The 57,671-nt window shown below is 60.4% G+C and carries 45 protein-coding genes, 1 tRNA gene and 9 pseudogenes (3 of these 55 cut by a window edge); 31 read left to right on the forward strand and 24 right to left on the reverse strand.

The window, feature by feature from the left end; all coding sequences use genetic code 11:
* On the forward strand, positions 1 to 1,030 hold the 3' portion of the coding sequence (locus tag LJU32_11045; protein WKV90612.1) for a phosphatidylserine/phosphatidylglycerophosphate/cardiolipin synthase family protein. The gene continues 128 nt to the left of window position 1, outside the view; only the last 1,030 of its 1,158 coding nucleotides appear in the window; its start codon lies beyond the left edge, outside the window; it ends in the stop codon at positions 1,028 to 1,030.
* A 139-nt stretch (positions 1,031 to 1,169) separates the two neighbouring features.
* Here the strand turns inward: LJU32_11045 and bglX are convergent, their stop codons facing one another.
* Positions 1,170 to 3,461, reverse strand: a complete 2,292-nt coding sequence (bglX, locus tag LJU32_11050) for a beta-glucosidase BglX (protein ID WKV90613.1) — start codon at positions 3,459 to 3,461, stop codon at positions 1,170 to 1,172.
* Between the two features lie 258 nt (positions 3,462 to 3,719).
* On the opposite strand from bglX, the gene LJU32_11055 reads away from it, so the two are divergent.
* From LJU32_11055 to LJU32_11080, 6 genes and pseudogenes are all read left to right on the forward strand, one after another.
* On the forward strand, positions 3,720 to 4,328 hold the full coding sequence (locus LJU32_11055) for a LemA family protein (GenBank protein ID WKV90614.1): 609 nt from the start codon (positions 3,720 to 3,722) through the stop codon (positions 4,326 to 4,328).
* Between the two features lie 13 nt (positions 4,329 to 4,341).
* The gene (locus LJU32_11060; GenBank protein ID WKV90615.1) at positions 4,342 to 5,094 is read left to right on the forward strand and encodes a TPM domain-containing protein; all 753 of its coding nucleotides are present in this window, start codon (positions 4,342 to 4,344) and stop codon (positions 5,092 to 5,094) included.
* 33 nt (positions 5,095 to 5,127) lie between these two features.
* Positions 5,128 to 5,745 carry a TPM domain-containing protein gene (locus LJU32_11065; protein WKV90616.1) on the forward strand — a complete coding sequence of 206 codons (618 nt, stop codon included), beginning with the start codon at positions 5,128 to 5,130 and terminating at the stop codon, positions 5,743 to 5,745.
* A 255-nt stretch (positions 5,746 to 6,000) separates the two neighbouring features.
* Positions 6,001 to 7,227 carry an SAM-dependent methyltransferase gene (locus LJU32_11070; GenBank protein WKV90617.1) on the forward strand — a complete coding sequence of 409 codons (1,227 nt, stop codon included), beginning with the start codon at positions 6,001 to 6,003 and terminating at the stop codon, positions 7,225 to 7,227.
* A 176-nt stretch (positions 7,228 to 7,403) separates the two neighbouring features.
* Positions 7,404 to 7,984: pseudogene (locus LJU32_11075) on the forward strand (DJ-1/PfpI family protein).
* Between the two features lie 74 nt (positions 7,985 to 8,058).
* A pseudogene (locus LJU32_11080) lies at positions 8,059 to 8,401 on the forward strand (YegP family protein).
* Between the two features lie 164 nt (positions 8,402 to 8,565).
* Here the strand turns inward: LJU32_11080 and LJU32_11085 are convergent.
* Positions 8,566 to 9,585 (reverse strand): DUF4917 family protein, encoded by a 1,020-nt coding sequence (locus LJU32_11085; GenBank protein WKV90618.1) that lies wholly within the window; start codon positions 9,583 to 9,585, stop codon positions 8,566 to 8,568.
* Positions 9,586 to 9,739: 154 nt separating this feature from the next.
* On the opposite strand from LJU32_11085, the gene yiaY reads away from it, so the two are divergent.
* From yiaY to LJU32_11140, 11 genes are all read left to right on the forward strand, one after another.
* The gene (gene yiaY, locus LJU32_11090; GenBank protein WKV90619.1) at positions 9,740 to 10,888 is read left to right on the forward strand and encodes an L-threonine dehydrogenase; all 1,149 of its coding nucleotides are present in this window, start codon (positions 9,740 to 9,742) and stop codon (positions 10,886 to 10,888) included.
* Between the two features lie 856 nt (positions 10,889 to 11,744).
* Positions 11,745 to 13,031, forward strand: coding sequence for a hypothetical protein (locus LJU32_11095; GenBank protein ID WKV90620.1), 1,287 nt, complete (start codon positions 11,745 to 11,747; stop codon positions 13,029 to 13,031).
* A 62-nt stretch (positions 13,032 to 13,093) separates the two neighbouring features.
* A complete protein-coding gene (locus tag LJU32_11100; protein WKV90621.1) occupies positions 13,094 to 14,029 on the forward strand; it encodes a LysR family transcriptional regulator in 936 nt (311 codons plus the stop codon).
* A 247-nt stretch (positions 14,030 to 14,276) separates the two neighbouring features.
* On the forward strand, positions 14,277 to 15,476 hold the full coding sequence (locus LJU32_11105) for a CoA transferase (protein WKV90622.1): 1,200 nt from the start codon (positions 14,277 to 14,279) through the stop codon (positions 15,474 to 15,476).
* A complete protein-coding gene (locus LJU32_11110; GenBank protein WKV90623.1) occupies positions 15,466 to 16,392 on the forward strand; it encodes a hydroxymethylglutaryl-CoA lyase in 927 nt (308 codons plus the stop codon). The genes LJU32_11105 and LJU32_11110 overlap by 11 nt, the downstream gene beginning before the upstream one ends.
* Before the next feature lie 188 nt (positions 16,393 to 16,580).
* Complete coding sequence (locus LJU32_11115; GenBank protein WKV90624.1) at positions 16,581 to 17,912, forward strand: MFS transporter; 1,332 nt, start codon at positions 16,581 to 16,583, stop codon at positions 17,910 to 17,912.
* Between the two features lie 193 nt (positions 17,913 to 18,105).
* On the forward strand, positions 18,106 to 18,840 hold the full coding sequence (locus LJU32_11120) for a hypothetical protein (protein WKV90625.1): 735 nt from the start codon (positions 18,106 to 18,108) through the stop codon (positions 18,838 to 18,840).
* 36 nt (positions 18,841 to 18,876) lie between these two features.
* Positions 18,877 to 19,596 (forward strand): hypothetical protein, encoded by a 720-nt coding sequence (locus tag LJU32_11125; GenBank protein WKV90626.1) that lies wholly within the window; start codon positions 18,877 to 18,879, stop codon positions 19,594 to 19,596.
* 4 nt (positions 19,597 to 19,600) lie between these two features.
* The gene (fos, locus tag LJU32_11130) at positions 19,601 to 20,017 is read left to right on the forward strand and encodes a fosfomycin resistance glutathione transferase (GenBank protein WKV90627.1); all 417 of its coding nucleotides are present in this window, start codon (positions 19,601 to 19,603) and stop codon (positions 20,015 to 20,017) included.
* Between the two features lie 60 nt (positions 20,018 to 20,077).
* On the forward strand, positions 20,078 to 20,716 hold the full coding sequence (locus LJU32_11135; protein WKV90628.1) for a LysE family translocator: 639 nt from the start codon (positions 20,078 to 20,080) through the stop codon (positions 20,714 to 20,716).
* Between the two features lie 165 nt (positions 20,717 to 20,881).
* Positions 20,882 to 21,385: a DUF4142 domain-containing protein gene (locus LJU32_11140; GenBank protein ID WKV90629.1), complete on the forward strand. Its 504-nt coding sequence runs from the start codon at positions 20,882 to 20,884 to the stop codon at positions 21,383 to 21,385.
* A gap of 170 nt (positions 21,386 to 21,555) precedes the next feature.
* On the opposite strand, the gene LJU32_11145 is transcribed toward LJU32_11140, so the two are convergent.
* The gene (locus LJU32_11145) at positions 21,556 to 21,966 is read right to left on the reverse strand and encodes a low affinity iron permease family protein (GenBank protein ID WKV91079.1); all 411 of its coding nucleotides are present in this window, start codon (positions 21,964 to 21,966) and stop codon (positions 21,556 to 21,558) included.
* A 160-nt stretch (positions 21,967 to 22,126) separates the two neighbouring features.
* Between LJU32_11145 and tam the strand changes: the two genes are divergently transcribed.
* On the forward strand, positions 22,127 to 22,897 hold the full coding sequence (gene tam, locus LJU32_11150) for a trans-aconitate 2-methyltransferase (protein ID WKV90630.1): 771 nt from the start codon (positions 22,127 to 22,129) through the stop codon (positions 22,895 to 22,897).
* A 386-nt stretch (positions 22,898 to 23,283) separates the two neighbouring features.
* Here the strand turns inward: tam and LJU32_11155 are convergent, their stop codons facing one another.
* From LJU32_11155 to LJU32_11215, 13 genes and pseudogenes are all read right to left on the reverse strand, one after another.
* Complete coding sequence (locus LJU32_11155) at positions 23,284 to 23,541, reverse strand: hypothetical protein (protein ID WKV90631.1); 258 nt, start codon at positions 23,539 to 23,541, stop codon at positions 23,284 to 23,286.
* Between the two features lie 45 nt (positions 23,542 to 23,586).
* A tRNA-Gly gene (locus tag LJU32_11160) sits at positions 23,587 to 23,660 on the reverse strand.
* A 156-nt stretch (positions 23,661 to 23,816) separates the two neighbouring features.
* On the reverse strand, positions 23,817 to 24,701 hold the full coding sequence (locus tag LJU32_11165) for an alpha/beta hydrolase (GenBank protein WKV90632.1): 885 nt from the start codon (positions 24,699 to 24,701) through the stop codon (positions 23,817 to 23,819).
* Positions 24,702 to 25,017: 316 nt separating this feature from the next.
* Entirely contained in the window at positions 25,018 to 25,710 is a 693-nt protein-coding gene (locus LJU32_11170) for a pseudouridine synthase (GenBank protein ID WKV90633.1), read from the reverse strand.
* 33 nt (positions 25,711 to 25,743) lie between these two features.
* A complete protein-coding gene (locus LJU32_11175) occupies positions 25,744 to 25,974 on the reverse strand; it encodes a cysteine-rich CWC family protein (GenBank protein ID WKV90634.1) in 231 nt (76 codons plus the stop codon).
* Positions 25,967 to 27,454 carry a sensor domain-containing diguanylate cyclase gene (locus LJU32_11180; protein ID WKV90635.1) on the reverse strand — a complete coding sequence of 496 codons (1,488 nt, stop codon included), beginning with the start codon at positions 27,452 to 27,454 and terminating at the stop codon, positions 25,967 to 25,969. The genes LJU32_11175 and LJU32_11180 overlap by 8 nt, the downstream gene beginning before the upstream one ends.
* A gap of 275 nt (positions 27,455 to 27,729) precedes the next feature.
* Positions 27,730 to 29,502: an allophanate hydrolase gene (atzF, locus tag LJU32_11185; protein ID WKV90636.1), complete on the reverse strand. Its 1,773-nt coding sequence runs from the start codon at positions 29,500 to 29,502 to the stop codon at positions 27,730 to 27,732.
* Between the two features lie 25 nt (positions 29,503 to 29,527).
* Complete coding sequence (gene uca / locus LJU32_11190) at positions 29,528 to 33,163, reverse strand: urea carboxylase (protein ID WKV90637.1); 3,636 nt, start codon at positions 33,161 to 33,163, stop codon at positions 29,528 to 29,530.
* A 280-nt stretch (positions 33,164 to 33,443) separates the two neighbouring features.
* Entirely contained in the window at positions 33,444 to 34,085 is a 642-nt protein-coding gene (locus LJU32_11195) for an urea carboxylase-associated family protein (protein ID WKV90638.1), read from the reverse strand.
* Positions 34,086 to 34,096: 11 nt separating this feature from the next.
* Entirely contained in the window at positions 34,097 to 34,822 is a 726-nt protein-coding gene (locus tag LJU32_11200) for an urea carboxylase-associated family protein (GenBank protein ID WKV90639.1), read from the reverse strand.
* A gap of 13 nt (positions 34,823 to 34,835) precedes the next feature.
* A pseudogene (locus LJU32_11205) lies at positions 34,836 to 35,623 on the reverse strand (ABC transporter ATP-binding protein).
* On the reverse strand, positions 35,620 to 36,435 hold the full coding sequence (locus tag LJU32_11210) for an ABC transporter permease (protein WKV90640.1): 816 nt from the start codon (positions 36,433 to 36,435) through the stop codon (positions 35,620 to 35,622). Before LJU32_11210 ends, LJU32_11205 begins: the two are co-directional and overlap by 4 nt.
* 18 nt (positions 36,436 to 36,453) lie before the next feature.
* Positions 36,454 to 37,521 carry a putative urea ABC transporter substrate-binding protein gene (locus LJU32_11215; GenBank protein ID WKV90641.1) on the reverse strand — a complete coding sequence of 356 codons (1,068 nt, stop codon included), beginning with the start codon at positions 37,519 to 37,521 and terminating at the stop codon, positions 36,454 to 36,456.
* Positions 37,522 to 38,035: 514 nt separating this feature from the next.
* Between LJU32_11215 and LJU32_11220 the strand changes: the two genes are divergently transcribed.
* The 7 genes and pseudogenes from LJU32_11220 (at position 38,036) to LJU32_11250 (ending at position 46,265) form a co-directional block, all read left to right on the forward strand.
* Positions 38,036 to 38,440: a hypothetical protein gene (locus tag LJU32_11220; GenBank protein WKV90642.1), complete on the forward strand. Its 405-nt coding sequence runs from the start codon at positions 38,036 to 38,038 to the stop codon at positions 38,438 to 38,440.
* Positions 38,441 to 38,575: 135 nt separating this feature from the next.
* Positions 38,576 to 39,880 carry a glycosyltransferase family 4 protein gene (locus LJU32_11225; protein ID WKV90643.1) on the forward strand — a complete coding sequence of 435 codons (1,305 nt, stop codon included), beginning with the start codon at positions 38,576 to 38,578 and terminating at the stop codon, positions 39,878 to 39,880.
* Between the two features lies 1 nt (position 39,881).
* Positions 39,882 to 40,646 (forward strand): hypothetical protein, encoded by a 765-nt coding sequence (locus tag LJU32_11230; protein ID WKV90644.1) that lies wholly within the window; start codon positions 39,882 to 39,884, stop codon positions 40,644 to 40,646.
* Positions 40,647 to 40,697: 51 nt separating this feature from the next.
* On the forward strand, positions 40,698 to 43,607 hold the full coding sequence (locus tag LJU32_11235; GenBank protein WKV90645.1) for a hypothetical protein: 2,910 nt from the start codon (positions 40,698 to 40,700) through the stop codon (positions 43,605 to 43,607).
* On the forward strand, positions 43,523 to 45,622 hold the full coding sequence (locus tag LJU32_11240) for a hypothetical protein (protein WKV91080.1): 2,100 nt from the start codon (positions 43,523 to 43,525) through the stop codon (positions 45,620 to 45,622). Before LJU32_11235 ends, LJU32_11240 begins: the two co-directional genes overlap by 85 nt.
* Before the next feature lie 158 nt (positions 45,623 to 45,780).
* A pseudogene (locus tag LJU32_11245) lies at positions 45,781 to 45,896 on the forward strand (hypothetical protein).
* A gap of 18 nt (positions 45,897 to 45,914) precedes the next feature.
* Complete coding sequence (locus LJU32_11250) at positions 45,915 to 46,265, forward strand: hypothetical protein (GenBank protein WKV91230.1); 351 nt, start codon at positions 45,915 to 45,917, stop codon at positions 46,263 to 46,265.
* Positions 46,266 to 46,332: 67 nt separating this feature from the next.
* On the opposite strand, the gene LJU32_11255 is transcribed toward LJU32_11250, so the two are convergent.
* Positions 46,333 to 47,445 (reverse strand): enoyl-CoA hydratase/isomerase family protein, encoded by a 1,113-nt coding sequence (locus LJU32_11255; protein ID WKV90646.1) that lies wholly within the window; start codon positions 47,443 to 47,445, stop codon positions 46,333 to 46,335.
* 131 nt (positions 47,446 to 47,576) lie between these two features.
* On the opposite strand from LJU32_11255, the gene ung reads away from it, so the two are divergent.
* Positions 47,577 to 48,269, forward strand: a complete 693-nt coding sequence (gene ung / locus LJU32_11260) for a uracil-DNA glycosylase (GenBank protein ID WKV90647.1) — start codon at positions 47,577 to 47,579, stop codon at positions 48,267 to 48,269.
* A gap of 116 nt (positions 48,270 to 48,385) precedes the next feature.
* On the opposite strand, the pseudogene LJU32_11265 reads toward ung, so the two are convergent.
* The 4 genes and pseudogenes from LJU32_11265 to LJU32_11280 all read right to left on the reverse strand — a co-directional run bounded on the left by LJU32_11265 (position 48,386) and on the right by LJU32_11280 (position 52,417).
* Positions 48,386 to 49,419: pseudogene (locus tag LJU32_11265) on the reverse strand (AbrB family transcriptional regulator).
* A pseudogene (locus LJU32_11270) lies at positions 49,412 to 50,925 on the reverse strand (tripartite tricarboxylate transporter permease). Before LJU32_11270 ends, LJU32_11265 begins: the two co-directional pseudogenes overlap by 8 nt.
* 1 nt (position 50,926) lies before the next feature.
* Complete coding sequence (locus LJU32_11275; GenBank protein ID WKV90648.1) at positions 50,927 to 51,385, reverse strand: tripartite tricarboxylate transporter TctB family protein; 459 nt, start codon at positions 51,383 to 51,385, stop codon at positions 50,927 to 50,929.
* A 55-nt stretch (positions 51,386 to 51,440) separates the two neighbouring features.
* Positions 51,441 to 52,417, reverse strand: a pseudogene (locus LJU32_11280) (tripartite tricarboxylate transporter substrate binding protein).
* A gap of 443 nt (positions 52,418 to 52,860) precedes the next feature.
* Between LJU32_11280 and LJU32_11285 the strand changes: the two are divergent.
* Together LJU32_11285 and LJU32_11290 are read left to right on the forward strand one after the other, a co-directional pair.
* Positions 52,861 to 53,532, forward strand: a complete 672-nt coding sequence (locus LJU32_11285) for a response regulator (protein WKV90649.1) — start codon at positions 52,861 to 52,863, stop codon at positions 53,530 to 53,532.
* The gene (locus tag LJU32_11290; GenBank protein WKV90650.1) at positions 53,525 to 54,910 is read left to right on the forward strand and encodes a sensor histidine kinase; all 1,386 of its coding nucleotides are present in this window, start codon (positions 53,525 to 53,527) and stop codon (positions 54,908 to 54,910) included. The genes LJU32_11285 and LJU32_11290 overlap by 8 nt, the downstream gene beginning before the upstream one ends.
* Before the next feature lie 144 nt (positions 54,911 to 55,054).
* On the opposite strand, the gene LJU32_11295 is transcribed toward LJU32_11290, so the two are convergent.
* Positions 55,055 to 55,876, reverse strand: a complete 822-nt coding sequence (locus tag LJU32_11295; protein WKV90651.1) for an HDOD domain-containing protein — start codon at positions 55,874 to 55,876, stop codon at positions 55,055 to 55,057.
* A gap of 34 nt (positions 55,877 to 55,910) precedes the next feature.
* Positions 55,911 to 56,851: pseudogene (locus LJU32_11300) on the reverse strand (folate-binding protein).
* Positions 56,852 to 57,000: 149 nt separating this feature from the next.
* Here LJU32_11300 and LJU32_11305 point away from each other — a divergent pair.
* Complete coding sequence (locus LJU32_11305; protein ID WKV90652.1) at positions 57,001 to 57,255, forward strand: succinate dehydrogenase assembly factor 2; 255 nt, start codon at positions 57,001 to 57,003, stop codon at positions 57,253 to 57,255.
* Positions 57,239 to 57,671 carry the 5' portion of a hypothetical protein gene (locus LJU32_11310; GenBank protein ID WKV90653.1) on the forward strand. 20 nt of this gene lie beyond the right edge of the window, so 433 of the gene's 453 nt are visible here — the first part of the coding sequence; its start codon is at positions 57,239 to 57,241; its stop codon lies beyond the right edge, outside the window. The genes LJU32_11305 and LJU32_11310 overlap by 17 nt, the downstream gene beginning before the upstream one ends.
* Positions 57,660 to 57,671, reverse strand: a pseudogene (locus tag LJU32_11315) (L-aspartate oxidase) (it continues 180 nt past the right edge of the window). The gene LJU32_11310 and the pseudogene LJU32_11315 overlap by 32 nt on opposite strands.

The raw sequence follows: 57,671 nt of genomic DNA on the forward strand, positions 1-57,671 counted from the left end.
TCTGGTCGAGGCCGGTGCCTGCGCCGAAGCCATCGTCCAGGCACTGGTCGCGGCGGCCGAGCGCGGCGTGCGCGTGCGTTGCCTGTTCGATGATTACGGCAGCCTCGCGTTCACGCTGCATCTGCGCCAGCGCCTGACCCAGGCCGGGGTCGAGCTGCGTTTCTACAATCGCCTGAGCTGGCGGCGCTGGGTCGGCAATTTCTATCGTGATCACCGCAAGTTGCTGCTGGTCGATCAATGCCTGGCAGTGGTAGGCGGCACCGGCGTGACCGATGAATTCTGGACGCCGGGCCATGATGTCAGCGAGTGGCACGAGGTGATGGTCGAGATCAGCGGCCCGTTGGTGATCGATTGGCAATTGCTGTTTGACCGGCAGTGGATCGCCAACCGTTACCGCCGCGCCTGGCGCCCAGCCGCGCATTTCGGTCTGCCGCGACTGCCGCGTGTGCCGGACAAGGGCGAGGGCATGGGCCGCGTGGCTTACGCCGACGCCCGACAGCACCGCGACATTCTGCAGTCACTGTTCCGCGCCTTGAACAGCGGCCAGCAGCGCATATGGATGGCCACGCCGTACTTTCTGCCAACCTGGCAAATCCGCCGCTCGCTGCGCAAAGCCGCCGCACGCGGTGTCGATGTACGGCTGCTGCTGACCGGGCCGCGCACCGATCACCCGTCAGTGCGCTACGCCGGGCATCGCTACTATCCGCGCCTGCTCAAGGCTGGCGTGCAGATCTTCGAATACCAGCCGTGCTTCCTGCACCTGAAAATGGTTCTGGTCGACGAATGGGTGAGCATCGGTTCGTGCAACTTCGATCACTGGAATCTGCGTTTCAATCTGGAGGCGAATCTGGAGGCGCTGGACCCGGCGCTGACGGCGGCGGTGGAGGCGAGCTTTGTGAAGGATTTCGGCTTGAGTCAGCTGGTGAGTCTTGAGGAATGGCAGCGCCGACCGTTGTGGCGGCGGGTCAAGCAGCGGGTGTGGGGCTGGGTGGACCGGTTGGTGGTGAATATTCTCGACCGTCGCGGGTAGCCGTTGATTCAAAGACACCGAAAGTCCGATGTGGGAGGGGCTTGCTCTCCAAGGCGGAGTGTCATTGAGCAGATGAATGCCTGACACACCGCTTTCGGGAGCAAGCCCCTCCCACAGGTTCATGTGTTACCTGAAAAAATTACAGCAGTTCAAAGCTCTGCTGCGTCACCGCCTGCGAATCCAGGCCGATCTGTACGTTGAACTTGCCAGGCTCGGCGGCGTATTTGAGCTGGGCGTTGTAGAACTTCAGGTCTTCCTCGGTGATGGTGAAGTGCACGACTTTCTGTTCGCCGGCCTTGAGCATGATCTTCTGGAAGTTCTTCAGTTCTTTCACCGGGCGGATCATCGAACCGGTGACGTCCTGGATGTACAACTGCACCACGGTTTCGCCGTCACGCTTGCCGGTGTTCTTGACCATGACGCTGGCGTCGAGCTTGCCGCTGGCGTTCAGGGTGGTCGATGACAGCGCCATATCGCTCAGGGCGAAGGTGGTGTAGCTCAGGCCATAGCCGAACGGGAACAGCGGACCTGTGGTGTCATCGAAATACTGCGAGGTGTAGTTGCCCGGTTTGCCCGGTGTGAACGGCCGGCCAATGCTCAGGTGGTTGTAGTAGGTCGGGATCTGGCCCACGGAACGCGGGAAGGTCACCGGCAGTTTGCCCGACGGGTTGTAGTCGCCGAACAGCACGTCGGCGATGGCGTTGCCACCCTCGGTGCCGCTGAACCAGGTTTCCAGAATCGCATCGGCGGACTGGTTCTCTTCGAGAATCGTCAGCGGACGGCCGTTCATCAACACCAGCACCAGCGGTTTGCCAGTGGCTTTGAGCGCGCGGATCAATTCGCGCTGGGTTTCCGGAATGTTCAGGTCAGTCCGGCTCGAGGATTCGTGGGACATGCCACGGGACTCGCCGACAGCCGCGACGATCACGTCAGCATCCTTCGCCGCTTTCACCGCTTCGTCGATCAGCACGTTCGCCGGGCGCGGGTCATCAACCACTTCCGGGGCATCGAAGTTGAGGAAGTTCAGGTAGTCGAGGACCTTCTTGTCGCCCGTGATGTTGGCGCCACGGGCATAGATCAGGTTGGCCTTGTCGCCGATCACCGAACGCATGCCATCGAACAAAGTGACCGATTGCGCCGGACGTCCGGCGGCGGCCCAACTGCCCATCATGTCGATCGGCGCTTTTGCCAATGGACCGACCAGCGCGATTTTCGCGTCTTTCTTCAGCGGCAGGGTTTCGTTCTGATTCTTCAGCAGCACCAGACTGCGCCGCGCCACTTCGCGGGCCTCGGCGCGGTGCAGGCGGCTATCGGCGTAGGTGTCGGCCGGGTCATCCTCGGCCTTGCCGATGCGCAGGTATGGGTCCTTGAACAAGCCCATGTCGTACTTGGCCGCGAGGACTTCGCGCACGGCGTTATCGATGTCTTTCTGTTCGATCTCGCCAGACTTGAGCAGCCCCGGCAGCTCTTTGCCGTAGAGGGTGTCGTTCATGCTCATGTCGATGCCGGCCTTGATCGCCAGCTTCGCCGCTTCGCGACCGTCCCGGGCGACGCCGTGCTTGATCAGTTCGAAGATCGCGCCGTGATCGCTGACCGCCAGGCCTTTGAAGCCCCAGTCCTTGCGCAGCAGATCATTCATCAGCCAGGTGTTGGCCGTGGCCGGAATGCCGTTGATCGAATTCAACGCCACCATCACACCGCCAGCGCCGGCATCGATCGCGGCGCGGTAGGGCGGCAGGTAATCCTGGTACATCTTCACCGGGCTCATGTCGACGGTGTTGTAGTCGCGACCGCCCTCGACCGCGCCGTACAGGGCGAAATGCTTGACGCTGGCCATGATGCTGTCGGCAGCGCTTGGGGTCTCGCCCTGATAGGCCTTGACCATGACTTTGGCGATGCGCGAGGTCAGGTAGGTGTCTTCGCCGAAACCTTCGGAACTGCGGCCCCAGCGTGGATCGCGGGAGATATCCACCATCGGCGCGAAGGTGATGTCGAGGCTGTCGGCGGCGGCTTCTTTAGCCGCAACGCGACCGGACTGGCCGATGGCGTCCATGTCCCAGCTCGACGCGAGGGCCAGCGGAATCGGGAAAATCGTACGGTGACCGTGGATCACGTCGTACGCGAAAAACATCGGAATCTTCAGGCGACTGTGCATGGCAGCGTCCTGCATCGGACGGTTTTCCGCGCGGGTGATCGAGTTGAACGTGCCGCCGATGTTGCCGCCAGCGATTTCCTTGCGGATCAGCTCGCGGGGCATTTCCGGACCGATGCTGATCAGGCGCAACTGGCCGATCTTTTCGTCGAGGGTCATTTGTTTCATCAGGTTGCTGATGAAAGCGTCCTTGTTTTCCAAAGGTACCGGGGTCGTGGCGGCCAGTACCTGATGACTGGCCAGGCTGACGAACAGACCCAGCAAACACAGCTTCTTCATGAATTTTTTCTCTAGAGCCCAAACGGTGATGCAACACCGGCCAGCCAAAATGTAGGGAGCGACTATTGTTGTTCGGGTGCCGGCGCAAAATCCTGAGCCGGAAAACCGCAGCCGACAGCGGCAACGTGAACGCGAAGGGCACTTTTTAGCCGATTAACCCGTCGCATGCCAGTGGCGGCGCCGATTATGCCCCAACCGCTGGCCGGGAATGCCCAGCGCTCGGTTTTTAAATCAAATGTGTCATGGAGCATCACTGCAATGAATATCAGCTCAACCTCCCGTTCACGGTTACAGATCGCCACGTTGCTGGTGTTCGCCACGCTGTTGACCGCGTGCGGCATCAACAATATCCCGACCCTCGACGAACAGGCCAAAGCCGCCTGGGGTCAGGTGCAGAACCAGTACCAGCGCCGTGCCGACCTGATCCCCAATCTGGTGGAAACCGTGAAGGGCTACGCGGCCCACGAACAGGAAACCCTGACCGCAGTGATTGAGGCGCGAGCCAAGGCCACCTCGATTCAGGTCGATGCCAGCACCCTCGACAATCCCGAGAAGCTCAAGCAGTTCCAGCAGGCGCAGGATCAACTGACCGGCGCATTGAGCCGTTTGATGGTGGTCTCCGAGCGCTATCCGGATCTGAAGGCCAACCAGAACTTCCTCGCCCTGCAATCGCAACTCGAAGGCACGGAAAACCGCATTGCCGTGGCGCGTCGCGATTTCATTCTGGCGGTGCAGAAGTACAACACCGAGATCCGCACTTTCCCCGGTCGCCTGTGGCACAGCGTGATGTACAGCGATCTGCCGATGCGCGAAACCTTCGAAGCCACCACGCCCGGCGCGGAGAAGGCCCCGGAAGTGAAATTCTGATTCGAGGTCGTCCATGCGTGTGTTGAAACTAAGCCTGGTGCTGATGCTGTGGCTGTTCGCCGTCAGCGCCCGGGCCGAATTGACGTTTCCGCCGCTGAGCGGGCGCGTGGTCGATCAGGCGCAAATGCTCGAGCCATCGATTCGCGCGCAACTGAGCCAGCAATTGCAGGCGCACGAGCAGGCCACTGGTGAGCAGTTGGTGGTGGTCACGCTGCCGGATCTGCAGGGCACCACCATTGAGGATTTCGGCGTTCAGCTCGGTCGGCACTGGGGCATCGGCCAGAAGGACAAGAACAACGGCGCCTTGCTGATCGTCGCCCGTGACGAGCGCAAACTGCGCATCGAAGTCGGCTATGGCCTGGAAGATCGCCTGACCGATGCGCAGTCGTCGGTGATCATTCATCAGGTCATCACCCCGGCGTTCAAGGCCGGCAACTTCAGCAAAGGCATCAGCGATGGCGTTGCGGCGATGCTGGTGGTGCTTGGTGGCAATCCGCTCGATGAGCCGTCGACCGTGTACGAATCCAGCGGCGACCCGGCGGATGATTTCATCTCGCGGCATCCGGCGCTGTTCATGTTTCTGGTGATGTTGTTCATCCTGACGGTGTTTGTCTGCCAGATGCTCGGTATCCCGCCTGCCGGCCGGGGCGGCTCCGGAGGAGGGGGCGGTTTCGGCGGTGGCGGCGGATTCGGCGGCGGTGGCGGTGGCGGCTTCAGCGGTGGCGGGGGCAGTTTCGGCGGCGGCGGTTCGTCCGGCGGCTGGTGAGATCAAAAGAATAATGAGCAGGCACTTTTCGACATGGCATTACTGACTGAACACGAACAACGCAAAGTCGCCGAGGCCATCGCCCGGGTCGAACGCGACACCGACGCCGAACTGGTCACGGTGCTCGCTGCCCGCGCCGACGATTACGCGTACATCCCGCTGCTCTGGGCCAGCCTGCTGGCGCTGGTGTTGCCGGGCATCGTCCACTACCTCACGGGCTGGCTGACCCTGCGCAGCCTGCTGCTGGTGCAATGGGGCATGTTCATCGTCCTGTGCCTGTTGTTCCGCCTGCCGAAGATCACCACCCATCTGGTCCCGCGCCGCGTACGCCACTGGCGCGCCTCCAACCTGGCGCGGCGGCAATTTCTCGAACAGAACCTGCACCACACCGTGGGCAGCACCGGCGTGCTGATTTTTGTCTGCGAGGCTGAGCGCTATGTGGAGATTCTGGTGGACGAGGGAATTTCCAAACGGCTGGACAACAGCAATTGGGACGCGATTGTCGCGGCGTTTACCGAACAGGTCAGGCAGGGGCGCACGCTTGAAGGGTTTGTCACGTGTGTGGAGGCGTGTGGCGAGTTGTTGAAGGTGCACGTGCCGGTGACGCAGGTGAGGAACGAGTTGCCGAATCGGTTGGTGGTGTTGGGCTGAAGCAGTCGCGCATATTTGGCCTGTGTGGCGAGGGGATTTATCCCCGATCGGCTGCGTAGCAGTCGCAACACCTGCGCGCGTGGTTTGACGGGCCGAACACAGAGGGCCGCTTCGCGCCCCATCGGGGATAAATCCCCTCGCCACAAAGGTCGGTGTCATGGATTTTGCCGTTGGGTAAATAAGAGGATGTCCCCAACCCCCATCCCCCTAAAATACCCGCCATTCCCGATTCCGCCCGTCCGAGGCCGCTTGTCCATGTCCGTTTCCGCTTCTTCCGCGCCGTCCGCCAAACCGGCCGCCGATCACCACGCCCAGTTCATCGAGCTGCTGCAAACCAGCCTCGGCGACAACGGTTTCATTAAACTGGTGCTGGCCAAGTACGTCGGTGAAGAGGCAGATCTGCAGCGGGTCATCATCAAACCGGTAACGGTCAAGGCGCAGCCGTGTCTGTCCTTCGTTTATCGCTCCAAGACCCGCGACATCACCAAGAACCTGCCGCTTGACGAGGGCGTGGCGCTGATTGCCGCTCTGCTACCGACCTCGTTCAAAAATGCGCATTTACTGGCGCTGACCGACGAAGCACAGCTGGAATACAGCAAAAAGGGCAAGAGTTCGCTGTTCAAGAGCAAACCTCAGCAATTGCGCGAAGCGCCGTCCGCCGAGCACAACCGCGAGAAAAACCGCTTTCTCGAACTGAGCCGCCCGTTCCTCAAGGACTTGGGCGTGACCAATGCGCAACACGAGCTGATCCCGGCGATGTCGCGCAAGTGGAAGCAGATCAACAAGTTCATCGAAGTGTTCAGCCATGCCCTGACCTCGTCGCCGCTGGCGCTGGACAAACCGGTGCGGGTCGCCGATTTCGGTTCGGGCAAGGGCTACCTGACGTTCGCCATTCACGACTACCTGCGCAACACGCTGAAGGCCGAGGGCGAAGTCACTGGCGTCGAGTTGCGCGAAGAAATGGTCAACCTGTGCAACGCCGCTGCGGCGAAGCTTGAACATCCGGGGCTGGTGTTCAAGTGCGGTGACGTGCGCACGGTGGCGCCGAGTGAGCTGGACGTGATGATCGCGCTGCATGCCTGCGACATCGCCACCGATTACGCGATCCACACCGGCATCCGCTCGGGGGCGTCGATCATCATGTGCTCGCCGTGCTGCCACAAACAGATCCGCCTGCAGATCCAGAGCCCGGCGCTGCTCAAGCCGATGCTGCAATACGGCTTGCACCTTGGCCAACAGGCGGAAATGGTCACCGATAGCTTGCGCGCGTTGTTCCTCGAAGCCTGTGGTTACGAGACCAAGGTGTTTGAATTCATCTCGCTGGAACACACCAACAAGAACAAGATGATTCTGGCGGTGAAACGCGCCGAGCCCGTTAATCCAGCGCAGTTGTTGGCGAAGATCGCAGAGCTCAAGGCCTTCTACCACATCAGCGAACACTGCCTGGAAAGCCTGCTGCGCGCTGACGGCTATATGCCTTGAGAGGCAGCTGCAAGCTTCAAGCGGCAAGCTGCAAGCTGCAAGCTGCAAGTTGAAGCATGACGCTGGTGTGCCTGATTTGGGTGATCTTGTTTTTTCTTGAGCTTGAAGCTTGCAGCTTGCAGCTCAATTTGGGTCTACCTTGAATACTCCCAGACCTTTCCCCAAGGAGTTTCCCCATGGCCGCGAAAAAGATCCTGATGCTGGTCGGCGATTACGTCGAAGACTACGAAGTGATGGTGCCGTTCCAGGCCATGCAGATGGTCGGCCACACGGTCCACGCCGTGTGTCCGGACAAGTCTGCCGGCAGCACTGTACGCACTGCGATTCATGATTTCGAAGGCGATCAGACTTACAGCGAAAAACCCGGTCACCTGTTCGCGCTCAATTTCGATTTCGCCAAGGCCAGCGAAGCCGATTACGACGCGCTGCTGATTCCCGGCGGTCGTGCGCCGGAATATCTGCGGCTGAATGACAAAGTCCTCGAACTGGTGCGCGCCTTCGACAACGCCGGCAAGCCCATCGCAGCGGTCTGCCATGGCGCGCAACTGCTCGCGGCGGCGGGTGTGCTCGAGGGGCGTGAGTGCAGCGCGTATCCGGCCTGCGCCCCGGAAGTGCGCTTGGCCGGCGGCACGTTCATCGACATTCCGGTGACCGAGGGTCACGTTCAGGAAATTTCGCCACTGCTCCGGCATGGCCCGCGCATCCAAACTGGTTGGCCGGCTTCCTCGGCCTGCTCGGCACCAAAATCACCCTGTAGTCGCATGCGACAGACCGCGGGGCTGGTCTTTACTCTGAAGCGCGAGATCTCTCAATCGCCCAGGAGAAACAGGCATGTCCGGATGGTACGAAGTGAGCAAAAGCAGCAACGGCCAGTTCAGGTTCGTGTTGAAAGCGGCGAACGCCGAAACGATTCTGACCAGTGAGCTGTATAGCACCCGCGCCGGTGCCGACGGTGGTATCGCATCGGTTCAGACCAACAGCCCGCTGGCTGAGCGTTACGAAAAAAGCGACGAAGGATGGTCACCCGTATTTCAACCTGAAGGCAGCCAATCACCAGATCATCGGCAGCAGCGAGTCGTATTCATCGGATGGCGCGTGTGACAAGGGCATCGCCAGCGTGAAGGCCAACGGCCCGACGAAAACCATCAAGGACAAGACCCTGCCTGTCCTCTGAAATCCGACATCAACCTGTGGGAGCGAGCCTGCTCGCGAAAGCGGTGTTCCAGTCACCTTTTGTATTGGCTGACAGGCCGTCTTCGCGAGCAGGCTCGCTCCCACAGGTGACCGCATTCCAATGAGGGAGCGAGCCTGCTCGCGAAGGCGTCAGCCCGGCCAATATCAAACCTCAACCGGTACCGACAATTTCGGATCACCCAGCGCATGACTCTTGGCATCAAAGAACCGCAACTTAACCCCGGTGCCTTCAAACACCTTGGCGTAGTGACGTTTCTGATGCTGGATGAACGCGGCACTGCGCGGGTAGATCGAGATCGCCACGCACTTCGGTCTGGCGAGGCGCAACGCCCGCACCAGGTGCGCATCCTGCTCGCCCAGCGCGTGGCCGAAGATGCACAGGCTGTCATCGTGGGCCAGTAACTGCTCGTAGCAGAACGACAGATAATCCGAGCTGCGGATGGTCTTCAGCTTGTCCGCACTTGGCCCTTCGGTGACGAACAGCGGCACGTCGTCCAGCGTCTTGATCGTGTTGTTGATCGCGAAGCTGCCGAGCAGGGTGCCCTCGGTCGAGGTCAGTTTGCGTGCGGTGCCGTCCTGATTGCGCACCAGATGCAGCCCGCCGTGCAGGTACAGCAGACGCGGTTTTTCCGTGGCGCTCTGGCTCAGATCGAAACTCGCGTCCGCGCCATTGAACAGGTCGTCGATGGCTTCGCCCGGGTGTTGCAGCGCCCAATAGTTGAGCAAGTCGTAGTTGGTGGTGAACACCGTGCGGTAGCTTGCCAGTTCAGCATTGAGCACCGCCAGAGTCGAAGGCTGCACCAGCCGCCACGGGATGTGCACAGCGTGCACGGTGTTGATCAGCGCTTCCTTGATCGCGTAATAGCGATTGCGCGGCGCCGCCGAGCTCACCGCCAGCGCCTTGTTGACCCGGCTGGTGGTTTTCAGGGCGCCCAGCACTTGCTCGAAGCTGCGGGTTTGCAGCGCATCGAACACCGCAAGTTCCGATGGGCTCAACGGTTTCTCTTCGACCGTACGGGCGTTTTCGAACAGCGAGTCGTAGCCGAAGTCATCCCATACCGCGCGACTGGCGCCATTGCCCACCAGCAAACCGCTGAAAGCGGTCGTGGCGCGCAGGGCACTCCAGTCTTCGAGGGTGGCATCGACATTGAGAAAATCGGTCATTGCTTGGGCGATCTCAAAACAAAGGGCAGATGGACGGCGACTTTATCACGAGCGGACATTGAGCCAGATCAACATTGCTTGTGACCGATCGGTCGATCCTGTGTGAATCCGCCGAATCGAGGCAGTCGATCCGGCTCCAGTCAGGAGACATACGATGAGCAGCACCTTCTTCATTCCGGCGGTCAACATCATGGGCAGCGGCTGCCTCGACGAAGCCATGCTTGCCATCCGCAATTACGGTTTTCACAAGGCATTGATCGTCACCGACGCCGGGCTGGCCAAGGCCGGCGTCGCCGCGATGATCGCCGAGAAACTGGCGATGCAGGACATCGATTCGGTGATCTTCGACGGTGCCAAACCCAACCCGAGCACAGCCAATGTCGAATCAGGTCTGGGGCTGTTGAAGGAAAGCCGTTGCGATTTCATTGTGTCGCTGGGCGGCGGCTCGCCGCACGATTGCGCCAAGGGCATTGCCCTGTGCGCGACCAATGGCGGGCGGATCGGCGATTACGAAGGTGTCGACCGTTCGAGCAAGCCGCAACTGCCGCTGGTTGCGATCAATACCACCGCCGGTACTGCCAGCGAGATGACGCGCTTCTGCATCATCACCGACGAATCGCGCCACGTGAAAATGGCCATCGTCGACCGCAACGTCACGCCGCTGCTGTCGGTCAACGACCCTGAATTGATGGTCGCGATGCCCAAAGGCCTGACCGCCGCCACCGGCATGGACGCGCTGACCCACGCCATCGAAGCCTACGTATCGACCGCTGCCAACCCGATCACCGACGCCTGCGCTTTGAAGGCCATGAGCCTGATCAGCAGCAACCTGCGCCTGGCCGTGCGCGACGGCAGCGACCTGGCGGCGCGGGAGAACATGGCTTACGCGCAGTTCCTCGCCGGCATGGCGTTCAACAACGCCTCGCTTGGATTTGTCCACGCCATGGCGCATCAACTCGGCGGTTACTACGACTTGCCTCACGGCGTCTGTAACGCCGTGCTGTTGCCGCATGTGCAGAGTTTCAATGCGCAGGTCTGTGCTGATCGCCTGCGGGACGTCGCCCACGCCATGGGCGCGGACATTCGCGGTTTCAGCGCGGAAGAGGGCGCCCAAGCGGCGATCAATGCCATTCGCAGTCTGGCCAAAGATGTCGAGATTCCCGGTGGACTGCGCGAGTTGGGCGCCAAGCTCAGCGACATCCCGGTGCTCGCCGCCAACGCCTTGAAGGACGCCTGCGGACTGACCAATCCGCGGGCGGCGGATCAGCGCCAGATCGAAGAGATTTTTCGCAATGCGTTTTGAATGAAAGCGCGCAGGCGAGCGAAGTCGAACAGTCCCTCGCTTGCTTCTGCGACCACGGCAAATGTCCGCACACGGCCCCAATCTGAAACCTGGCCGGTGATGTTGTGGACAGCGGATATCCGGTACTGCCCGACCGCCAGGAGGGTGCAGCCGGGGTTTGCCATTTCCGGTCGCTTTCGACCGCTGCTCTGGCAATCTCCAGGCCAGTGTCCAGATCGAAAATACTGACGAAACCCTCGGCTCGCGTGACATCTCCTGAAAACATCAGCGGCGTATCGACCTGCGCGCCCTCAATCGGTTCGACAACGCCCGGGACGTCGATCTCGGGCCGCAGTCGCACCTCGTATTCGCGCACGTCACTCCATGCAGACGTGATGCCTCCATAGGTCTGGTGTGCGCGAATCTTCTGCTGGCCCTGGGCCTGGACGCCGTTGATGCTGAACGCCCATCGTCCGTTTTCGCTGACCAGCCCCTCGCCGAGTGAATGAGTGTTTTCAAGGTTCCAGACCTGCACAAGAGCGTGGGGTATGCCGCTACCGAGCAACAAAGTCGCAGGTCCCGTCGTGCTGGCGTCCTCGGGACAGGTGATGGTCGGGGCCGGGGCAGGTTGTGGCATTTGCTCGTCGCGAGTGCTCATCATGCTTCTCGTCCATGGCTGATTTGAATGCTGAGACTGGCATGACGTGCCTGAATTCGAACCTGTAAGAACTACCAGTCATTCAGTCTCTTTTGCACATAGCGTAATTTCGTTTTCTTCTAAAAAACTGTCATTTATGTCAGTTGTCCGGCGTGGCGGCTTCGGGTCGAATGCTCGCAACGAGGGGATCGACGTCGATCTCTTGAGGAGAATGCGAACATGTTGGAATCCGCCGTGCCATTGCCCCCAAACGCGCAGTCAGCCGGGGAGCTGGATGCGCTCTTTGGTCTGCGAGCGCTGAAGTTTCCCGGAGCGAGCGAGACCATTGCCAAAGGCGTGGCGATCACTCCGTCGGGGCAGATCATGGTCAGCGCTACCGTCGAGCAATCGGGCCATTCGTACTACGGCCTTGCGCGGCTGGATGCCGATGGAAATCCGGATCCGGCTTTCGGCGAAGGCGGATATCTCAGCGGCCAGTTCGGCACAGGCTCGCTCACGCAAGGCGGGCCGTTGATCGTTGATGCGCTCGGACGGTTCTGGATGTGCGGTGTGATTGGCATGGTCAAAGACAAGACGCTTGAATACCAGCAAGTCATCGCCCGGTTTCTGTCCGATGGCTCGCCGGACATCGAGTTCGGCGGCGACAAGAATGGCTACCGGATTGTGCCCATGCGTATTCCTTCCCTGTTCGGTGCCACGCATGGGCGACTGCTGCTGGCGAAATCCGATCCGCAGCTTGCGCAGCCGGACAGGCTGCTGTTCGTGACCGCGCAAAAGGGCAGTGGCCTGTTGACGCGATTCCATCTCGATGGCTCGGACGATTTATCGTTCGCCAGCAACGGTTGGCTGCCCCTGTCGCTGCCAGGCGTGGCCATTTCGCTGTCCGGGATCATCCAGCTCGACGATGGGCTGATTCTGCTGCACGGCAAAACAGAAATAACCAATCAGGGGTTGGTCATGGCATTCGACCGCAACGGGAAAGTTGCAGAAGCGTTCGGCGACAAGGGCGTATTGCTATTGAACCTTCAGCGCGATGGCCACCCGCTCGAAAGCCGCGTGGAGCAGATCATTGAGCAAACGGCAGAGCGCTTGCTTCTGTTCGGTTCGGCGGTCGAGTCAACGGAAGGCACGAAACTGCAACATGCGTTCATCAGTGGTATCAACCATACCGGTGAGCTGGACGAAACGTTCAATAGCAAAAATCCTGTGATCACCCCAGCGACACAGCTACTGGATCTCAGGCAATGGACGGCAGGGTTTGCGCTGGACGACATCGCCGGCAAACGGATCGTTGCAGTCGGCCAGACCTCGGGCAGCGCACGGGGCTTGTTGACGGGAGGCTTTCTGGTCGATGGTGCAGTGGATGATTCGTTTGATGTCGAGGGCTCGAGAGACGTTTCATGGTCAGCCATCGACGCTTGCCTGCAAGGCTCTTCAGTCCTGGTATTGGGGCGCAGGGACGACAGCGCACAATTGGTCCGCTTGTTGACCGCGGCTGTCGCATAACGGCGCAAGACCATCGGACATCGAGCAGGCAGAGGTAAAACCGGGCTATCCTGCCGGCTCGGATGAACCTCTGCCTTCGAGCCCAGCATGCTGCAAAAAGCCTGATCCGCCGTCTCGACCTGATCACTCTGCAACTGTTCGTCGCCGTCCACGAAGAGGGCACCCTGACCCGTGCGGCTGCGCGCGAAGCCATTGCGGTTTCGGCGGCGAGCAAGCGGCTGATGGAGTTAGAGGAGGCGTTGGGCATCGCTTTGTTCGTGCGCCAGGCCAAAGGCATGGTCCTCACCCCGGCCGGTGAAACCCTGCTGCACCATGCGCGGCAGATGCTCTTCAATGTCGAGAAGATGGGCCTGGAGCTAGGCGAGCACAGCCACGGTGTGCGTGGTTACGTGCGCATGCTGGCCAATCTTTCGGCGATCATTCAATTCCTGCCCGAAGACTTGCGCGACTTCTCCGCGCAGCATCCGCAGGTCAAGACCGACCTTGAAGAACGGCCCAGCGCCGGGGTGATTCAGGGCGTGCTCGACGGCGTTGCGGACCTCGGCATCTGCTCCGACGACAGCGACATCAAAGGTCTGCACAGCGCGCTGTATCGCCAGGACAAACTGGTGGTGGTGATGCTGCCGGAGCATCCGTTGGCTGCGCGGGAATCGGTGGCCTTCGATGAAACCCTCGACAGCGACTACGTTGGTTTGCACGCGGCCAGTTCGATCAACATGCGTACCCATGCAGCGGCGCGGCAGGCCGGTAAAGTCCTGCGCATCCGCATTCATGTGCCGGGATTCGATGCGGTCTGCCGGATGGTCCAGGCGAACATGGGCATCGGCATTCTGCCGCAACGAGCCTATGAGTTGTTTGGTCAGGCATTGGGCTTGCGCGCGGTGCCGCTGACCGATGCGTGGGCGGATCGCGCGCTGATTGTGGTGGTGCGCGATGAGGCGGGGTTGTCGCCGGTGAGCCGGATGTTGTTTGAGCATTTGCGTGAGCAGGGCGCCTGAATCTCTATTGAATGGGCCGGCCTCTTCGCGGGCAAGCCCGCTCCCACAGTTTCCAGCGTGTATGCAAATTGTGCGGCTGACTTTGAACCCTGTGGGAGCGGGCTTGCCCGCGAAGGCGGCTTCGAATTCACCACATCGCTCAAGCATTCGCATTTCGCGAACGCCCATTGCCGAGTGACGGCTGGATTCGCTGACGATCGTTCCTCTAGCCTTGGCGACATATTCCAAGAACAAGAGGTACCCCGCGATGACTGCCCCTTTGAGTGCGATCAAAGTGATCGAGATCGGCACCCTGATCGCCGCGCCGTTTGCCGCGCGCATGCTTGCCGAGTTCGGCGCCGAGGTGATCAAGATCGAAGCCATGGGCCAAGGCGACCCGCTGCGCAAATGGCGCAAGCTGCACGAGGGCACGTCGCTGTGGTGGTACCTGCAATCGCGCAACAAGAAATCCCTGGCACTCAATCTCAAATCCGCTGAAGGCATCGAACTGGTCAAGCAACTGGCCGGTGACGCCGACGTGATCATCGAAAACCTGCGCCCCGGTGCGCTGGAAAAACTCGGTCTGGGCTGGGACGTGCTGCATGCGCTGAATCCGAACCTGACCCTGGTGCGTATCTCCGGCTACGGCCAGACCGGCCCGTACCGCGACCGTCCCGGTTTCGGTGCGATTGGCGAGGCCATGGGCGGCATTCGCTACACCACCGGCAATCCCGATTCGCCACCAGCTCGGGTCGGCGTCAGCCTCGGCGATTCGCTGGCCTCGCTGCACGCGGTGATCGGCGCATTGATGTCGCTGCTGCGGGTCAAGACCGGGCAGGGCGGTGGACAGATCGTCGATGTTTCGCTGGCCGAGAGCGTGTTCAACGTCATGGAAAGCCTGGTGCCGGAATACGACATGCTTGGCCATGTGCGTGAACGCAGCGGCGGTGCGCTGCCGGGCATCGCGCCTTCCAACACGTATCTCACGGCGGACGGCGCCTACGTGGTGATTGCCGGCAACAGCGACCCGATCTACAAGCGCCTGATGCACACCATTGGCCGCGCTGATTTGGCCGACGCAGAAGAATTCGCCCACAACGACGGCCGCGCGGCCAAGAGCGGCTTGCTCGATGCAGCCATTACGCACTGGACCAGCAGCCTGCCGATCGATGAGGTACTGGCTGCTCTCGAAGCTGCCGAAGTGCCGGCCGGGCGCATCTACTCGGTGGCTGACATCGTCGCCGATCCGCACTATCAGGCGCGGGACATGCTGCTCAATGCCGACTTGCCCGGCGGCGCAACGGTGAAGATGCCCGGCATCGTCCCCAAACTTTCGGAGACCCCGGGCGGGGTGAACTGGTCGGGGCCGAAACTGGGCCAGCACACCGACGATATTCTCGCCAATCTTGGCCTGACTGAACTCGACATTGAACGTCTGAAAGGCCAGGGGTGGTGCAATGATCACTGACTATTCGCAAACCCTGATCGTCCAGGAAGTCTCGCCCCGCGACGGTTTGCAGATCGAGCCGACGTGGGTGGAAACCGCTGACAAGATCGCCCTGATCAATCAATTGTCACAGGCCGGATTCAGCCGCATCGAGGCCGGCTCGTTCGTCTCGCCCAAAGCCATTCCGGCCCTGCGTGACGGCGAGCAAGTGTTCAACGGCATTCAGCGTCAGCCAGGGGTGATTTACGTGGCGTTGATCCCCAACCTCAAAGGCGCGCAACGGGCACTGGCGGCGAATGCCGATGAGTTGAATCTCGTGATGTCCGCCAGCCAGACCCACAACCTGGCCAATATGCGCATGCGTTGCGAGGAGTCGCTGGCCGCGTTCGCTGACATCGTTGCGTTTGTCAGCGGCTCGGGTGTGCGCCTCAACGGCAGCATCGCCACCACGTTCGGTTGCCCGTTCGAAGGCAAGATTGACGAGGACCGCGTGCTGCACATCGTCGACGCCTATCAGGAACTCGGCATTCAGGGCATCAGCCTCGCCGACACTACCGGCATGGCCAATCCGCGTCAGGTCGATCGTCTGGTGCGGCGCGTTTTGCAGCGGGTTTCGCCGGCCGATCTGACCCTGCATTTCCACAACACTCGCGGCCTTGGACTGTGCAATGTGCTGGCCGCTTACGAGGCCGGTGCACGGCGCTTCGATGCGGCGTTGGGTGGCCTCGGTGGCTGTCCGTTTGCGCCGGGTGCGTCGGGCAACATCTGCACTGAAGATCTGGTGAATCTGTGCGAAGAAGTCGGCATTCCCACCGGGATCGATTTGCCGCTGCTGCTGGAACTCTCGCGCGGCTTGCCGGCGCTGTTAGGCCACGACGTCCCCGGTCAGTTGGCCAAGGCCGGGCGCAATTGCGATCTGCATCCGATGCCCACCTGAGACACACCAGTACCCCTGTGGGAGCGGGCTTGCCCGCGATGACGGCAGCAAATTCAACGAAAGCGTTAGCTGAACTGACGCCATCGCTGGCAAGCCAGCTCCCACACAAAAGCGCTCCACAGTGAGCGTCATCACCAGACAACAAAAACAATCGGACGCCCATCGATAGTCCGCCTGGAGAAAAACCTATGAGCCTCAATGTAATGGAGGCGGGCGTGAATCCGTCCGTCGATCACGACGCCGAAAAAGCCCTGATCAGCAAAGTCGCCTGGCGCCTGATGCCGCTGATCATGGTCTGCTACCTCTTTGCCTTTTTCGATCGCATCAACATCAGCTTCGCCAAATTCCAGCTGCAGACCGACCTGAGCCTGAGCGATACCGCGTATGGCTTGGGCGCCGGGCTGTTCGTGGTCGGTTACGTGCTGTTCGAAGTGCCGAGCAACATGATGCTGTACAAGGTCGGCGCGCGGCGCTGGATCGCGCGGATCATGATGTCGTGGGGCGTGGCGACGGCGGCGATGGTCTTCGTCAACAGTGAGTGGCAATTCTATGCGCTGCGCTTCGTGATCGGCGCGATGGAAGCCGGGTTTGCCCCGGGCGTGCTGTATTACCTGACCCTGTGGTTTCCGCAGCACTTCCGTGGCCGCATTACCTCGATGCTGTTTCTCGCCTCGGCGTTCGCCGGACTGGTCGGTGCGCCGTTCTCGGGGCTGGTGCTGCAACACCTCGACGGCGTGTTGCAGATGCGCGGCTGGCACTGGTTGTTCCTGCTCGGTGGTGTGCCGTGTATCGCCCTCGGTTTTCTCGTGCTGACCCAACTCAAGGACCGCATCGAGGATGCGCACTGGCTGACGGCTGACGAGAAGAAATTGCTCTCCAGCCGCATCGCCCATCACGAGCCACACAAGAGCGGCGGCTCATTGCTCGCGGCGCTGAAAATTCCCGGTTTCCTGACGTTGGGTTTGATCTACTTCCTGATTCAGGTCGCGTCCTACGGCCTGAATTTCTGGGCACCGCAATTGATCCGCAGCGCCGGCACCGAAAGCCCGGTGATGATCGGCCTGCTGACCGCCATTCCGTACATCTGCGGGGCGATCAGCATGGTGGTGATCGGGCGCTTGTCAGACGCCACCGGTGAACGGCGCAAGTTCGTCGCCGGGCTGGTGATCGTCGGTGCGATCGGCTTTTTCAGCGCAGGGATCTTCGCCAGCCACACGACCTTCCTGATCGTCGCGCTCGGCCTGCTCGGTGCGGGCATCATCGCTTCGATTCCGAGCTTCTGGACCCTGCCACCGAAGCTGCTGGCGGGCGCCGGTGCCGGCGCGGCAGGCGGGATCGCGGTGATCAATACCTTGGGGCAGTTCGGCGGGATCGTCAGCCCGGTCATGGTCGGGCGCATCAAGGACCTCACCGGCAGCACCACCCCGGCGCTGTACGTCATCGGCGTCGCCGCGCTGATCGCGGCAGCGTTGCTGCTGTGGGGCCTGCCGCAAAAGTTGCGTACGCTGGACAAGTATTGAGATTGGCGGCGTCTGTGATGACGCCTTCGCGAGCAGGCTCGCTCCCACATTTGGAATGCTCTTTCCTGTGGGAGCGAGCCTGCTCGCGAATTCCCACTTCAGACACATGAGAAGATTCGCTGGCCTGATCTGTTGAATCCTCCGATGCAGAAGGGGATAGTGCGCGGCTGCAAATGTCATCAAGGAGCGGGAAGTGACAATGAAGTCCATATGGATCAGCGCTGCAGCGCTCTGTGGATGGTTGATGGCTGGGCAGGCGTGGGCCGACTGCACGCCGCCTGGGGTCAGCGGGGAAGCGGATTTCTCGCTGTGCAAGGACTGGCCGGCTTATCCATCGCTGACGATCACCGCGCTATCGACGTTTGTGTCCGATCCGGTCTATGGCCAGGACGGCAGGGTGGGTTCGTACGATCTGGCTCTGGCCGTCACTACCGCTGGCAGCCCCAAGCCGCTGGCGACCTATCATCAGCCGTCGGCATTTCTCTCCGATGCCATCGCGCTCGACAATCTGGAACTGGATACCGCGCGCTATAAACTCACGCCCGACCTCCGTGCTTTCGGCGTACGCGCCCATTTCAAAGGCTCGTCACGCGTTAATCCGCTGGATGAAATCTTGCTTTCACTTTATGTGAAAGAGGGCGACAAACTGCGCCCGGTGCTGGATCGCTTGCTCGTCTACAGCTTCAGTGGCGAATGGGATGGCAATTGCGCCGGAGAGCGCTCGGAGACGGTGCGTACGCTTGAGATGGGCAAGACCAGTTCCCATGGTTACGCCGATATCATTGTCCGCTCAGTCACTACGGGCCTGGTCGGTGAGGGGGCACCCGACACCTGCGAATCGAAAACTACCCACGAAAAGCCGGTGCTGACCACGTTGCGCTATGGCGGCAAAACCTACGTTTTGCCGCAAGGTTTCAAGGGCATGTGACTGGTGTTACTGATACGAATACTTCAAGGAAGAATCATGAATCTGCATCTCCGAATCTATATCGCCCTCGGCTTGTTCGCGCTTACGGCTCAGGTCCATGCCGCTTGCGAAGTAAAAAAATTCGACGGCCATACTCTCTCGCGCTGCAAAATCTGGCCTGCGTTCAACACTCAATCAATTGCAGCGAAGGCCACCTTCGTTCCCGATTCCGCGGGTGCTCAAGACGGCGTGTTCGATCTGGCACTGTCAGTAATCAACGCCACGACGGGCAACACAGTCGCCAGTTATGCCAAACCCGGCGCTTACAACTCCGATGCGATCAGCTTCGATGATCTGATCATCGATACGGCGCGTTACCGCTTGGCGGCGGATGTCCGTGCGTTCGGGCTGCGATCGACGTTCATGAGCCACGGTTCCAGAGCGAATCCGTACTCCAAAACCGACCTGGCTTTGTATGTTCGCGAAGGCAATCGCTTAAGCCCAGTGCTGGAAGGCCTAGTGGTGCGCAAGGATTTCGGTGAGGGTACCGGGGAGTGCGATACGCGAGACACACGCATTCGCAGGACTGTCGAAATCGGCTCATCCAGCCACAACGGGTTTGCGGATCTGATCGTCAGTTCCAGCGGTTCGTTGATGGAGTCTTTCACTTCGGGCAAACAATGCGCTTCGAAAACCACCAACCTGAAGAACACCCAGGTCACCCTGATCTACGACGGCCAGCAATATGTCGTTCCCGAAGACCTCAGAGGTTACTGATTCGATGCTTACCGGTCTTAACCACCTGACCCTGGCCGTCCGCGATCTGCAGCGCAGTCTGGCGTTCTATCGCGATGTGCTGCAATTGGACGTCGAAGCGACGTGGGATAACGGCGCCTATTTGTCACTGCCCGGACTGTGGTTGTGCTTGTCAGAAGATCCTCAGCGCAGTGGGGAGCCGGGCGCGGACTATACCCATTACGCTTTGAGCGTGAGCGCGGCAGACTTCACTTCACTGGTTGAGACGTTGAAATCGGCTCAGGTGCCGCAGTGGCGAGACAACCGTAGCGAGGGCGCGTCGTTCTACTTTCTCGACCCCGACGGCCACAAGCTGGAAGCCCATGTCGGCGATTTGCAGTCGCGGCTGGCTGCGTGTCGGCAGAAACCGTACCCCGGCATGCGTTTTAACGACGCGCAGTGATCGGGCGCAGTCGGCTGATATAGACTGGCCGCTACGTATTCTGGCGCTCGCAGGTTTTCCATGACTCCATCATTGCTGTTGGCCGTTCTGGCTTCGGGTTTCATTTACGGGATCACGCCGGGACCGGGTGTGCTGGCGGTGTTCGGCATTGGCGCGGCGCATGGGCGGCGGGCCGGGGCGGGGTTTCTGTGTGGGCATCTGCTCGGCGATGTGGTCTGGTGCAGCACGGCGCTGGTGGCGATTGTCGGTGCGCGGGAGATCGGCAGCACCGCCTTCGATGTGCTCGGCGTGCTCAGCGCGGTGTATCTGTTCTGGCTCGGCTGGCGTGCAGTGCGTGCCCAGCGCCGTAGCGGCGACGAGGCGCAAGGGGCGGCGCGGCAGCCGTTCTGGCACGGCATTGTCTTCGGCCTGACCAATCCCAAGGCCTACCCGGTGGCGGTGGCGACCTTCACGGCGCTGCTGTCGAGCCGCGCTGAACTGCTCAACTGGTCGATGCTGCCGGCGCTGATCGCCCTGAGTTTTATCGGCGGCGCGCTGGCTTACGCAATCCTCATCGGCGTGGTTGGCGCGCAGCGAGTGCGCACGGTGTATCAACGTCACGAATTGCTGATCACCCGTTTGTGCGGCGTGATGTTTATCGGTTTTGCCATTAACGCACTGGTGCACGCGCTGCCGGGTTTGATGCCCGACAAGGGCTGATGCTGAGCAAATAGTGACTGAACCGTTCGTCGCGCCTGCGGCAGTTTTTCTAAACCTTTGACCGTAAAAGCCTTCCTAACTGAGGCGGACAATTGTCCGCCGCGACTATTTGAGCCGCGGGCGAATCACGGCCCGCTTGAATTTTCCACGAAGGAGGGCGCGACCATGAGCCGGATGGCCACCCGTTTACGTAACGCCAGTTTTGCAACCCTGCTGGGCCTGTGCGCCAGCACGGCGTTTGCCCAGTCGCCAGCCGAATTCATCAACGATGCCTCCGCCAAAGGCATGGCCGACATCGAAGCCAGCCGTCAGGCCCATGGCAAGACCGAATCGAAAGAGGTCAAGGATTACACTATCGTTGTCATCAATGATCGCACCACGGCCAACCAGCATCTGGCGAAAATCGCCAAGAAACTCGACCTGCCGGTGGCCCCTCGCGAAGAGCTCGCCGACAAGGCCAAAGAGCTGATGCCGGAAGTGAAGGACGGCGCGACGTTTGATCAGGCCTACGCCGCGAGCCAGGTCAAAGCGACTGAAGAGGCCATCAGCCAGATCGAGCAGCAGGCGCAAACCACCGACGTGCCGGAAATCAAAGCGTTTGCCGATGAGACCTTGCCGAAACTGCAAAGCCATCTGGAGAAAGCTCGAGCGTTGCAGGCCAGTCGTTAACTTCGCCTTATTGTTGTAGTGCGAGCGAGACCTTCAGTTGAAATGCGGTGCTTGCCCTGTGGGAGCGAGCCTGCTCGCGAAAGCGCTGTCTCAGTCAATGATGTGTTGACTGACCCTCCGTTTTCGCGAGCAGGCTCGCTCCCACAGTTGTGGTTACGCACTGGATTTGCTCAGCACTCATTCAAATCCTGCTTTGGCTTGCTCTTGTCGCCAAGCCCTTTGAGATCGAACACCTGATTTTCACCCAATGCTCGGTAGTGCTGGCGCAGCGCCTCCAATTGCTGCAAATCCAGCGCCTCCAGCCCGAGCATTGCGTTTTGCGCCTCCTTGTTCACCCGCAACAGCTCATCGAGCTTCAAATGCAGAATGTCGGTATCGCGGTTCTGCGTGTTCTGAATCAGGAACACCATCAGGAACGTGATGATCGTCGTCGATGTATTGATGATCAGCTGCCAAGTGTCGTTGTAACCAAAAATCGGCCCGCTCAAACCCCACAACCCGATCAGGATCAACGCCCCCATGAACGTCTTCGGGCTACCGGCCCACAGGGCAAGTTTTTGGGCAATTTTTGCGAATTTCATGATGGGAGTCCTTGTTTTGGGAGCTTGAAATTCAGACACCAGCGTTGCGCTGAAAATTCTGTTTACAAGTTTCGGTGCAGGACTTTGGTAGGGAAGGCGTGCCGCTCGGATCGCTGTATTGTGTCGGCAGTTGCCAGAACACCCTCGACAGGAGAACGCAATGAGCTGGTCTGCCAAGCAATACGTCGCTTTCGAAGATGAACGCACCCGCCCGGCCCGTGATCTGCTGGCGGCAACACTCACGGCACAGCCGCGGGCGGTGGTGGATATTGGTTGCGGGCCGGGCAATTCCACCGAGTTGCTGGTGCAGCGTTTTCCCGAGGCCAAGGTCAGTGGCCTGGACAGTTCGGCGGACATGATCGCCGCCGCGCGCAAGCGCTTGCCTGATGTGCTGTTCGAGGTGGCCGAGATCGACAAGTGGACCGATGAAGGCCCGTTCGATGTGATCTTCGCCAATGCAGTGTTGCAATGGGTGCCTGATCACGCTTCGTTGCTGCCAGCCTTGGCGAGCAAGCTTTCAGATGGTGGCAGCCTGGCGATTCAGATGCCGGACAACCTCAACGAGCCGTCCCACCGTTTGATGCGTGAAGTCGCCGCCAATGGGCCGTGGGCGAGCAAGCTCGCAGACGCTGCCGGGCAGCGTACCGACATGGCCAGTGCCAGTGAGTATTTTTCAATGCTGCGGCCGCACTGCGCGCGGGTCGATGTGTGGCGCACCACCTATCACCACCAACTTCGCGATGGTGCGGCGGGGGTGGTGGAGTGGTTCAAGGGCAGTGGCTTGATTCCGTTCCTGAATCCGTTGACCGAGGAGGAACGGGCGCAGTATCTGCAGCGGTATCTGGCGGAAGTTGCCAAGGCTTATCCGGCCTTGGCTGACGGCTCGGTGCTGCTGCCGTTTCCACGGCTGTTTATTGTTGCGACTCGCTGAATCACGCCGCTAACTTTCTTGAGTTCGCCACGTTATCTCAGGTCGGCGCATCTCTTGAACACAACCCGGTCAGTTCCTCAAGGCCGAGGAATATATCGAGCAGACTCTCGCTGCGCTCGCCAACTGGAAGAAAGTATTAACTCGATTGAATGTCCCGCACAAAGCCGGGGAGCCGATCTTCAATGTACTGGCGAGGCTGCATCTGGATTTCGAGGAAGCAAGCTGCAGACGGGTGGGCAGCATTGTTCGTTCTGATAGATGTTGACGCTGACATTTCAAATCCCAGCCGCTAAAAAGCGACCAGCAAGGCAATTCCAACACGCCGTGACAACTGCCCAATAAAAAGCCCGGCGCGTGCCAGGCTCTACTTTACTCTCTCAGCACCGTCACGCTTGCTTCTCACGTGCCGCCAGCATCACTTCAATCTGCTTTTTGGTAGCTTCGGTCAGCACTTCGCTGTAAACACGCTTTTTCTCCTCCGATTTAGCATTTCGGATGAAGTCTGCGAACGGACTGGTGGATTCCTTTTCGGATCCGAATTTCATGTGATTGCTCCGTCTGTGATCCTCTGAATTGGTCTGCGCTGGTAACCAGATCTCAAATCCCACGCACAAAAAACCGGCCATCAAGACCGGTTTTTCCATTCCTGCATCCCGCGTCAGACGACACAACGCGAGATCAATATTCGGTGGAGCGGGTAGAGGGAATCGAACCCTCATCTAAAGCTTGGGAAGCTTTCGTTCTACCACTAAACTATACCCGCTCAGAGCGGCTGACTTTGTACCAGACTCGGCCACGGATTTGAAGTTTTCTTTCTCTGCGAGGGCTTTGCCGCGCAGAAATCGGTCGATCGCGAGCAAGGGCTGCGCCGGTGCAACAGGCACTTCAAGCTTGCAGCCTTGCCCGCGATGACGCTGTTTCAAATGGCCAGGGCATGGTGATCCTGCACAAACGAGTAGCGCGTTCGGCTGGCTTGCGGCGCAGGTTTCAGAAAGCCGAGCAGGGCGTTCTGGCTGTCGCGGCAGGCGGCTTTGTGCTCCATGTCGAGGAAGTGCCCGGTGGCTTGCAGGGTGGTGAAGCTGCTGTGTGCGACGTGATTGCCAAACAGGCGTGCGTCTTCAGCGGCGGTGTATTCGTCCCATTCGCCGTTCAGGAACAGCACCGGCACGTTGATCTTTTTCGCCGCATTCAGATAGCACTGGCGATCGCTGTGCAGCACGTCGTTGATGTGAAAGTGCATCTGCCCGTACTCATGCTCGGCGAGGCTGCTGACGTGGCGATAGTTGAAGCGTTTGAACAGCGACGGCAGGTGTTTGCCAATCGTGTTGTTGACCAGATGGCCGACCCTGTCGCCGTCGCGGCTGCCGAGGTAATCGACGCCGCGCTCAAGGTAATCGAGCATGTGCGCATTGATCACCGGCGAGAACGAGCTGATCACGGCTTTTTCGATGCGCCGGGGCTGCTGGGCGAGGGCGACCAATGTTGCCGCACCGCCCCAGGAGAACGACAGCACGTGCTCGGCAGCGAAGTGGTCGATCAGCTCCAGCAGAATCTGCCCTTCGACTTCCTTTGTCAGATGTTTCTCATGCCGGTTGTGGGCTTTTGACCGGCCCGCGTAGGGCTGGTCGTAGCAGACCACGTTGAATTGCGGGTGCAGGTTTTTCACGGTCTGTGCAAACGACGCAGTCGTGGCCATCGAGCCGTTGACCAGAATGATGGTCTTTTCTGCGGCGTCTGCGCGATAGAACTCCGTGTAAACCCGATACTGACCCTGTATATCCAGCACAGCGATTTCTGGCCTCATGTCATAAGACTCCTGGCAAGCAAGCGGGTATGCGCGCAATCGAGATTGCACGAGCTTTGTGACAGGTAGGCATACGCCTGAAATTTGCTGGCCCATGTCGATCCGGTACGGCAGGTCGACGGGTGTTGTTATTGGCGGGCAGATTGCCGGCTGAGGCGCAGCCCTTGAGGGCAGACGACCGACAAAAAGTTTCTTGGAAGTATGTGGTGACTCATCGGTCACATTTCGGCCGACGTCCTGATTCAAGCAGGGGACTCAGGATCACGCAAGTGCCGTCGGCGAATTGTTCGACAACGTCGGCTGAGCGGTCGCCGGCTTAGAACAAATGAATCTCTTCGGTGCGCAAAGCGCGGTATTCGCCCGGTTTTAGCGCGTGATCGAGGGTCAGTTCGCCGATGGATTCGCGGTGCAGGCGCAGGACTTTGTTGTTGAAGAATCCAAACATGCGCTTGACCTGATGGTAGCGGCCTTCAACGATGCTCAGCCGTGCCGAGCGTGGACCGAGCAGCTCAAGCTGCGCCGGTTGCGTCGTCAGATCTTCGAAAGCGAAGTAGATGCCCTCGGCAAATTTCAGCGCGTAGCTGGGGTCGATGTGCTGTTCGGTTTCGACGTAATAGACCTTCGCCAGTTTGGTTTGCGGCTGCGTCAGGCGTCGCGACCAGGCGCCGTCATTGGTGATCAGCAGCAGCCCGGTGGTATTGAAATCCAGACGTCCGGCGATGTGCAGATCGTCCTTGTGCGGTTCATCGAGCAGGTCGAGCACGGTCGCATGCTGCGGATCGCGGGTGGCACTGACGCAGCCCTGCGGTTTGTGCAGCATGAAATAGCGCGCCGGTTTGCCGCTTTGCAGCACCTCATCGTCGACTTCGACCCGGCTGAATTCCAGCACCTCACTGTGCGGGTCGCTGACGACTTTTCCGTCAATCCGCACGCGCTTTTCCACCAGCAACAAGCGCACCTGCTGACGGTTGTAGCGGGGCAGATTGCTGAGGAAGCGGTCGACGCGCATGGTCAGAATTCAACGGACGAAGGGCCGCGCATCTTACGGGATCGGCCGCCGGCCTGCTTGCAGTTGCGCTTCGACCTGTGCGCAGCGCGGGCACAGGCAGGCTTGATTGCGCAGTTCGGCCGGCAGCGCTTCGAGCACCGCCGGGTCGATGGTCACGCCATAGCACCAGCATTCGCGGTCGGCGGTGCGCGGGTCGGCGAGGCTGCAATCGTTGCGGGCGCCGCAGGCCGGGCAGTGGTCGGGTTTGACGTCGTTATCAGGCATAGGTCGAGTGCGGCATTTCCATGCAGGTGCGGTTGCGCCCGGTTTGCTTGGCGCGATACATCGCATGATCGGCCCGCGACAGCAGGCTGTGCAAGGTGTCATCGCGTTGCACGGTGGTGGCGCCGATGCTCACGGTCAGATGCAGGCTGTGGCCATCGTAGGCATATTCGTGTTGTTCGACGTGCTGGCGGATCTTCTCGGCAATTTTCTGCCCGGTCTCGCCGTCGGTGTCTTTCAACAGAACGATGAACTCTTCACCGCCCCAGCGGCAGACGATATCGGCGTGACGCAGGCAACTTTGCAGGTCGCGGGCGAAACCGATCAACACCTGATCGCCGGCCATGTGGCCGTAGGTGTCGTTCAAGGCTTTGAAGTGGTCGAGGTCGAGCAACAACGCGGTCAGCGGCCTGGTTTCTCGTTGGGCCTCGTGCAGCGCTTGCGCGGCGAGGATGTCGAAACCGCGTCGGTTCGGCAGTTCAGTGAGACTGTCGAGGGTGGCGTGCGCCTGAATCTTCGCCTGGAAGCGCTTGATGACCCGATTGAGCAGCGCCAGCACGATCAACGTCACCAGCAGGCAGATCAGCAGATTGAGATACAGCGACTGGCGGATCTCGCTCAGCGCGCCATCCTCGCGTTTATCGACGAACAGGTACCAGTTCAACTCGGGGATAAACCGCACGTTGAGAAAATGCCCTTGGCCCTGAGTGGAATATTCGTAGCTGCCGCTGTGCGGCTTGGGCAACTGGCTGACCAGACTTTTCATGCTCTCCAGTTCGCCAAGACTCTGGCCGATGTGCGCGCCTTCCGGGCCACCCTCGGCACCGGTCAATACGAGGCGGCCGAAGGTATCGACGAAGTACACGCTGCGTTGATAGCGCTGTTGATACTTGTCGATCAGCTTGATCACCGCGTCCACGGTCAGGCCCACGCCCGCTGCACCGATGAAGCGGTTGTGGTAGTCGTAGACCTTGTAGTTGATGAAGAACGTCAGGTTGTCCTTATTCGCCAGATCCGGGTCGACGTTGATCTCGTACGGGTCCTGCATGTCGCGCACGCGGAAGTACCAGGTGTCGCGCGGCTCGTCGACTTTGACCTGCTTGAGCACGCCTTTGGCGTGGTAGTAGGTGAGCGTGGCATTGGAAACGAAGAACGCCGTGTAGGCGCCGTAATGGGTCATGACCTCGTCGAGATAGCGGGTCATCTGCTCGGGATTCTGCTCGCCATTGACCACCCAGTCGCGCATGAACGTGTCACGGGACATCATCGAGGAAATCAGGATCGGCCGGACCAGGTCTTTCTGGATTTCCGAATAGACCGTATCGGAGGTCAGTGGCAGTTCGGTGTTGACGATGTTGTCGCGGATCGACTCGCGGGAAGCGAAATAGCTCAACAGTGACGTAGCGAGAAAGCCGGCGCCAAGCAGGGCGACCAGGGTGAGCACCAGTGAACGTTGCGAGTACAAGGGAGAACGAAGCGGCATGGCAGATCCGTTGGCAGTGGCCCGATGGGATGCATTCTAGTGGGATGGTCGGGAAAACACTGCGGGATTTGTGCCTGAAATGGCGGGGGATATGACGTAGCGGTGTGTCAGGGAAATCGCAGCCCCTCACCCCAGCCCTCTCCCGGGGAGAGGGAGCTGGATTGTGGGTGATGGAAAATCTGTGATCGACTCGGTATCAGCCAATGGCAACCGATGGACAATCGCCTCACCCTGGCCCTCTCCTGGGGAGAGGGCCAGGGTGAGGCGAGCTCGGATCAGCCCCGGGATGCCAGATACGCCCGCCATCCCCCCAAATGACTGATATCCACCGCACCCTCCAGCCCATACGGCTCACAGATAAACCCGCTCTCCCAGCGCCCATCCGCCAGTTGCACCTTGCCCAAACCCAGCGGCGCCGGAATCCCGGTGAGAAACGAGCCCAATTCGCTGCTCGGCAATTCCCACACTTCCACGGCAATCGCCACGCCGGCGTCCTTGACCCGCACCATCCCCGGCCGCAATGGCGGGCCGCCGGCGAGGGCGTGCAGTCGATAGTCCGGCGAACTGAACGTGGTTTCCAGCAAGCGCCCGCCGCGCTGGGTCAGTTGCCAGTTCAACGCCAGCCCTTGCAGATGCGCGCCACACACCACCAATCGAGCGCGGTCATTGCGCGCTGAGTTCGCCGGAGCTGGCAGGGCGCTGTCCTGCTGGCGCTGCAAGGCATCGGCCACGCTCAACAGATACTGATCGGTAAATACCCGCCCGAACAACGTCACGCCCCACGGCAGACCATTGCTCATGAATGCGGTCGGCACGGCGACGGCGGCGTAGTCGAGCAGGTTCATGAAGTTGGTGTAATAGCCGAGTTCGGAATTGCGCAGCACCGGCTCGGCCTCAAGCTCGGCCAACGTCACTGGACGGCCGATGGTCGGCGTCAGTACGCAGTCGAGATTTTCCAGGGCCTCGTCGCAGAGGGCCTTCAGCGCCTGCAATCGATATTGCGCGCGGAAGGTCTGCACGCCAGTCACTGCCGGAGCCTTGGCCAGCACCGCACGGATCACTGGCAGCACCGCTTCGGGATTCTGCTCCATCAGCTCACCGGCGACGCTGTAACGCTCGGCGACCCAAGGCCCGTCGTAAAGCAACCGCGCTGCTTCGAGAAATGGCGACAGGTCCAGTTCGACCGCTTCGCCACCCAGAGCCTTGAGCCGTTCGATGGCCGCTGCGAACAGTTGCGGCCCTTCGTTGCAGCCGAAAAATTCAAGGTCCTGCGCCCGTGGCACGCCGAAGCGAAACGGCCGTACCGCGCCGAATGCCGAGCCGTCGTTCCATGCCGGGTTGCGTCGGCTGTATTCATCGCGAGGATCATGTTTGGCTGTCAACGCCAACAACTGACTGGCCTCGCGAGCAGTGGCGGTGAAGGTGGTTACGCAATCCAGCGTGCGGCACGCCGGCAGCACGCCAGCGGTGGAAATCAGGCCCTTGCTCGCCTTCAAGCCCACCAGATTATTCAGCGCCGCCGGCACCCGCCCGGAACCGGCGGTGTCAGTGCCCAAGGCAAAACTCGCCACACCTAGCGCTACCGCCAGGGATGAACCCGCGCTGGAACCGCCGGACGGATACTCCGCCAGCACACTGTTCGGGCACGCACCATAAGGCGAGCGGCTGCCATTGAGGCCGGTGGCGAACTGATCAAGATTGGTCTTGCCCAGCGGAATCGCCCCCAGCGCCAATAGCTGCTCGACGATGGTCGCCGACTGCTGCGGCACATAGGCGAACGCCGGGCACGCGGCGCTGGTGGGAATGCCGGCCAGATCGATGTTGTCCTTGATCGCGAACGGCACGCCATACAGCGGCAGACTGTCGAGGTCACGACCGTCGAGAGCGGCCAGATACGGCTCCAGTTCATCGACGCTGAGCAGGTGGATGAACAGGTGATAGTCGGGATTCAGCGCAGCGGCTTTTTCGCGCAATTGCAGCAGCAGTTGGCGCGGTGTGGTGTCGCCATTGCGATAGGCGTGGCGCAGTGCATCGAGTTGCAGATTCATCGGTTGATCCTTTTCAGAAATGGCTTCAGTCGAGTTCCAGCACCACCACCCGTTGTCCGGCGCGCACCGCCGAACCGGGTTGCACGCGGATCTCTCGCACCACGCCGGCCAGCGGCGCGAGCACCGGGATTTCCATCTTCATCGACTCGAGAATCACCAGCACATCGCCCGCCGCGACACGCTGGCCGGCCGCGACCTGCACCTGCCAGAGATTGCCGGCGATGTGGCTGTCGACGCTGTGTTCACCGTTTTGCAGTGGAGCTTCTTCGCTGGCGTCAGGCACGGCTTCTTCACTGTCGAAATGCGCCTGGCCGCTGGCGATCCAGCGCTCGCGTTCAGCCTTGAACGCGCCCTGTTGTTGCGCACGGAAAGCGCTGATGCCCTCGGCTTCCTGACTGAGAAATGCCTGATAGTCGGCGAGGTTGAGCTGGCTGTGTTCGATGTTCAGATCGAAGCGCCCCAGCGGGAAATCACGGCGAATGCGCAGCAGTTCTTCGGCGCTGACCGGGTAGAAGCGGATCTGATCGAAGAAGCGCAGCAGCCACGGTTTGCCATCGAACGCGGCGACTTCGCGATAGCGATTCCACATCTGTAGCGTGCGCCCGACAAACTGATAACCGCCCGGGCCTTCCATGCCGTACACGCACAGGTAGGCGCCGCCGATGCCCACCGAATTCTCGGCGGTCCAGGTGCGTGCCGGGTTGTACTTGGTGGTCACCAGACGATGGCGCGGATCGAGCGGCGTGGCCACCGGCGCGCCGAGGTAAACGTCGCCAAGGCCCATCACCAGATAGCTCGCATCGAACACCGTGCGCTGCACTTCGTCGAGATTCGGCAGGTCGTTGATGCGCCGGATGAATTCCAGATTGCTCGGGCACCACGGCGCGTCCTTGCGCACGGTGGTCATGTATTTCTCGATCGCCAACTGGCAGGCCGGGTCGTCCCACGACAGCGGCAAGTGCACGATGCGCGACGGCACTTGCAGATCTTTTGCGGCGCACACCGCGTCCCATTCGCCGACGATGATGCCGAGCAGATCGGCCAACGGCAGTTGCTCCGGCTGGTAGTGCACTTGCAGCGAGCGAATGCCCGGGGTGAGGTCGATCACGCCATGCAGGGCTTGGCTTTCCAGCGCCTGCACTAGCGCGTGGGCGCGAAAGCGCAGGACCAGATCAAGCTCCGGCGCGCCGATTTCCAGCAGTAGATGAGTGTCGCCAGAAACCCGTGCAACCAGTCGCTGATCGCCTTGACCCAACTCCAGAACCACAGGCGACACAATCCCTTGTGGGAGCTGGCTTGCCAGCGATGAAGTTGCTGCGGTGTCAGATCGGGCACCATCGCTGGCAAGCCAGCTCCCACAGGGTGCATCCCATTTCAGGGCGAGATCGCGGGCGGCCTTGAGGTCGACGGGAATGAACTGAATTTTATCGCCCGACTTGAGCTGCCCCAACTGCCACAGATCCGCCTCGATCACCGTCACCGGGCAGACAAACCCACCCAGGCTCGGGCCATCCGGGCCGAGGATCACCGGCATGTCGCCAGTGAAATCCACCGCACCAATCGCATACGGATTGTCATGGATGTTCGACGGATGCAGACCCGCTTCACCGCCATCCTCACGCACCCACTCAGGCTTCGGCCCGATCAGGCGCACGCCGGTGCGGCTGGAATTGAAGTGCACTTCCCACTGGGTCGCGAAGAACGTGGCAATGTAGTTTTCGCTGAAGTATTCCGGCGCGCCGTGGGGGCCGTAGATCACCCGGATCTGGCGCACGCTCGGCAGCGCAGTGATGTGCTGTTCGGCCAGTTGCTGGCCGGCGCTGCGCTCGGTCAATGCCGGCACATGCAAGACGTCACCGGCCCTCAACGCGCGACCGCCATGCCCGCCAAACTGGCCGAGAGTGAAGGTACTTTTGCTGCCCAGATAATCCGGCACCTGCAGGCCGCCGCGCAGACACAGATAACTGCGCGCGCCGGCGCCGCTGATGCTGCCCAGTTGCAATGTAGCGCCGGCCGGGATCAGCAGCGCGGTGTTCATCGGCACCGGTTCAGCGTCAAGCGTAAGGGCAATCGGCGCGCCAGTGACTGCGACCACGGCATCACAATTGAAACGCAGGATCGGCCCGCTCATGGTGATTTCCAGTGCGGCGGCGCCTTGTTCATTGCCGAGCAGACGATTGCCCAAACGCAGCGCTCGGCTATCCATCGGTCCCGAGGGCGGCACGCCGACGGCCCAGTAACCGAGGCGGCCGGGGTAGTCCTGCACGCTGGTCTGCGTGCCGGCGCTGAGCACTTCGAAGGTGTTGGCGTGATACAGCAGATTTTCCAGACAACGGGTCCACGGCTGACCGCTGGCGAATGGAGTATCGAGCAGAATCTGCCGCAGATAGTCGCGGTTGGTTTCCACGCCGTACAGCAGGCTATCGCCCAGTGCCTGATGCAATTGAGCGCGAGCCTGTTCGCGACTCGGCGCCCAAGCGATGAGCTTGGCAATCATCGGATCGAAATACGGCGGGATTTCCACACCGGCCTCGACCCAGGTGTCGATGCGCAACTCAACGCCGTTGGCAGGCGGAAACTGCACAGCGGTCAGCAGGCCCGGGCTCGGCTGGAAATCACGCCCCGGATCTTCCGCGTACAGACGTGCCTGAATTGCATGGCCCTGCGGTTCCAGACCTTGATACAACTCGCGCAGCGGTGGCAGATCACCGGCGGCCAGCTCGATCATCCAGCGCACCAGGTCCACATCCCACACCTGTTCAGTGACGCCGTGCTCGACCTGCAGCCGCGTGTTCACTTCAAGGAAATAAAAACGCTGAGCCTCGCTGTCGAAGACGAATTCGACGGTGCCGGCGCTGCGGTAATTCACCGCTCGCGCCAGTTTGATCGCCGCCGCGCACAGCTCATCGGCCATGCCTTCGGGCAGGCTCGGCGCCGGGGTTTCTTCGAGGACTTTCTGGTTGCGCCGCTGCACCGAGCAGTCGCGCACGCCGAGAGCGATGACTTCACCGCAGCCGTCGCCGAATACCTGCACTTCCAGATGCCGCGCGCGTTCGATGTACTTCTCGATGAACACCCCAGCGTCGCTGAAGTTGTTCTGGCCGAGGCGTTTCACCGCTTCGAATGATTCGCTCAATTCATTGGCGCTGCGGCACACGCGCATGCCGATGCCACCACCGCCAGCGGTGCTTTTCAGCATCACCGGGTAGCCGACCTGCTCGGCGGCGCTCAGCGCGCAATCGAGGCTGTCGAGCAGGTCGGTGCCTTCGAGCATGGGTACGCCGTGCTGTTTGGCCAACGCGCGAGCAGTGTGCTTGAGGCCGAATACCCGCAATTGCTCCGGCGTCGGTCCGATGAAGGCGATGCCCTGCGCTTCGCAGGCTTCGGCGAACGCTGCGTTCTCGGAGAGAAACCCGTAGCCGGGATGAATCGCCGTGGCGCCGCTTTGTTTGGCGATAGCAAGGATTTTGTCGACCGCCAGATAGGTCGTGGACGCCGCGCCTTCGCCTAGGCTGTACGCTTCAGCGGCCTGGGAAATATGCAGGCTGGCGGCGTCGGCTTCTGAGTACACGGCGACGCCTTGGGCCTTCAGCACGTTGATCGTGCGCAGGATCCGACAGGCAATCGCGCCACGGTTGGCAATCAGGATTTTTTCGAACATGGCATAACCCCTGGAGGGGAGCGGGCCGTCCCGCTGTTTTTCGACGGACATCCGGGCCGTCCCGGATGGAAAAACACACTTCACTCCAACCCACCACAAACCCCTGTGGGAGCTGGCTTGCCAGCGATGAGGTCGGCACATCCAACATTGTTGGTGACTGAAACACCGCAATCGCTGGCAAGCCAGCTCCCACAGGACTATCAGTGCCTTGAAGCTTTCAGACACTGCCCGGAACGCGCCTGGCACAGGGCAAAAAGCCAACGGCGTAAACGGCTGATGGTCAGTTCCATACCAGCAACTCCGCCGGAGTCGGGTTGTAGGCATTGCACGGGTTGTTCAACTGCGGACAGTTGGAAATCAGCACGATGACGTCCATCTCCGCGCGCAAATCAACGTACTTGCCCGGCGCCGAAATACCGTCCTCGAAGGTCAGCCCGCCATCCGCCGTTACTGGCACGTTCATGAAGAAATTGATGTTCGGCCCGATGTCGCTCTTGCTCAATCGGCCGTCGTGGGCGCAGGCGCGCAGGTAGTTGTCGCGGCAGCTGTGCATGTAGCGTTTTTCCAGGGCGTAGCGCACGGTGTTGCTCTCTTGCGCGCAGGCGCCGCCGAGGGTGTCGTGGCGCCCACAGGTGTCGGCAACGATGGTCAGCATCGGCTGGCCGAGGTTGGAATACAGCACGCTGCCGGTGCTCAGGTAGACGCTGTTCTGTCGGCGCAAGGTGCGTTGCACGTCGTAGCGTTCCTTCGGGTTGGCGAGGCTGTAGAACAAGGTGTCGACGGCCTGATTGCCTTCCAGATCGAGGATGCGCAGGGTCTGCCCGGCCTTGACTTCCATCAGCCAGGGCTCGCCGGCGGGAATGGTCGCGCGGTAGATCGCGCTGTCGGCTTGCTTGTGCGAAGTGGCGATTGCGAGTGACATGGCAGCGATCCTCAGGCGAACAAACGGTCAGTGTTGATGAAGCCGCGCTCGTTTTCCGGGCGCGAAGTGCGGCAATGTTCGGCGACGCTGGCGTCGGCGTTCATCCAGCTCAGCTTCAAGGGTTTCGGGGCGTATTCGGGAGACGGGTCCATCGGATGTTGCAGGGCGGTGAGCACCACCAGGGTGTCCATCGGCGCGTATAGCTCGATGTAGTCACCGGCCTTCGAATTGCCCTCGACGAAGTGGAAACGCCCGGCCTCATCGACGTTCACGCGGCTGAACAGATTGAGGGTCATCAGCAGGTCGGACAGGCCCAGGCCCCACTTGCCGAGTTCCACCAGCAGGTTGTCGGTGCCGTTGCGAAAGAAGCCGTTGCGCAATTCCTGATAGCGGCCCTGGCCGTATTTTTCGGCGACCTCTTGCGCGCACAGCACGCCGCCGAGGCTGTCGCTCCAGCCGCAGGTGTCGGCGCTGATCGCGGCGAGCACGCGGCCCATGTCCGAGTACAGGCAGTGGCCGGCGGTGAGCTTGGCGGTGTGTTGGCATTTGAGGCTGTCGGGCAGGTTCAGCCGCTCGGTTTTTTCATTGGCATTGAGCAAGGTCAGGCTGACATTGGCGCCGCCGCGCAGGTCGGTCAGACGCAGCAATTGGCCGCGCTTGAGCACGAACGAACGGTGGCCGCCGCCCGGCAGCAGTTCTTCAGCGAAGGGTGGGAAGAGTTGGATTGAATCAGTCATTGGAGCAGTCCTCTCAAGCAGTGCGAAGGGTGCCCGCCAGCGGTAGCGGCAGGGCCTCGACGGCGGCGCGCTGGGCGCGGCGGTCGCTGTTCAACGGGATGTCGTAGGTGATGCGGGCGCCATAGGCGCCGGGGCGTGCGGGTCGAGGCGCACCTTGTCGAACACCAGCAGGCGCGTGCCGAGGCTGAAGCCTTCGGACAGGTCGTGGGTGACCATGAACACCGTCAGTTGCGTCTCGCGCCACAGCTCCAGCAGCAGCGCGTGCATGTCTTTGCGGATGCCCGGATCCAGCGCGCCGAAGGGCTCGTCGAGCAGCAACACGCGCGGCTTCATGATCAGCGCCTGAGCGATGGCCAAGCGTTGCTGCATGCCGCCGGACAGCTGTGCCGGGTACTTGTCCAGCGCATGGCCGAGGCCGACTTTTGTCAGCAGGGCTGCAGCCTGTTCGCGGGCCTCGCGTTTGGCGCTGCCAAACAGCCGGCCGAGCAAGGGCGCGCGCGGCAATTCGAGACCAAGGGCGACGTTGTCGAGCACGCTCAGGTGCGGGAACACCGAGTAGCGTTGGAAGACCACGCCACGGCTGGCATCCGGCTCGCTGGCCAAGGGCTGGCCGTCGAGCAGAATCTCCCCGCGACTGGCGGTTTCCTGGCCGAGGAGCAGGCGCAGGAAGGTCGATTTGCCGCAACCGGAGGCGCCGACCAAGGTGCAGAACTCGCCTTCGTTGACGCTCAGGTTCAAGCCTTCCAGAACCACTTGATCGGCGTACTGCTGCCAGACGTTTTTTACTGTGATGAAGCTCATTTCGCCGCTCCCTCGTACCACGGGAAAGCGCGCTGGGTCAGCTGTTTCAAGGCCCAGTCCATCAGCCAGGCGAGCAGGGTGATCCACACCACGTAGGGCAGGATCACATCCATCGCCAGGTAGCGCCGCACCAGAAAGATCCGGTAGCCGAGACCATCGGTGGAGGCGATCGCTTCGGCGGCAATCAGGAACAGCCACGCCGAACCGAGCATCAAGCGCAGCGAGATCAGCAAGCGCGGCAACAGCTGCGGCAAGACCACGCGCAGCATCAGCGTCCAGGTCGAGGCGCCGAGGGTCTGCGCCTTGATCAGCAGTTCGACCGGAATGTCGCGGGCACGCTGTTCCAGATCCCGGGCCAGCGCTGGCGTGATGCCGATGACGATCAGCATGACCTTCGACAACTCGCCCAGGCCGAAGACGATGAACAGAATCGGCAGGATCGCCAGCGGCGGCACCATCGACAGCACCGTCAGCAACGGCGACAACGGCGCGCCGAACAGCGGCAGGGTGCCCGCCGCAATACCGAGGCAAAGACCCGCCAGCGCCGCGATGCCGAGGCCGATGACCAAACGGCGCAGACTCGACGCAGTGTCTTGCCACAGCAGGTATTCACCGGTGCGGCTGTCGGCGTTGAAGGCCAGGCGTTTTACCGCGTCGCTCATCTGCACGGCGCTGGGCAGCAGTTTGTCGTTGGGGTTGTCCGCCAGGCGCTCGGCCGAGCCTGTGAAGTAGGCGAACAGCACAAGCGCGAACGGCAGGATCATCAGCAACAGGCGACTCGGGCGATCGGGGTGGCGATTGATCAGGCGCATGGCCAAATCCTCCGTGGCTTACAGCTTGGCGTCGGCGGCCATCTGCACGTAGGTCGGATCGAAACGCAGCTTGAGATTGGCGGTGTCGCCGCTGGTCACGCCGTTGGCGAAAGACATGCCGACCGCGCTCGGGTCCTTCGCGCCTTCGCCGAGCAGGCCGTGCTCGAAGGAGAACTCAGCGACCTTGCGCATGGTGTCCGGCAGTTGTTTGCTGGTGGCGAAATTCAGCGCTTCGCTCGGCGTGGCGAACAGTTTTGTGGTGTCCAGTTGCGCCTGGAACCCTGCCAGATCGGTGCCAGAGGCCTTGGCCATGTGTTCCAGCGCAGCTTTGCTCGCGGCGGTTTTCGCGTTCATCAAAGCGACCACTTCGAACCACGCCCCGGTCAGCGCTTTGCCCAGTGCCGGGTTGTCTTTGAGGGTGGCGCTGTTGACCACCATCATGTCCATGATCTCGCCGGGGATCTGGCTGGAATTGAACACTTCGGTGACGCCGGGTTTGGCTTTGATATCCGAGAGCATCGGGTTCCAGGTGGTCACGGCGTTGACGTCGTCGGTGTTGAACGCGGCGGCAATGTCGGCGTCGGAGGTGTTGACCACTTTCAGGTCTTTCTCGGTGAGGTCCACCGAGTCCAGCGCGCGGGCCAGCAGGTAATGCGAGACCGACAGCTCGACCAGATTGACGTCCATGCCTTTCAGATCAGCGACTTTTTTACCTTCGCCTTTGAGCACGATGCCGTCGTTGCCATTCGAGAAGTCGCTGACGATCAACGCGGTGCTGTCGACGCCACCGGCAGCGGGAATGGTCAGCGCATCCATGTTGGTCATGGTGCAGCCGTCGAACTGGCCGGCGGTGTACTGGTTGATTGATTCGACGTAGTCGTTGAGCTGCACGACGTCGATCTTGATCCCGTATTTCTTCGCCCATTTGTCGACGATGCCCTGGCTGCCGGCGTATTCCCATGGCATCCAGCCGGCGTAGATCGTCCAGCACACGCTGAAGTGGTCTTTCTGGGCGGCGGAAGATTGCGTGCTGATAAGCGCGGCGAAGGCGGCGGCGAGCAGGGCGGGGAAACGTAGTCGGATCATTGCGGATTCTCCAGTTGATCGAGGGCGGACAGGAAGGCAACGCGGCACCGCGAACGGTGGCTTGTCTCCCGGGCTTTTGTCCCGCCGTGTAACCTCAACTGGAGGTCGCCAACTCTCGGACCAGCCACTCGCGCTTGCGAGCCGGAACCCTAGTCAGCCATTGCAAATTGTGGTGCCGCGAACCTGTGATGACTCCTGCACAGGTTTGCTAAAGCGAGAGACGTGCCAAGTCGGGGCGAGGCCTCTGCGGCGGGGATCTGCTGGATTGCCGAGGTGAGCGGGGCGAGCGACGGCGCATCGTGGTGGTGCGTGGTTGCACCGTCATGCAGCGCGTTTACGCTTCACGGGTCGCTGATTTTGCGGATAAACAAGATTTCATAATCACTTGTTTCAACTTGTTGCAGGAACGCACCAGATTCTGAAATCGCTGTCTGATTCTTCGACAGTCACGCAATTGCTGACGGTCGCCTGCCAGCGTCGCTGGTGTGGCCAACCCGCGGTCCAGGAGGCCGCCATGTATCGCCGAATCGTACTGCTTGCCGTGATGCTTTTTTCCCTTGGCGGATGCGTTCCTTATTCCTATGGAGACAGCTACTACAGGTCAGAGGTCTACACATCACCCGCACCGGCCTATTACAGCGGTGGCGGCTCCTATTACCGCAGCGGCGGCACTTATTACACTCAGCCGCGCTACTACCAGCCAGCGCCGCGGTACTACCAGCAACCGCGTTATTACCAGGCGCCGCGGCACTATCAACCGGCCCCGCGTTATTACGAAAGCCGTCGCTGGCACGGCAACGATCGCGGACGCCGGGACGGCCACCGTCGCGGCGGTTGGGACAATGACCACCGGGGCCGCGGCAACTATGATCGTCACAGCGGTCGCCGTGACTACAACGGCCGTGGCAACCGCTGGTAAATCACCGCAACGAACAAGCGGCGCATCAAGCGCCGCTTTTTTTGCCTGTCGAAAACGTGTTCCGTGGGCCGTCTCCCAAGGCAATCCCGGAAGCGTCCTACAGTTTCATTTCGTGGTGTTTGTTAGCGTTCGTGGATGCCGAACGAGGCGAGCAATCCTCAGCTCGATAGCGGCGAAAAATGGACGTTCAGCGCTATGAAGCTACTGGTTATTCATCAAAATTTTCCCGGTCAGTTCCGTCATGTGGTGCTGGCAGCACTGGACCGCGGTGATGAGGTCGTGGCGATAGGCCGGGACACGGCACCGGGCGTCGACGGTGTGAACACCCATCGCTATCGAGCGACCAGCCGAGCGCCCGGCAATATTCACCCCTATCTGATCCGATACGAACAAGCGGTAATTGATGGGCAGAAGGTCTTCGAAATTCTGAGCAGGCTGAAGCGTTCGGGTTATCAGCCAGATGTCATTCTTGCTCATCCCGGATGGGGAGAAACGCTGTTCGCCAAGGACGTCTATCCCGATACGCCGCTGATTCACTATTGCGAGTATTACTATCGAGCGCAGGGCGCCGATTGCGGGTTCGACCCTGAATTCCGCCGAGCCACAAGGGAGTCGTCACGGCTGCGAGTGCTCAACTCGCTGCATCTGTTGAATCTTGAACACTGTGATGCCGCGATTGCGCCTACGCAGTGGCAGCGCAGCCTGTTTCCGGCTGCTTACCAGTCGGCAATCCGGGTAGTTCACGAAGGTGTGATTCAACGTTCTGACCTGGCGAAAGTCGCGGCAGTCAGATTGCCCAATGGAATCGAGCTCAAAGCCGGACAGCCGATCGTCACCTATGTCGCCAGAAACCTCGAGCCTTATCGCGGCTTTCACAGTTTCATGCGAGCGATCCCGCTTATTCAGGCCGAGTGCCCCGATGCGCAGATCATCGTGGTTGGCGGTGATGGTGTCAGTTACGGGAGTAAGCCGGTCGGGTATCCGGATTGGCGCAGCAGGATGGAGGCAGAGGTCAGTTTCGATCACTCCAGCGTGCATTTCACAGGGAAACTTCCTTACCAGACTTACCGCGCGGTTCTCGCATGTTCCAAAGTCCATGTTTATTTGACGTATCCGTTTGTCTTGTCGTGGTCGTTACTGGAGGCGATGGCGTCCGGTTGTGTGGTTGTTGCGTCGGATACGGCTCCGGTAAGGGAAGTCATTGTCGATGGGGCTAATGGCATGTTGGTGGATTTCTTCGACCATCAAGGAATTGCCAGCAGTGTAAGCAAGGTTTTGCAGTCGGCAGGTGAGTACGATGGTCTTGCCAGCGCCGCGAAGTTGACGGCAGGTCGGTTCAGTGTGGAATCGGGCGTGAGCCAATACTTTGAGGTTTTTGCAAACGCGATATCCGGACATAACGACATACCAACCGTTCCGCAGTTTGAGCGGGAGGTTTGAAATGTCCAGGAAGTCGCGTAAGCAGGCGATCAGGTGGTTTAAAAGGTTATTGAAGTATGGATTGTTCTTTTATGTCTGTTATTGCGTAGCGGAATTTTATATTCGCAAAGAACAATCCGCGGCGTCGGCGGCTATTCACCAGGCAGACGAGAAAGCTTGTCAGAACAAACTGGCGAGCATGCAGCAAGTGCCGATATTAGGCGGCGCCTATATAGATAAGACGCTAGTCCCTGAGTTTTACGTTGGCATGCCGGAGATGGTGAACAAGAAAGCGTGTCTGGCCATTGCTCTGAAGGGGCTTTTCTGGTGGACCGGGACGGGACTGCACCGGCACCAGAATCAGCGCCCGGAACCGATCCCCGAAAGCTGGCGGCTCTATAAATTGAATGCCGGGCTTTTTACTAGAAAAGAAACTACCGAGCCCCATGAGCGGGGTTATCGGCACGTCAACTGGCCGGATGAGTTGATTGTGAAACTAAAGAATTATCCGGGGCTGGAGATTTGGCTGGATGCACCTCCGCCGCATTTCAAGAATGAAGACTCGGTTAGAACGTTTGTCATTACTGGCTGGCCGCGGCGAGATGGAACCCCTCGGTTGATCAACTGTGACGGCTTGATTCGCCCGGCGTCGGAGGAAAAACTGACTGACGAGAAACTGGCAAGGTTCAGCAGAGCTGAATTGGAAAATCTTGATTTCGGCAAACTGAATTTCTTCTGCAATATCAATCTGGATAACTTCGACTTTTCCGGGGGCACGGTAGCGTAGGACTCGGATTAGCGTCATTACGCGAAGCACCTGAGATGCTCAAATATCTCAGTGACTATCTTTCACGCTCTGTTATTACAAGGAAGTAACAATGAGTTATGTATTCAGCGATATGGAAAAATCAGAGATTATCAACGCAGCCAATATTTGCAAAGGAATGAGGCTGCGCTCAAAACAGCTTCAGTACGATGCACTGAAATTAGCAGGGGCAAGCTGCGCCCCCTGTACCAAAAGCTGTTCGATATTATTGGCGAAAAAATTTCTGAGGTTTTCGCTGTCGATAAAGAGGCTGGAGAGGTGCTGAAAAACGCCAGACTCTGGCTTGCCGTGGCCATTGATGCCAACGGTGGAAACGGTGCCTACTCGGCCCTGATTCGTGGTTACACCTCACGTCAGGGTGAACTCAGACTGAATACGATTTTCAGTGAAGACCTGATGCAGCTTTCATCCAACCAGGTTGCCGTCAACTTCATCAATACCCTGATCAACGGATCCCTTGCCGGTCAACTGGCGCCATGGACGGTTCCGTCAATCAGCCAGATCGCTGAAATCGACGCCAGCGCGATTGGCGAGGCGCTGTTCAAGGAGGTTTGCGGGGAGGACGATACCGCCGTGAAACGCAATGCCGGCTGGTCTGGAACAGTCGGATTCAGCCTGTTGGGCGGTAAACCTCCCTATGAAACGTGGAGACTGATCTCTGCGGGCGACCCGGATGCGGAAGATGGCGGCCCACCCACTCAGGCAAAGCCCAACCGGCTCGACGACTATAAAAACATTCTCTTCGCCATCGACGCCTACAGCGTCGGCCTGCGAGCGGCCATCAATAATTTCGGCGTCAATCCACTGCAAAGTCTGCTTTCAGTGGTGCCGGAGCAAGTCAATATCGCGCTGGCCAGTGGCAGTGTGAATCCGCTAATTGAACATGTAGTAAAAGGCACGCCTGTTGCCGCCGTGGTCGAGCTGATCTTGCGCTACGGCCAGAACGAATTTTTCGACATGTTCAAGCGCACTTACGACGGCGATTCTGCTGCCACACCCACCACCAACGAAACCTTCGCCAGCAACGCTTACGCATTCTTTTCGGCATTCTCCGCAGAACAGTCGCAAAGCATCGTCACCCGGACAATAGGCGAGTTCGGCAATGCCAATGCATGGGCAAAACTGGCAGGCGAGGCGACGCCGCTCGGTCTGGCGTTGCGTAACTCTTTGCAGCAACTCAGTGAAGTCGTCATAGAGCGAGCCGACGCTTATCCCGACCGCAACCTTGAACTTTACGATCCGCACACTGGCGAAGGCGACATCACCGCACCGTGGCTGGCGGATCGAGCGCAAATGCTGGCGCGGTTGATTGCCCGAACCCAGGGCTCGTTTGGCGAACACTCGCTGCAGCAGTTTTCCTACTCCGATCTCGCCTCAGGCAAACAGGCGCCGATGACCACCGGAGTGCTGAACCCGCTGGCCCTGTTCGGTGATGACGGCGGGCGATCTTTCGCTGGTGGCGCAAATGCCGATCATCTGTATGGCGGCGTGGGCAATGACTCGATCCATGGGATGGCCGGTCACGATGTCATTGAAGGTGGTCGCGGCAATGACTCGCTGAGCGGAGGTGACGGCAATGATGTGTTGTACGGGATGGCCGGTGATGATGTGCTGATCGGAGGAAGGGGTAACGATTCTCTGATCGGGGGCGAAGGCAACGACCGTTATGAATTCTCCAGCGGCGATGGCCTCGACGAGATTCTTGATGCCAATGCCAATGGGCAACTGTGGATCAACGGCGGGCCGATTCCCCATCTCGAACGCCGCGCGCCTCTGAGCAATATCTGGTCTACCGAGGATCGGTCCATCAGCCTGACGCTTGTTGAAAGCACCCTCAACATCAAATACGGCGAGGGCGATCTGGTGGTGATCAAAAACTTCCAGCCCGGGATGCTTGGCATCCGCCTCCCTGAATACGAGGGGCAGCCGCTCACTGCTGCGGATTTGACGCTTCAGGGCGACTGGAGAGCCAAAGACGCAGATCCAACTGTCCCCGGCGATCAGCCCTCCTTTGATGAACTGGGCAACGTGGTGCTGCTGCCCCAGGTTAAACAGCGCAACAAGGCCGACGTACTTTACGGTTCCGCCGCAGACGACGTCATTCTCGGCTTGGGTGGTTCTGATCGATTGTTCGGCAAGGCTGGAGACGATCGATTATTCGGCGACAAGCAGACGACAATCGAAAAGGCCCTGGTTGAGGGTGATGCCAAGGGCAAGGCAAGTCGCGGAGACTGGCTCGACGGCGGGCAAGGTGACGATTTACTTATCGGTACGGCATCGCGAGACGTTCTGCTCGGTGGCAATGACCGGGATACCCTGATCGGCGGTGCTGGCGATGATGTGTTATCCGGGGACGAAACCACCGGTGCGCTGGAACAAGGTTGGGCGGTCAAGCGCGCTGCCGTCACGATTGCTCGCGGTGTGACCAGTCACCGAGCGGTCTATTCAAAGGCCTCGATAAACAGCGCGCCCGAGGGCGCTGACGACGTGCTGTACGGGCAGGGTGGCAAGGATATTATCAACGGCGGCTGGGGTGAGGACCTGCTTGACGGCGGAGCTGACGACGATTTTCTCAAAGGCGATCAAGGTAACGACACCCTGGCCGGTGGCAGCGGCAACGACGTAATGCTCGGCGACAACCTCGATTGGGGCGGTGGTCTACCCAGCAAACACCATGGCAACGATATGCTGGACGGCGGCAGTGGTGATGATTCACTCGGCGGTAACGGTGGCAGCGACGCTTTGTATGGCGGCCCTGGCAACGACATCTTGCAGGGTGATGACGGCGTACTGGACGGCGTCGAAGGCGATGCCGCGCATTTTTTGGCGATGATCTGCTGGACGGTGGCCCCGGCGATGACAAGCTCTGGGGCGGCGGTGGCGATGATTTGCTCTTCGGCGGCGAAGGCAATGATGATCTGATTGGCGATAGCCCCGAGCATCCGGTTCGTTATCAGGGTAACGACTTTCTTGATGGCGGTGCGGGGGATGACACCCTGCGAGGCATGGGCGGCGCGGATACGCTGCTGGGTGGGGCGGGAGCTGATTTCCTCGATGGTGACGTGTCTGACCTGCAGCCGGGCGGCATCAACGATGATTTGCTTCAGGGCGGTGAAGGAAACGATACGTTGCAGGGTGGCTTCGGTGCGGACACGCTGTACGGCGGCGCGGGTGACGACATCCTGGCCGGCGATTACGAAAACAGCGCTGAGGCCGAGCACAATGCCGATTATCTGGACGGTGGTTCAGGCAACGACACGCTGCTCGGAGGCGCTGGCAACGACACCTTGCTGGGCGGGGAAGGGACGGACTACCTGCGCGGCGATTCTGGCGATAACGTGTTTGATGGCGGTCCCGGTCACGACGTGTTGGACGGGCTGGATGGCGCTGACATCTACTATTTCGGCGCTGGCGACGGCCTGGATATCGTCACCGATGCTGGCGGCCGCAACATCATCAGGTTCGGCGCAGGGTTTTCCGCGCGAAGCCTGAAGGCCGACGTTATCGAAGTTACCGTCGGTACGGTGTTGCGACTGGCCAATGGCACGGGCGACGCGATACTCATCAAAAATCACGAGAAGTGGAAGGATTCCACATTCAGTTTCAGCGACGGCGTGGTACTGGATTACGCAGATGTCCTGCGCAAAACTCTGCCACCAATAGAGACGGCCGCGTCACCCATACTGGAACCTGTCACCGTCCCTGCAACCCCTGAAAGCAAAGTTGAGGATCCGGTTCAGCCAGACGATGTAACCGCTACGGCGCAAGGCCCGGTGGCATCTGTTCAAACGGTCGACTGGACCGATGAGTTCCTCACGCAACTCAAGTCAAAACGCTCTGCCCGCAAACTCGCCACAGGTTTTACCTTGAACGATCAAGGCGTCTGGGTTCGCAGTCATATCTCCACCAGCGCCACCGGCTACACCACTCACACCGAACTGAACGATGACAGCATCGGGGCCGGGGCACTGTCGGAAACGCCGCCATGGATGAAGGCTGATGCCGGGCAAGCCGTGATCAGTGAGAGGCAGTCGAAGACCACAACCCGTGTCGAACAGAAACTGGTGAAAGCGGAGGGAGCAATGCCTTCCTCAAGCCAGGCACCTCGCTATTATCGATCCGGCTCGGCCAACGGGTTTTCATTCAATACGGGCGACGTATTGGTTGAAGACCGACAGCAATCCGGCGCGCTTGAAGGCTGGTACGTCTATCCGGCGGCAAGCTTCAGTTCGGGTGCAACAGTGCCCAAGGCGTTTCGCTGGGATGTCACGACTGAAACGATCAAACGGAAAATCGTCCATGGCAACGATGCCGGCGGGCGAGTCAACGTCGAAGTGGAAAACGTTTTCCACGGCGGCGCGGGAGACGATCTGATCGTCGCTTATGCAGGCTCCCCACTTGACTACGGCACTGTCGGTGACAGAACACCGGGCGCGTTTTTATCCGCAGGTGCAGGTGACGATACCTTGCTGGGCTCCGAGGGCGCCGACTATCTGCTCAGCGGCTCGGGTGATGACTGGCTCTACGGCGAAGACGGCGCCGACACCTACATCGTGCAAGCGCATGCCGGAGCGACAACCACGATTGCGGACGTGCTCAACCCTGTTTTCCACCGAGCAGAAATTGGCGTAGCGGGGTGGAAAGACCAATACGGATTGATCGATCAGGACACGGTCGTTCTTCCAGCAGGCGCGCAGCGCGATGTACTGCAATTGAGCTGGGGTGCTGCGCTGATAGAGACCACCCATGTCGAGCTGGAGCCCAACCCGAGTCGCGGGGCTTACCGCAACCCGCCGAGAGCGAAAATGCTTCATCCGACACTCGATATCCAATGGGGCGGGACGCAAAAGTCCGCATCGTCTTGCCCCACAACGGTGAACTTGAGGGCGCCGGTATTGAGCTCGCAAAGTTCGCCGATGGGTCGGTCGCAAGTTTGAAGCAGCTCCTGGAATCAAGTCAGCTGGGACCCGCGCCCGAGACTTTTCATACGGGTGTCATCGTCAACCATCCCACCCGTTCAACTTCCTTGCGAGACGGACGAGCACTTCCATTAGTCGGCGGTCGTGGCAATGACACGATAACCGGGGCGGGAGAGATCCGAGGTATGCAGGGGGATGATGTGCTCACGGGCAGCCCCGGTGATGATCTGCTGCTGGGGGGCCGGGTGATGACACGCTGGCGGGCGGCGCTGGAAGTGATCTCTACCGATACGATGGCCTCGGTCGAGACGTGATCATCAATAACGGAGGCGGCCGGGACGGGATCGATTTTTCCGAACGCAGGTTGACGATCGACAACTTGAAGTTTCACCGTGAGCGCGATGATCTGGTGATCGTGGTGGATTACGGCATGGCGCCGAAAATCCGGGTTTCCAATCACTTTTCCGCAGGTGAAAGCGCTATTGGCTTCATAAGGGTCAGCGAAGGAACAGCGACTCAAGACTACACCGCAACGCAAATTGCCGAACGTCTGCATCCTCTCCCGCCACTGAGGGACGTCGAGGATATTTTGATAAAGGGCGACGATGAAGCGCAGCGGGCATTGAAGGAAATCATTGGGTTCTACGAACTGAACGTCTGAGTTGCCAAACGACCGATTGAGCCAGCCCGCGACGCAAACCAGTTGCCATCGCGGGCCACGAGTCAGCTCAATACTGAGTCAGATCCGCCAACGGATGCCGCCCCTCCCAGACTTTATGAAAGTGCGCCTTGACCACCGCATCCGGCACGTTATTGATATCCGGCCAGTGCCAGTGCGGCTTCTGATCCTTGTCGATCAAACGCGCGCGCACGCCTTCGCTGAATTCCGGATGACGGCAGCAATTGAGGCTCAGGGTGTATTCCATCTGGAATACTTCGGCCAGCGACATGTGCCGCGCGCGGCTAATCTGTTCCCAGACCAGATGCGCGGTCAGCGGTGAACCCTCGGTCATGGTTTTCGCCGCGCGGGCAATCAACGGATCGCTGCTGTCGCGGTGCAGGCTGATGGCTTTCCACGCACAGGCAACGTCGCTGACATCGAGCAGTTCGTCGATCTGCGGACGACGCGGCAGCCACTGCGCTTCGGGCATTTGCTCAAGTGCCTCCTGCTGCAGAGCCTTGAGCAGGCTGTTGAGCTGCATGGCGGTCTGTTCCTGCCAGTTCAATTGCAGCAAGCCTTCGATCAATTGCGGTTGCTGTTCGTCGAGCAGGAAGCGGTCGGCCAGATCCAGATCCAGCGCATCACGGCCGTTGATGTGCGCGCCGGTCAGGCCGAGAAACAAGCCGAGCCTGCCCGGCAATCGGGCGAGAAACCAACTGGCGCCGACGTCCGGATACAGACCAATGGTGATTTCCGGCATCGCCAGACGGCTGCTCTGCGTGACGATCCGCGTGCTCGCGCCTTGCAACAGGCCCATACCGCCGCCCAGCACGTAACCGTGCCCCCAGCAGATCAGCGGTTTCGGATAGGTATGCAGGCTGTAATCGAGGCGATATTCCGCGCTGAAAAATTGCGCGGCCAGCGGCGGGACTTCGCCGGGGTGAGCACGGCAGGCTTCGACCAGGCTGCGCACTTCGCCACCGGCGCAGAAGGCTTTGGCGCCGTTGCCGCGCAGCAGCACGCAGACGACTTGCGGGTCATTGGCCCAGGCGTTCAATTTGTCGCTGAGGGCGTTGATCATCGGCAGGGACAGGGCATTCAGCGATTTTTCGGCATCCAGGCTGGCGATGCCGATGCGGGCGCCGTCGGTGCCGGTAAGTTCTTCGAAGTGCAGATTCATCGTGACCTCGATCGGGAATTTGAGCGATCAGTATGATCGCTATGGGGAAAGTGCCGGGTCTGCGTCAGATCAATTGACAAGCGTGGTCGGCTTTCCTAGGGTTCGCCCCATTGTTTTTGCCGGAAATGACCATGACTGCTGACGACCGTATCAAACTCGAACCGAGCTGGAAGGAAGCACTGCGTGCTGAGTTCGACCAGCCGTACATGGCAGAGTTGCGCAGCTTTCTGCAGCAGGAGCGGGCCGCCGGCAAGGAGATCTATCCGCCGGGACCGATGATTTTCAACGCACTGAACTCCACGCCGCTGGACCAGGTGAAAGTGGTGATCCTCGGCCAGGACCCGTATCACGGCCCGGGCCAGGCCCACGGTCTGTGCTTCTCGGTGCAACCGGGCGTGCCGGCGCCGCCGTCGCTGGTCAACATCTATAAAGAGCTGAAGCGCGACCTCAATATCGACATTCCCAACCACGGCTACCTGCAGAGCTGGGCCGAACAGGGTGTGCTGCTGCTCAACACCACCATGACCGTCGAGCGCGCCAACGCCAACGCGCACAAGGACAAGGGCTGGCAACACTTCACCGACCGCATCATTGAAGTGGTCAGCGAAAAGCAGCCGCATCTGGTATTCATGCTTTGGGGCGCCCATGCGCAGAGCAAGCAGAAGCTGATCGACGCGACCAAGCATCTGGTGCTGACCTCGGTGCATCCATCGCCGTTGTCGGCCTATCGCGGATTTTTGGGTTGTGGCCACTTCAGCCGGACCAACAAGTTTCTCGAACAGAATGGCGAAACGCCGATCGATTGGCGCTTGCCACCAATTTGATGTCTCGACCGGGTTGGCCCTTCGCGAGCAGGCTCGCTCCCACAGGAATTGTGTGCAATCCACAAACCCCGGTGGGAGCGAGCCTGCTCGCGAAAAGGGCAACTCGGTTTTCAGTCTTACGCGGGATGACGGTTCCAGTACCTGAACAACGGCTCCGCCAGAAACAGCACAAACAACAGCCGCATCACCTGCATCGCCGTTACCAGTGGCACCGACAATTGCAGGGTCTCCGCCGTCAAGCTCATCTCGGCAATCCCGCCGGGCATCATCCCAAGGGTCAGCGAACGCAAATCCAGATGGGTCAGCGTACTCAAGCCCAACGCGGCCAGTGACGCGATCAACATGGTCAGTGCCGTGCCGATCAAAGTCCGGCCCATGAAGGATGGGGCGTGGCGGAAGAACTGGCGATTGAAGTGACAGCCCAGACCGCTGCCGATCAGCCATTGGCCGATCTGACTGCCGCCATTGGGCAAACCGATGTGCAAATCCCACGTAATGCTCACCGCCGCACTGACCAGCAACGGCCCGAACAGCCATGGATTGGGTTGGCGCAAACGCTGCCAGAGCCACGCGAGCAGGGCGCCCGCTGGGAAAAGAATCGCCAGCCAGCGCCAATCGACGCTGCCGGCGTGAGCAATCGGCGTGCCGTCACCGAGCAGATACTTGAACGCCGCCGGCACGCACAACACCACCACCAGTACCCGCAGACTCTGCCCGGCCGCAACATGGCTGAGCCGGGCGCCATTGCGCGCGCCAAGGTTGACCATCTCCCCGGAACCACCGGGCATGCTTGAGAAAAATGCCGTGGCACGGTCCTCGCCGGTGCGGCGCATCAGCCACACGCCGACTACCGCCGACAGGCTGGTGACCAGCGCACCGAAGAAGATCAAACCGAAATGACTGAGCACCTGTTCCATCACCAGCGGGGTGAAGTGCAGGCCGATACCGATGCCGACGATCCACTGTCCGCACTTGCGCCCGCCAGGATTTCCGCCAGTTGCCACGGCGTCAGGCAGCGCACCAGGATGATCGCCAGCAACGAGCCGACCATCCACGGTAGCGGCCAGCCGATCTGGCTGGCGATGAAACCGCCAAGCAGACCGACCAGCGGGGTGCCCCACCAGGCTTTCAGGGAAGCGCGATCAGACATCGGCGATGGCGCGCCGCGCAGCCGAACGCTTGCGCCAGATGCGAATCAGCGGCATCAGCAGCATGATCGCGGTGAGGATCCAGCAACCGAAGGTGATCGGGCTCGACCAGAGAATCTCCAGCGCACCGTTGGAGATCGACAGGGCGCGACGCAGGTTCTGCTCCATCAGGCCACCAAGGATAAAGCCCAGCAGCAGCGGCGACAGCGGGAAATCCAGCTTGCGCAGGATGTAACCGAAGATGCCGATACCGATCATGAGGAACAGATCGAAGGTGGTCGCGTGCACCGCGTAAACACCAATCCCGGTGATGATCGCGATGATCGGCACCAGCGCCCAGTTCGGCACCGCGAGGATGCGGGTGAACACGCGGATCATCGGGATGTTGAGGATCACCAGCATGACGTTGGCGATGAACAACGACGCGATCAGGCCCCAGACGATGTCCGGTTGCTGTTGGAACAGCAGTGGACCCGGGGTGATGTTGTACAGCGACAGCGCGCCGATCATCACCGCCGTGGTGCCCGAACCCGGAACGCCGAGGGTCAGCATCGGAACGAGAGCGCCGCACGCCGCGCCGCCGATAGCGGTTTCCGGCGCGGCCAGACCACGGGGATCGCCTTCACCGAATTTGCCGCTGGTGCCGGCGATGCGCTTCTCGGTCATGTAGGCCACGGCACTGGCGAGCGTTGCGCCGGCGCCGGGCAGCACACCCATGATGAAACCGAGCACGCCGCAGCGGACGTTGACGACGAAAACCGACGCCGCTTCCTTGAAGTTGAACATCATCCGGCCGGTGGCTTTCACCGCTTCCTGGCCGTGGTGGGTTTTTCCAGCAGCAGAAGGATTTCGCTGATCGAGAACAGACCCAGCACCAGCACAACGAACTGAATGCCGTCGGTCAGGTGAATGTTGTCGCCGGTGAAACGGTACACACCACTGTTGGCGTCGATGCCGACGGTGGAAAGGAACAGACCGATCAGCGCCGCAATAAAGGTCTTCAGCGGTCGATCACCGGCCATGCCGCCGAGACAGACAATCGCGAACACCATCAACACGAAGTATTCCGCCGGTCCGAAGGCAATCGCCCATTTCGCCAGCAGCGGCGCAAACAGCACCATGCCGCAAGTGGCGATGAATGCGCCGATGAACGAACTCCACGCCGACAGCGACAGTGCCACACCGGCCATACCTTTACGGGCCATCGGATAGCCGTCGAGGGTGGTCATTACAGTTGAGGCTTCGCCCGGAATGTTCAGCAGGATCGAACTGATCCGGCCGCCGTATTCGCAGCCCAGATACACCGCCGCGAGCAGAATCAGCGCCGACTCCGGCGGCAGGCCGAGGGCGAACGCGATCGGGATCAGCAGCGCCACGCCGTTGATCGGACCGAGGCCCGGCAACAGACCGACGACGGTGCCGATCAGAGTGCCGCACAATGCGGTCACCAGGTTGTACGGGCTCAGCGCGACGCCGAAGCCCTGACCCAAATAGCCAAGGGTATCCATATCAGTTCTCCAGGACGCTGAGCAGGCCGAGAGGCAGCGGAACATCCATCAAGCGATCGAACAGCAGATAGAGACCAACCGCCATCAGGCTGATGATCACCACGCTCGGCAGCCAGCGGCCGCCGTAGAGACGCGCCATCGGTACGCCGGTAATGATGCTGGCCACGATGAAACCAAGGGGTTCGAAGGTGCCGGCAAACACCAGCAACAACACCACGCACAGACCGATCTTGGTCAGGGTTTCGCGATCCAGCGGCGGCTCATCCGGGTTGTGTTTGATCGGCGCCGGGCGAAACACCATGTACAGCAGTGCCAGGCCCATCAGGCCGAGCATCAGCAGCGGAAAGGCGCGCGGGCCGACCGGTTCGTAGGAAAAGGCCGCTTGGTACGGCCACGCCATCAGTGCCAGGCCGGCACACACCAGCAGCAACACTGAGGCGAAAATGCGTTGAATTAGCATGGGAGCTCCTGGGCTGCGTCCCTGCGTAGGAGACGCAGCCACTAGACAGAGACGATCACTGGATCAGGCCGAACTCTTTGGCCAGCACTTTGTAGTCGGCGACCTGCTTCTTCACGTAGGTGTCCAGTTCCGGGCCGGTCATGGCGAACGGGAACAGCTCACGCTGATCGCGCAGCTTGGCGAACTCGTCGGAAGCGAGCAGTTTGTCGAACGCGTCTTTCCACCAGGCGTAGTCTTCGTCGCTGACTTTCGGCCCGAGGTAGAAGCCCCGCACCACTGGCCAGACGATGTCATAGCCTTGCTCGCGAGCGGTCGGGATGTCTTTCATTTCCGGCTCGTCCAGACGTTTGTCGGCGAACACCGCGAGCAGACGCATGTCACCGCTCTGGATGTGCGGCATGGAGTCGGAGATGTCGGTACTGCCGACCTGGATGTGACCACCGAGCAGGGCCGTGGCGATTTCACCGCCGCCTTCGAGTGCCACGTAACGCAGCTCGCGCGGGTTGATCCCGGCAGCCTTGGCGATCAATGCGGTCTGCATCCAGTCCTGACTGCCGACGGTGCCGCCGGAGCCGATGACCACCGAGCCTGGATCTTTCTTCAGGGCTTGAACGAGATCGTCCAGAGTCTTGTAGGGCGAATCGCTTTTCACTGCGATGGCGCCGTAGCTGGTGCCAACCGCCGCGAGCCAGCGCACGTTGGTTTCATCAAAGCGACCGAACTTGCCCTGCGCCAGGTTCAACAGCGAACCGCTCGACCATGCGACCAGCGTGCCGGCATCCGCCGGGCGTTGCGCGACCACCGCGTTGTACGCCACCGCGCCGACACCGCCGGGCATGTAGGTGACGCGCATCGGCTTGCTCAGCAGCTTCTGGTTGACCAGGGCGCTCTGCACCAGTTTGCAGGTCAGATCGAAACCGCCGCCGGGGAGGCAGGAGCGATGCATTCCGGGCGTTTCGGCTCGGCCATGAGTTGGCCGGCGAACAGCATCGCGCCAGCGGCGAGAGCGACTTTACGCAGTGATACGTTCATTTGAGTCTCCAGAGGAGTTGTTGTTATGGATGGACTGAATGATCAACGGGCAACGCTAAAGCTTAGCGGCAGGCGCAGTTTTCTCGCGGCGGGAGCGCAAGCATTGAAACAACGGAGGGGAAACAGGACCGCGGTGAGAAACCGACAGTGCAATTCTGGAATCGAGCAAGGCGAGCAGGCATTACAGCCTTGGTGCGCATGGAAGGCATGCTGGGGTACTCCGTTATTGTTCTTATGGGTCGAAAACGCTTCATGGCGTTTTTCGTTGCGCTGTGTGGCAGCAGCGCGACAGTCGAAACTGTCCGTGAGCCGACTCTAACCGGCTAACCTTTCAGCAACCTTTCAGTTGTCTTTCACGGTTTTCGGGCTTCACAGCGGCGGTTGCGGCTGTAAACTCCGCGGCAAAGCGCGGCGTCGGCCAACCCTGAACGAGGTACAAATCCATGCGTGTCCTGCTCGTCGAAGACCATTTGCAACTGGCCGAAAGCGTGGCTCAGGCGCTCAAGAGCACCGGTCTGACGGTGGACGTGTTGCACGATGGCGTGGCCGCCGACCTGGCATTGAGCAGTGAGGAATACGCCGTGGCGATTCTCGATGTCGGCCTGCCGCGCATGGACGGTTTCGAGGTGCTCGCGCGGCTGCGCGCTCGCGGCAAGAACCTGCCAGTGTTGATGCTGACCGCGCGCAGCGATGTGAAAGATCGCGTGCATGGCCTCAACCTTGGCGCTGACGATTACCTGGCCAAACCGTTCGAACTCACCGAGCTGGAGGCACGGGTCAAAGCCCTGTTGCGCCGCAGTGTCCTCGGCGGCGAGCGTCAGCAGCGCTGTGGCGTACTGGCTTACGACCTCGATACGCGTCGCTTCACCCTCGGCGAAGAACTGCTGACCCTGACCTCGCGCGAGCAAGCCGTCCTCGAAGCATTGATTGCGCGGCCGGGGCGAGTGATGAGCAAAGAACAACTGGCCGCGCAGGTGTTCGGCCTCGACGAAGAAGCCAGCCCCGACGCCATCGAAATCTACGTGCACCGCTTGCGCAAGAAACTCGATGGCCAGCCCGTGGCCATCGTGACCTTCCGTGGCCTCGGCTATCTGCTGGAAAGCCGCGATGCATAAGCCCAGCAGCCTGCGCTGGCGCTTGCTGTGGAACCTGGGATGGTTGCTGGTGGTGCTGATGCTCGCCAGTGGCTTGAGCGCTTACTGGAACGGTCGCGAAGCTGCCGACACCGCCTATGACCGCACGCTGCTGGCCTCGGCACGGACTATTGCGGCGGGATTGTCGCAGCGCGATGGCAGCCTCAGCGCCGACGTGCCTTATGTGGCGCTGGATACCTTCGCCTATGACAGCGCCGGGCGCATCTATTACCAGGTCAACGACATTCACCAGAAGTTGATTTCCGGCTACGAAAATCTGCCCGGACCGCCGCCCGGCACGCCACGCACCGACAGCTATCCGGCGCTGGCACGTTTTTATAACGCGAAGTACAACGGCCAGAACGTACGCGTGGTCAGCCTGCTCAAAGCCGTGAGCGAGCCGAACATGAACGGCATGGCGGAAATCCGCGTGGCCGAAACCGACGAAGCGCGGGTCAGCATGGCGCGCAGTCTGGCGGCGGATACTTTGCTACGTCTGGGTATGCTGGCCGTGGGCGCGTTGTTGCTGGTGTGGTTCGCGGTGAGTGCGGCGCTGCGCCCGCTGGAACGCTTGCGCACCGCAGTGGAAGAGCGCCAGCCCGACGACTTGCGGCCACTGCCGCTGGTGGAAGTGCAGCATGAACTCGGGCCATTGGTGCGCGCACTCAACCATTTCACCGAGCGCCTGCGCGGCCAGTTCGAACGGCAGGCGCAGTTCATCGCCGATGCCGCTCACGAATTGCGCACACCGCTGGCGGCACTGAAGGCGCGGCTGGAACTGGGCCTGCGCTCGAACGAGCCGGAAACCTGGCGCACCACCCTCGAATCGTCGGCACAAAGCACCGATCGCCTGACGCACCTGGCCAATCAGCTGCTGTCGCTGGCCCGCGTCGAAAACGGTGCACGGGCGATTGCCGAGGGCGGCGCGCAGTTGCTCGATCTGAGTCAGTTGGCCCGTGAACTGGGCATGGCCATGGCGCCGTTGGCGCACAAGCGTGGCGTAGCGTTGGCATTGGAGGCGGACGAGCCAGTGTGGTTGCGTGGCGAACCGACCCTGCTCAATGAACTGCTGAGCAATCTGGTCGACAACGCGCTGGCGCATACGCCGCCGGGCGGCAATGTGATTTTGCGGGTCACGGCGCCGGCGGTGCTTGAGGTTGAGGACGACGGGCCGGGGATTCCGCTGCACGAGCGTGATCGAGTATTCGAGCGATTTTACCGGCGTAATCAGCAGGTCGCCGGTTCCGGACTGGGACTGGCGATTGTCGGCGAGATCTGCCGTGCGCATCTGGCGCAGATTACCCTGCATGATGGCGAGCAGGCGGGGTTGAAGGTGCGGGTCAGCTTTATTGCCGGGTAGTACTTTTGTGGCGAGGGATTTTCCCCGGGTAGTAATCTTGTGGCGAGGGATTTATCCCCGCTCGGCTGCGCAGCAGTCGCCGTTCGGATCGCAGAGTCTAGGGTCGCTTCGCAACCCAACGGGGATAAATCCCCTCACCACAGGTCAGTAGAACATTGACCGCGATTCTTCCAGATCCGCGCAAAATTGCTTGTTCTCCGGATCAATCCCCAGCTTTCTGAACGCCGGCACACTCAGCGGATCAATCCGCGCAAAGGGATGGTCGGTGCCCTTGCGGCAATACAGGTTCGCCACTTGCACCACGTCCACGTAATCGATGCGGGCCGAGTCGCGTTCGAAATCCTCATAGAGCAACGGCAGTTGCACCAGACGCTCGGGAAACTCCCAGACCCGCAGTAACTTCTCGCCCAGCACTGGATGAATCTGCTCGATCACATGGGTCAGGCTGACCGCATCCGAGAGCAACTCGTTGTGGTCTTCGGCGTAAGTCAGAATCGGCAACACGCCAATCTGATGCACCAACCCGCCGAGTGCTGCTTGATCAGGCTTGAGCTGGGTATGACGACGGCAAAGTGCATAGCTGACGCCGGCGATCTCCAGACTGCTGCGCCAGACTTCGCGCATTTTCTGCTCAACCACTTCGGAGCGGGCGTTGAAGATCTGCTCCATGACCAACCCGATCGCCAGGTTGCTGCTGTAGTTGATGCCCAAACGGGTGATGGCGGTGTGCAGGTCGGTGACTTCCTGCGCGGCGCGCAGCAGCGGACTGTTGACCACTTTGATCAGGCGCGCCGACAGCGCGGTGTCGCGGCCGATGACTTTGCTCAGATCGCTGACGCTGATTTCCGGATCCTCGGCGGCCTTGCGAATTTGCAGGGCCACTTCCGGCAACGTTGGCAGAACCAGGTCATCGTTATCGATGGCCGCAACCAAATCCTGTTGGACCTTTTCCGCCAGTTCGCTCATTTGGACTCTCTAGGGTCTTGCAACAATGCTGCGATCAGCGCTGGATTTCGCGGTCGCGATCCAGTTCGTAAGGCAGGTCGAGCACGTGCAACGCGGGGCCTTCGAGGGCGCCCAGACGCAAATCACCGGCTTCGGCAGCTTCGGCCTGCAACACGGCCAGGAGTTCAATGTTTCCCTCGGCATTGGCGGCCAGCACCACTTCGCCGATCGAACTGTTGTGGCTGGGTGCGAACAGTTGAGTGGCGGGCTCTGGCAATTCAGTCGCGTCGAGGCGCAAGCGGTACAGACGACGCTTGAGCTTGCCCAGGTACTGCATGCGCGCAACGATTTCCTGACCGGTGTAGCAGCCCTTCTTGAAACTCACGCCGCCGACCGCCTGCAGATTGAGCATCTGCGGGATGAACAATTCGCGAGTGGAAGGCATGACCTGACCGATACCGGCGCGGATCTGGCCCAGCAACCATTGATTCAGCCCTGTCTCAGGCAGGGTGGCCGACAGTTGGCCTTGCACGCTTTGCGCCTGAGCGGCAGGCACCCAGAGTTCGGCACGGTTGGGCGAGACGCGAATGGCAATCAGGCTTTCATTGCGCACAACGCTGTCGGTTTCGGCGGGCAGTGCCAGACCGAGGCTCGTCAGGGCTGCGTCGCCATGCTCCAGACCGAAGCGCCCCAGGCGGCGCTTTCATCGGTCAGTTTCGATTTGGAGAACACCGCGTACTTTTTCAGGTCGGCCAGTTGCGGCTCGAGCAGCTCGCTGGCCATCGCCATCACCACACCGTCGCCTTCCAGCAGGATGCGAAAGCTCGACTGCATCCGGCCTTTTTGCGTGCAGCGGGCGCCAAGGCTGGCGCGGGTGTCACTCAGGTAATTGATATTGCAGGTCAACTGGCCTTGCAGGAACTTTCCGGCGTCCGCACCGCGAACCGCGAGTACGCCTTCATGAGACAGGGTGCAGAAAAAAGCAGAATCGGCCATGGGTCATCGCAGGGTAAATAGACTGGGGCACATCATAAGGGGGCAGGGTTGAAATGGGTAGTTGATAAAGGATCAGGGTGCCCGACCAAAGCCGACTGTGCGGCCCGCGTCGGGCCTGTATACTGCCCGGCAAATTCGAGGAGGGCTCCATGGTCGAACAAGTTGAACTGAATCGCCTCTTTTGGCACAGCCGTCGCGGCATGCTTGAGCTTGACGTGCTGCTGGTGCCGTTCGTGCAGGAGGTTTACGCGACGTTGAATCAAGTGGATCGCGATCTGTACGTGCGCTTGCTGACCTGTGAGGATCAGGACATGTTCGGCTGGTTCATGGAGCGCAGCGAGTCGGAAGATCCGGAGCTGCAACGCATGGTCCGGATGATTTTGGATCGTGTCCAGCCCAAGTAATACGTTCGAATGCCGCTGGCATGCCTCACGGCAGTTGCTGGCGGCGTATCTGCTGGCCCAGGCGTTCGCCATGGGCTCGTTGTTTCTGCTGTCGATTCCACTCTGGGCCAGTCTGTTCGGCGCTTGCGTCTGTGCGCTGCATGGTTTTTGGGTGCTGCCACGGCAGATTTTGCTGAGTCATCCGAAAGCATTTTGCGGGTTGCGGCGCGACGGCGATGGCTGGCAGGTCTGGAATCAGGCTGATGGCTGGCAAGCAGTGCAATTGCGCCCGGACAGTCTGGCGCTGCCATTGATCGTGGTGCTGCGCTTTCGCCTGCGCGGAGAGTGGCGGGTCAGGTCGATCTGCGTGCCGCGTGACTCGCAGGCGGCGGATCTGCACCGACGCCTGCGAGTGCGGCTCAAGTTCAGCCGGCGTA

It is taken from the genome of Pseudomonas sp. B21_DOA (assembly GCA_030544685.1).
Taxonomy (GTDB): domain Bacteria; phylum Pseudomonadota; class Gammaproteobacteria; order Pseudomonadales; family Pseudomonadaceae; genus Aquipseudomonas; species Aquipseudomonas fluorescens_AO.

Bases quoted from the DNA above. Each gene is read 5' to 3' on its own strand.
- fos (WKV90627.1), top strand. From the start codon at position 19,601: ATGCTTACCGGTCTTAACCACCTGACCCTGGCCGTCCGCGATCTGCAG.
- LJU32_11140 (WKV90629.1), top strand. From the start codon at position 20,882: ATGAGCCGGATGGCCACCCGTTTACGTAACGCCAGTTTTGCAACCCTG.
- LJU32_11155 (WKV90631.1), bottom strand. From the start codon at position 23,541: ATGGAAAAACCGGTCTTGATGGCCGGTTTTTTGTGCGTGGGATTTGAG.
- LJU32_11115 (WKV90624.1), top strand. From the start codon at position 16,581: ATGAGCCTCAATGTAATGGAGGCGGGCGTGAATCCGTCCGTCGATCAC.
- uca (WKV90637.1), bottom strand. From the start codon at position 33,163: ATGTTCGAAAAAATCCTGATTGCCAACCGTGGCGCGATTGCCTGTCGG.
- LJU32_11165 (WKV90632.1), bottom strand. From the start codon at position 24,701: ATGAGGCCAGAAATCGCTGTGCTGGATATACAGGGTCAGTATCGGGTT.
- LJU32_11145 (WKV91079.1), bottom strand. From the start codon at position 21,966: ATGAAATTCGCAAAAATTGCCCAAAAACTTGCCCTGTGGGCCGGTAGC.
- LJU32_11285 (WKV90649.1), top strand. From the start codon at position 52,861: ATGCGTGTCCTGCTCGTCGAAGACCATTTGCAACTGGCCGAAAGCGTG.
- LJU32_11070 (WKV90617.1), top strand. From the start codon at position 6,001: ATGTCCGTTTCCGCTTCTTCCGCGCCGTCCGCCAAACCGGCCGCCGAT.
- LJU32_11275 (WKV90648.1), bottom strand. From the start codon at position 51,385: ATGCTAATTCAACGCATTTTCGCCTCAGTGTTGCTGCTGGTGTGTGCC.
- LJU32_11055 (WKV90614.1), top strand. From the start codon at position 3,720: ATGAATATCAGCTCAACCTCCCGTTCACGGTTACAGATCGCCACGTTG.
- LJU32_11065 (WKV90616.1), top strand. From the start codon at position 5,128: ATGGCATTACTGACTGAACACGAACAACGCAAAGTCGCCGAGGCCATC.
- LJU32_11125 (WKV90626.1), top strand. From the start codon at position 18,877: ATGAATCTGCATCTCCGAATCTATATCGCCCTCGGCTTGTTCGCGCTT.
- LJU32_11200 (WKV90639.1), bottom strand. From the start codon at position 34,822: ATGACTGATTCAATCCAACTCTTCCCACCCTTCGCTGAAGAACTGCTG.
- LJU32_11210 (WKV90640.1), bottom strand. From the start codon at position 36,435: ATGCGCCTGATCAATCGCCACCCCGATCGCCCGAGTCGCCTGTTGCTG.
- LJU32_11295 (WKV90651.1), bottom strand. From the start codon at position 55,876: ATGAGCGAACTGGCGGAAAAGGTCCAACAGGATTTGGTTGCGGCCATC.
- LJU32_11095 (WKV90620.1), top strand. From the start codon at position 11,745: ATGTTGGAATCCGCCGTGCCATTGCCCCCAAACGCGCAGTCAGCCGGG.
- LJU32_11215 (WKV90641.1), bottom strand. From the start codon at position 37,521: ATGATCCGACTACGTTTCCCCGCCCTGCTCGCCGCCGCCTTCGCCGCG.
- LJU32_11170 (WKV90633.1), bottom strand. From the start codon at position 25,710: ATGCGCGTCGACCGCTTCCTCAGCAATCTGCCCCGCTACAACCGTCAG.
- LJU32_11230 (WKV90644.1), top strand. From the start codon at position 39,882: ATGTCCAGGAAGTCGCGTAAGCAGGCGATCAGGTGGTTTAAAAGGTTA.
- LJU32_11060 (WKV90615.1), top strand. From the start codon at position 4,342: ATGCGTGTGTTGAAACTAAGCCTGGTGCTGATGCTGTGGCTGTTCGCC.
- LJU32_11195 (WKV90638.1), bottom strand. From the start codon at position 34,085: ATGTCACTCGCAATCGCCACTTCGCACAAGCAAGCCGACAGCGCGATC.
- LJU32_11220 (WKV90642.1), top strand. From the start codon at position 38,036: ATGTATCGCCGAATCGTACTGCTTGCCGTGATGCTTTTTTCCCTTGGC.
- LJU32_11135 (WKV90628.1), top strand. From the start codon at position 20,078: ATGACTCCATCATTGCTGTTGGCCGTTCTGGCTTCGGGTTTCATTTAC.
- LJU32_11255 (WKV90646.1), bottom strand. From the start codon at position 47,445: ATGAATCTGCACTTCGAAGAACTTACCGGCACCGACGGCGCCCGCATC.
- atzF (WKV90636.1), bottom strand. From the start codon at position 29,502: ATGAATCTGCAACTCGATGCACTGCGCCACGCCTATCGCAATGGCGAC.
- LJU32_11085 (WKV90618.1), bottom strand. From the start codon at position 9,585: ATGACCGATTTTCTCAATGTCGATGCCACCCTCGAAGACTGGAGTGCC.
- LJU32_11110 (WKV90623.1), top strand. From the start codon at position 15,466: ATGATCACTGACTATTCGCAAACCCTGATCGTCCAGGAAGTCTCGCCC.
- LJU32_11105 (WKV90622.1), top strand. From the start codon at position 14,277: ATGACTGCCCCTTTGAGTGCGATCAAAGTGATCGAGATCGGCACCCTG.
- LJU32_11175 (WKV90634.1), bottom strand. From the start codon at position 25,974: ATGCCTGATAACGACGTCAAACCCGACCACTGCCCGGCCTGCGGCGCC.
- yiaY (WKV90619.1), top strand. From the start codon at position 9,740: ATGAGCAGCACCTTCTTCATTCCGGCGGTCAACATCATGGGCAGCGGC.
- LJU32_11290 (WKV90650.1), top strand. From the start codon at position 53,525: ATGCATAAGCCCAGCAGCCTGCGCTGGCGCTTGCTGTGGAACCTGGGA.
- LJU32_11180 (WKV90635.1), bottom strand. From the start codon at position 27,454: ATGCCGCTTCGTTCTCCCTTGTACTCGCAACGTTCACTGGTGCTCACC.
- ung (WKV90647.1), top strand. From the start codon at position 47,577: ATGACTGCTGACGACCGTATCAAACTCGAACCGAGCTGGAAGGAAGCA.
- LJU32_11100 (WKV90621.1), top strand. From the start codon at position 13,094: ATGAACCTCTGCCTTCGAGCCCAGCATGCTGCAAAAAGCCTGATCCGC.
- tam (WKV90630.1), top strand. From the start codon at position 22,127: ATGAGCTGGTCTGCCAAGCAATACGTCGCTTTCGAAGATGAACGCACC.
- bglX (WKV90613.1), bottom strand. From the start codon at position 3,461: ATGAAGAAGCTGTGTTTGCTGGGTCTGTTCGTCAGCCTGGCCAGTCAT.
- LJU32_11305 (WKV90652.1), top strand. From the start codon at position 57,001: ATGGTCGAACAAGTTGAACTGAATCGCCTCTTTTGGCACAGCCGTCGC.
- LJU32_11225 (WKV90643.1), top strand. From the start codon at position 38,576: ATGCCGAACGAGGCGAGCAATCCTCAGCTCGATAGCGGCGAAAAATGG.